Origin of the sequence: Aeromonas sp. R4-1 (assembly GCF_040908325.1) — a bacterium.
Classification (GTDB): domain Bacteria; phylum Pseudomonadota; class Gammaproteobacteria; order Enterobacterales; family Aeromonadaceae; genus Aeromonas; species Aeromonas veronii.
On the sequence record NZ_JBFODM010000003.1, the window covers coordinates 1 to 55,944 of the forward strand.

The 55,944-nt window shown below is 59.7% G+C and carries 51 protein-coding genes and 1 tRNA gene (1 of these 52 only partly in view); 21 read left to right on the forward strand and 31 right to left on the reverse strand.

Annotated features, from left to right (window positions below; genetic code table 11):
* Positions 1-19: 19 nt before the first annotated feature.
* A tRNA-Val gene (locus AB5Y90_RS00020) sits at positions 20-95 on the forward strand.
* A 275-nt stretch (positions 96-370) separates the two neighbouring features.
* Here AB5Y90_RS00020 and AB5Y90_RS00025 read toward each other — a convergent pair.
* Positions 371-1,684 (reverse strand): sodium-dependent transporter, encoded by a 1,314-nt coding sequence (locus tag AB5Y90_RS00025; protein ID WP_368166371.1) that lies wholly within the window; start codon positions 1,682-1,684, stop codon positions 371-373.
* A gap of 431 nt (positions 1,685-2,115) precedes the next feature.
* Between AB5Y90_RS00025 and AB5Y90_RS00030 the strand changes: the two genes are divergently transcribed.
* The gene (locus AB5Y90_RS00030; protein WP_368166372.1) at positions 2,116-2,835 is read left to right on the forward strand and encodes a substrate-binding periplasmic protein; all 720 of its coding nucleotides are present in this window, start codon (positions 2,116-2,118) and stop codon (positions 2,833-2,835) included.
* 3 nt (positions 2,836-2,838) lie between these two features.
* Here the strand turns inward: AB5Y90_RS00030 and AB5Y90_RS00035 are convergent, their stop codons facing one another.
* Both AB5Y90_RS00035 and AB5Y90_RS00040 read right to left on the reverse strand, forming a co-directional pair.
* A complete protein-coding gene (locus AB5Y90_RS00035; protein ID WP_368166373.1) occupies positions 2,839-4,152 on the reverse strand; it encodes a sodium-dependent transporter in 1,314 nt (437 codons plus the stop codon).
* A 211-nt stretch (positions 4,153-4,363) separates the two neighbouring features.
* Positions 4,364-5,203 (reverse strand): isopenicillin N synthase family oxygenase, encoded by an 840-nt coding sequence (locus AB5Y90_RS00040; RefSeq protein WP_076492465.1) that lies wholly within the window; start codon positions 5,201-5,203, stop codon positions 4,364-4,366.
* Between the two features lie 200 nt (positions 5,204-5,403).
* Between AB5Y90_RS00040 and AB5Y90_RS00045 the strand changes: the two genes are divergently transcribed.
* Positions 5,404-5,967, forward strand: coding sequence for a DUF2799 domain-containing protein (locus AB5Y90_RS00045; RefSeq protein ID WP_010672898.1), 564 nt, complete (start codon positions 5,404-5,406; stop codon positions 5,965-5,967).
* 54 nt (positions 5,968-6,021) lie between these two features.
* On the opposite strand, the gene AB5Y90_RS00050 is transcribed toward AB5Y90_RS00045, so the two are convergent.
* Positions 6,022-6,843 (reverse strand): Cof-type HAD-IIB family hydrolase, encoded by an 822-nt coding sequence (locus AB5Y90_RS00050; protein ID WP_368166374.1) that lies wholly within the window; start codon positions 6,841-6,843, stop codon positions 6,022-6,024.
* 110 nt (positions 6,844-6,953) lie between these two features.
* Positions 6,954-8,183 carry an MFS transporter gene (locus tag AB5Y90_RS00055; protein ID WP_368166375.1) on the reverse strand — a complete coding sequence of 410 codons (1,230 nt, stop codon included), beginning with the start codon at positions 8,181-8,183 and terminating at the stop codon, positions 6,954-6,956.
* A 106-nt stretch (positions 8,184-8,289) separates the two neighbouring features.
* Here AB5Y90_RS00055 and AB5Y90_RS00060 point away from each other — a divergent pair, with 106 nt between their 5' ends.
* Positions 8,290-8,913, forward strand: coding sequence for a metalloregulator ArsR/SmtB family transcription factor (locus tag AB5Y90_RS00060; protein ID WP_160882252.1), 624 nt, complete (start codon positions 8,290-8,292; stop codon positions 8,911-8,913).
* 311 nt (positions 8,914-9,224) lie between these two features.
* Positions 9,225-9,701, forward strand: a complete 477-nt coding sequence (locus AB5Y90_RS00065) for an Lrp/AsnC family transcriptional regulator (protein WP_005304871.1) — start codon at positions 9,225-9,227, stop codon at positions 9,699-9,701.
* A 131-nt stretch (positions 9,702-9,832) separates the two neighbouring features.
* Here the strand turns inward: AB5Y90_RS00065 and AB5Y90_RS00070 are convergent, their stop codons facing one another.
* Complete coding sequence (locus AB5Y90_RS00070; RefSeq protein WP_005343224.1) at positions 9,833-10,150, reverse strand: hypothetical protein; 318 nt, start codon at positions 10,148-10,150, stop codon at positions 9,833-9,835.
* A 145-nt stretch (positions 10,151-10,295) separates the two neighbouring features.
* Positions 10,296-10,523: a hypothetical protein gene (locus AB5Y90_RS00075; protein ID WP_005335715.1), complete on the reverse strand. Its 228-nt coding sequence runs from the start codon at positions 10,521-10,523 to the stop codon at positions 10,296-10,298.
* 195 nt (positions 10,524-10,718) lie between these two features.
* Here AB5Y90_RS00075 and AB5Y90_RS00080 point away from each other — a divergent pair, with 195 nt between their 5' ends.
* Together AB5Y90_RS00080 and chrA are read left to right on the forward strand one after the other, a co-directional pair.
* Positions 10,719-11,174: an NUDIX hydrolase gene (locus AB5Y90_RS00080; RefSeq protein WP_368166376.1), complete on the forward strand. Its 456-nt coding sequence runs from the start codon at positions 10,719-10,721 to the stop codon at positions 11,172-11,174.
* A 58-nt stretch (positions 11,175-11,232) separates the two neighbouring features.
* The gene (gene chrA, locus AB5Y90_RS00085) at positions 11,233-12,399 is read left to right on the forward strand and encodes a chromate efflux transporter (RefSeq protein WP_368166377.1); all 1,167 of its coding nucleotides are present in this window, start codon (positions 11,233-11,235) and stop codon (positions 12,397-12,399) included.
* 73 nt (positions 12,400-12,472) lie between these two features.
* Here the strand turns inward: chrA and msrB are convergent, their stop codons facing one another.
* The 4 genes from msrB to malQ form a co-directional block, all read right to left on the reverse strand.
* Positions 12,473-12,859: a peptide-methionine (R)-S-oxide reductase MsrB gene (msrB, locus tag AB5Y90_RS00090; protein WP_005354730.1), complete on the reverse strand. Its 387-nt coding sequence runs from the start codon at positions 12,857-12,859 to the stop codon at positions 12,473-12,475.
* Between the two features lie 68 nt (positions 12,860-12,927).
* On the reverse strand, positions 12,928-15,084 hold the full coding sequence (glgX, locus tag AB5Y90_RS00095; protein WP_201990076.1) for a glycogen debranching protein GlgX: 2,157 nt from the start codon (positions 15,082-15,084) through the stop codon (positions 12,928-12,930).
* Positions 15,084-17,261: a 1,4-alpha-glucan branching protein GlgB gene (glgB, locus tag AB5Y90_RS00100; RefSeq protein WP_368166378.1), complete on the reverse strand. Its 2,178-nt coding sequence runs from the start codon at positions 17,259-17,261 to the stop codon at positions 15,084-15,086. The genes glgX and glgB overlap by 1 nt, the downstream gene beginning before the upstream one ends.
* 82 nt (positions 17,262-17,343) lie before the next feature.
* Entirely contained in the window at positions 17,344-19,533 is a 2,190-nt protein-coding gene (gene malQ / locus AB5Y90_RS00105) for a 4-alpha-glucanotransferase (RefSeq protein ID WP_042079982.1), read from the reverse strand.
* Positions 19,534-19,880: 347 nt separating this feature from the next.
* Between malQ and gap the strand changes: the two genes are divergently transcribed.
* Together gap and AB5Y90_RS00115 are read left to right on the forward strand one after the other, a co-directional pair.
* A complete protein-coding gene (gene gap / locus AB5Y90_RS00110) occupies positions 19,881-20,876 on the forward strand; it encodes a type I glyceraldehyde-3-phosphate dehydrogenase (protein WP_005335708.1) in 996 nt (331 codons plus the stop codon).
* 86 nt (positions 20,877-20,962) lie between these two features.
* Positions 20,963-21,829 carry a D-hexose-6-phosphate mutarotase gene (locus AB5Y90_RS00115; protein ID WP_043821739.1) on the forward strand — a complete coding sequence of 289 codons (867 nt, stop codon included), beginning with the start codon at positions 20,963-20,965 and terminating at the stop codon, positions 21,827-21,829.
* Positions 21,830-21,899: 70 nt separating this feature from the next.
* Here the strand turns inward: AB5Y90_RS00115 and nadA are convergent, their stop codons facing one another.
* Complete coding sequence (gene nadA / locus AB5Y90_RS00120) at positions 21,900-22,973, reverse strand: quinolinate synthase NadA (RefSeq protein WP_368166379.1); 1,074 nt, start codon at positions 22,971-22,973, stop codon at positions 21,900-21,902.
* 140 nt (positions 22,974-23,113) lie between these two features.
* On the opposite strand from nadA, the gene AB5Y90_RS00125 reads away from it, so the two are divergent.
* Positions 23,114-25,219, forward strand: coding sequence for a methyl-accepting chemotaxis protein (locus tag AB5Y90_RS00125; protein ID WP_368166380.1), 2,106 nt, complete (start codon positions 23,114-23,116; stop codon positions 25,217-25,219).
* A gap of 69 nt (positions 25,220-25,288) precedes the next feature.
* On the opposite strand, the gene AB5Y90_RS00130 is transcribed toward AB5Y90_RS00125, so the two are convergent.
* Positions 25,289-25,744: an NfeD family protein gene (locus AB5Y90_RS00130; RefSeq protein ID WP_005354718.1), complete on the reverse strand. Its 456-nt coding sequence runs from the start codon at positions 25,742-25,744 to the stop codon at positions 25,289-25,291.
* A complete protein-coding gene (locus AB5Y90_RS00135; RefSeq protein ID WP_005335703.1) occupies positions 25,741-26,664 on the reverse strand; it encodes an SPFH domain-containing protein in 924 nt (307 codons plus the stop codon). Before AB5Y90_RS00135 ends, AB5Y90_RS00130 begins: the two co-directional genes overlap by 4 nt.
* 197 nt (positions 26,665-26,861) lie before the next feature.
* Between AB5Y90_RS00135 and cysG the strand changes: the two genes are divergently transcribed.
* The 5 genes from cysG to cysC all read left to right on the forward strand — a co-directional run bounded on the left by cysG (position 26,862) and on the right by cysC (position 33,216).
* Complete coding sequence (cysG, locus tag AB5Y90_RS00140; RefSeq protein ID WP_368166381.1) at positions 26,862-28,310, forward strand: siroheme synthase CysG; 1,449 nt, start codon at positions 26,862-26,864, stop codon at positions 28,308-28,310.
* 72 nt (positions 28,311-28,382) lie between these two features.
* On the forward strand, positions 28,383-29,315 hold the full coding sequence (cysD, locus tag AB5Y90_RS00145) for a sulfate adenylyltransferase subunit CysD (protein WP_368166411.1): 933 nt from the start codon (positions 28,383-28,385) through the stop codon (positions 29,313-29,315).
* Between the two features lie 12 nt (positions 29,316-29,327).
* Entirely contained in the window at positions 29,328-30,755 is a 1,428-nt protein-coding gene (gene cysN / locus AB5Y90_RS00150; RefSeq protein ID WP_368166382.1) for a sulfate adenylyltransferase subunit CysN, read from the forward strand.
* A gap of 4 nt (positions 30,756-30,759) precedes the next feature.
* Positions 30,760-32,484, forward strand: a complete 1,725-nt coding sequence (locus AB5Y90_RS00155; protein ID WP_040068267.1) for an SLC13 family permease — start codon at positions 30,760-30,762, stop codon at positions 32,482-32,484.
* Positions 32,485-32,622: 138 nt separating this feature from the next.
* Complete coding sequence (gene cysC / locus AB5Y90_RS00160) at positions 32,623-33,216, forward strand: adenylyl-sulfate kinase (RefSeq protein ID WP_368166383.1); 594 nt, start codon at positions 32,623-32,625, stop codon at positions 33,214-33,216.
* A gap of 130 nt (positions 33,217-33,346) precedes the next feature.
* Here the strand turns inward: cysC and AB5Y90_RS00165 are convergent, their stop codons facing one another.
* The 11 genes from AB5Y90_RS00165 to AB5Y90_RS00215 form a co-directional block, all read right to left on the reverse strand.
* Complete coding sequence (locus AB5Y90_RS00165) at positions 33,347-35,065, reverse strand: DUF262 domain-containing protein (protein WP_368166384.1); 1,719 nt, start codon at positions 35,063-35,065, stop codon at positions 33,347-33,349.
* Between the two features lie 59 nt (positions 35,066-35,124).
* Entirely contained in the window at positions 35,125-35,823 is a 699-nt protein-coding gene (locus AB5Y90_RS00170) for a hypothetical protein (RefSeq protein WP_368166385.1), read from the reverse strand.
* Positions 35,824-36,230: 407 nt separating this feature from the next.
* A complete protein-coding gene (locus AB5Y90_RS00175) occupies positions 36,231-37,733 on the reverse strand; it encodes a PAS domain-containing methyl-accepting chemotaxis protein (RefSeq protein ID WP_368166386.1) in 1,503 nt (500 codons plus the stop codon).
* Positions 37,734-38,009: 276 nt separating this feature from the next.
* Positions 38,010-38,870 carry a TIGR03899 family protein gene (locus AB5Y90_RS00180; RefSeq protein ID WP_042079971.1) on the reverse strand — a complete coding sequence of 287 codons (861 nt, stop codon included), beginning with the start codon at positions 38,868-38,870 and terminating at the stop codon, positions 38,010-38,012.
* Positions 38,871-38,974: 104 nt separating this feature from the next.
* Positions 38,975-39,448: a DUF3299 domain-containing protein gene (locus AB5Y90_RS00185; RefSeq protein WP_026034852.1), complete on the reverse strand. Its 474-nt coding sequence runs from the start codon at positions 39,446-39,448 to the stop codon at positions 38,975-38,977.
* 32 nt (positions 39,449-39,480) lie between these two features.
* Positions 39,481-40,728, reverse strand: coding sequence for an ABC transporter permease (locus tag AB5Y90_RS00190; protein WP_042052401.1), 1,248 nt, complete (start codon positions 40,726-40,728; stop codon positions 39,481-39,483).
* The gene (locus AB5Y90_RS00195) at positions 40,722-41,411 is read right to left on the reverse strand and encodes an ABC transporter ATP-binding protein (protein WP_005335686.1); all 690 of its coding nucleotides are present in this window, start codon (positions 41,409-41,411) and stop codon (positions 40,722-40,724) included. Before AB5Y90_RS00195 ends, AB5Y90_RS00190 begins: the two co-directional genes overlap by 7 nt.
* A gap of 4 nt (positions 41,412-41,415) precedes the next feature.
* Positions 41,416-42,012 (reverse strand): DUF2796 domain-containing protein, encoded by a 597-nt coding sequence (locus AB5Y90_RS00200; protein WP_005354691.1) that lies wholly within the window; start codon positions 42,010-42,012, stop codon positions 41,416-41,418.
* Positions 42,013-42,044: 32 nt separating this feature from the next.
* Complete coding sequence (locus tag AB5Y90_RS00205) at positions 42,045-42,344, reverse strand: DUF2607 family protein (protein ID WP_199427620.1); 300 nt, start codon at positions 42,342-42,344, stop codon at positions 42,045-42,047.
* Positions 42,345-42,388: 44 nt separating this feature from the next.
* Positions 42,389-42,931: a YtfJ family protein gene (locus AB5Y90_RS00210; protein WP_005343253.1), complete on the reverse strand. Its 543-nt coding sequence runs from the start codon at positions 42,929-42,931 to the stop codon at positions 42,389-42,391.
* 220 nt (positions 42,932-43,151) lie between these two features.
* Positions 43,152-44,042, reverse strand: coding sequence for a hypothetical protein (locus tag AB5Y90_RS00215; RefSeq protein ID WP_043821720.1), 891 nt, complete (start codon positions 44,040-44,042; stop codon positions 43,152-43,154).
* A 139-nt stretch (positions 44,043-44,181) separates the two neighbouring features.
* Between AB5Y90_RS00215 and AB5Y90_RS00220 the strand changes: the two genes are divergently transcribed.
* Positions 44,182-44,529 (forward strand): hypothetical protein, encoded by a 348-nt coding sequence (locus AB5Y90_RS00220; RefSeq protein ID WP_368166387.1) that lies wholly within the window; start codon positions 44,182-44,184, stop codon positions 44,527-44,529.
* A gap of 27 nt (positions 44,530-44,556) precedes the next feature.
* Here AB5Y90_RS00220 and ppa read toward each other — a convergent pair whose 3' ends face one another.
* The 3 genes from ppa to AB5Y90_RS00235 form a co-directional block, all read right to left on the reverse strand.
* Positions 44,557-45,087, reverse strand: a complete 531-nt coding sequence (ppa, locus tag AB5Y90_RS00225) for an inorganic diphosphatase (protein ID WP_157161974.1) — start codon at positions 45,085-45,087, stop codon at positions 44,557-44,559.
* Between the two features lie 216 nt (positions 45,088-45,303).
* The gene (locus tag AB5Y90_RS00230) at positions 45,304-46,884 is read right to left on the reverse strand and encodes a DUF3369 domain-containing protein (protein ID WP_368166388.1); all 1,581 of its coding nucleotides are present in this window, start codon (positions 46,882-46,884) and stop codon (positions 45,304-45,306) included.
* 109 nt (positions 46,885-46,993) lie between these two features.
* Positions 46,994-47,875: a LysR family transcriptional regulator gene (locus AB5Y90_RS00235; RefSeq protein ID WP_201990108.1), complete on the reverse strand. Its 882-nt coding sequence runs from the start codon at positions 47,873-47,875 to the stop codon at positions 46,994-46,996.
* Between the two features lie 158 nt (positions 47,876-48,033).
* Here AB5Y90_RS00235 and AB5Y90_RS00240 point away from each other — a divergent pair, with 158 nt between their 5' ends.
* Both AB5Y90_RS00240 and AB5Y90_RS00245 read left to right on the forward strand, forming a co-directional pair.
* Entirely contained in the window at positions 48,034-48,420 is a 387-nt protein-coding gene (locus AB5Y90_RS00240) for a multidrug efflux SMR transporter (RefSeq protein WP_005335660.1), read from the forward strand.
* Positions 48,417-48,737, forward strand: coding sequence for an SMR family transporter (locus AB5Y90_RS00245; RefSeq protein ID WP_005335659.1), 321 nt, complete (start codon positions 48,417-48,419; stop codon positions 48,735-48,737). Before AB5Y90_RS00240 ends, AB5Y90_RS00245 begins: the two co-directional genes overlap by 4 nt.
* Before the next feature lie 78 nt (positions 48,738-48,815).
* On the opposite strand, the gene AB5Y90_RS00250 is transcribed toward AB5Y90_RS00245, so the two are convergent.
* The 3 genes from AB5Y90_RS00250 to hrpB all read right to left on the reverse strand — a co-directional run bounded on the left by AB5Y90_RS00250 (position 48,816) and on the right by hrpB (position 54,115).
* Positions 48,816-49,217, reverse strand: coding sequence for a VOC family protein (locus AB5Y90_RS00250; protein WP_201990110.1), 402 nt, complete (start codon positions 49,215-49,217; stop codon positions 48,816-48,818).
* Between the two features lie 58 nt (positions 49,218-49,275).
* Entirely contained in the window at positions 49,276-51,594 is a 2,319-nt protein-coding gene (mrcB, locus tag AB5Y90_RS00255; protein ID WP_368166389.1) for a penicillin-binding protein 1B, read from the reverse strand.
* Between the two features lie 73 nt (positions 51,595-51,667).
* Entirely contained in the window at positions 51,668-54,115 is a 2,448-nt protein-coding gene (gene hrpB / locus AB5Y90_RS00260; protein WP_368166390.1) for an ATP-dependent helicase HrpB, read from the reverse strand.
* Between the two features lie 178 nt (positions 54,116-54,293).
* On the opposite strand from hrpB, the gene thpR reads away from it, so the two are divergent.
* From thpR to dksA, 3 genes are all read left to right on the forward strand, one after another.
* On the forward strand, positions 54,294-54,836 hold the full coding sequence (thpR, locus tag AB5Y90_RS00265; protein ID WP_204478172.1) for an RNA 2',3'-cyclic phosphodiesterase: 543 nt from the start codon (positions 54,294-54,296) through the stop codon (positions 54,834-54,836).
* Complete coding sequence (sfsA, locus tag AB5Y90_RS00270; RefSeq protein WP_368166391.1) at positions 54,833-55,576, forward strand: DNA/RNA nuclease SfsA; 744 nt, start codon at positions 54,833-54,835, stop codon at positions 55,574-55,576. Before thpR ends, sfsA begins: the two co-directional genes overlap by 4 nt.
* A 119-nt stretch (positions 55,577-55,695) precedes the next feature.
* Positions 55,696-55,944, forward strand: the 5' portion of a protein-coding gene (dksA, locus tag AB5Y90_RS00275) for an RNA polymerase-binding protein DksA (protein WP_005335644.1). The gene runs 201 nt beyond the window's last position; the window shows 249 of its 450 coding nt (coding positions 1-249); its start codon is at positions 55,696-55,698; the stop codon falls past the right edge of the window.

A 55,944-nucleotide genomic window follows, 5' to 3' on the forward strand; every position in this document is an offset into this window, starting at 1 on the left:
CCATCATTTCAGAATCCCAGGTCGTTTAGCTCAGCTGGGAGAGCACCTCCCTTACAAGGAGGGGGTCACTGGTTCGATCCCAGTAACGACCACCATATTCGCAATCAAGGCTGAGATATCAGCTGAGATTGCAGAGAAAGTCCCCACTCAGATGGGGATTTTTTTTGCCTGAAATTCAGTGAACAGCACTTTCTATTGTTCGATCTCTTAACCTGTCCCGTCAGCTCCCGCCTTATCCAAGCGCCCTTTTCCATTCCCGCTCTTGGTCTGCTGATGTCTGCTCATCTTATTGCAGCTCCTTGATCGTCGCCTCTGGCGAGCGGCAATAAAAAGGGCAGGCCAAGGCCTGCCCGCAAAGATGCGCAAGGTGCTACATGATCCCGCGGATCAGGATCCCGCTGATCAGCAGCGGCGCCACCACGCGCCAGCACCAGAGCAGCGCCAGACGCAGGGCGGGTGACAGGCCTACAGGGAGAATGGCATCACCCAGGCGCCAGCCCAGCAGCAGGGTCAGTACCAGACCAAACAGCGGCATCATCAGGTTGGAGGTCAGATAGTCGAGCAGCTCGAAGATGGTCTTGCCAAACAGGGTCAGATTGCTCCATGGGCCGAACGACAGGCTCACCGGAATGCCGGAGGCCATGATAAGCAGGGTCAGTACCCGGCAGGCGCCACGACGCGACCAACCCCACTCCTCGGTGGTGAAGCGCACCAGATGCTCCAGCATGGAGATGGAGGAGGAGAGAGCGGCGACCAGCAGCAACAGGAAGAAGACCACCCCCAGCCCCTGACCGAACGGCAGATGGCTGAAGACGGCAGGCATGGTCATAAAGGTGAGACCCGGCCCGGCAGTGGGATCGATGCCGGTGGAGGCCAGCGCCGGGAAGATCATCAAGCCCGCCAGCACCGAGATAAGGCTTGCCAGAGTGACCACCCAAACCCCGGAGCGCAGCACCCCTTCGCTATTGGGCAGGTAGGCGCCATAGGTAGTGTGTACCCCGAGCCCGATGGAGAGGGAGAAAAAGGCCAGCCCCAGCGCGTCCAGCACGCTCTGGCCGGTCAGCATGGAGAAGTCCGGCAGCAACAGCTGGCGCACACCCGCCATGGAGCCCGGCATGGAGAGACCGACCCCCACCAGCAGCAACATCATGATGAAGAGTGCGGGCATCATCCAGCGCAGTGCCCGCTCCACTCCTTTCTGAATACCTCCCTGCACGAACCACCAGGTTAGCCCGGCAAACACCAGATGGGTCAGCACCGGCCACCAGGGGTTGCTGACATAGCCGTTGAACAGGGTGGTAAGGGCGCTTCCTTCGTTCAGGTTGAGCTTGCCAGCCATCGCCAGCGCGGCGTAACCCACGGTCCAGCCACCGACCACGCTGTAGAAGCTGTAGATAAAGAAGCCGCAGGCGATCCCCATATACCCCATCCAGCGCCAGTTCGGCCCTACCAGTTTGCGAAAAGCGCCGAGCACCCCGCGCTGGCTATGGCTGCCGAGCAGGGTTTCGCCGACCTGTACCGCTACCCCCAGGGTGAAGCTGAACAGCAGAAACACCAGCAGAAAGGCGCCACCGCCATTTGTGGCGGTCACATAGGGAAACTTCCAGATGGCACCAAGGCCAATCGCTGTGCCTGCTGCGGCCAGCACATGACCGAGACGGGAAGACCACTGAACCTGGCTCATACAACCTCCGGGTAACACGACATCGAAGCAATACTCCTCTGTAGCAATAAACGACAGACCATAAAAAAGGCCGCCTGAGGCGACCTTTGCAATGAACATTCAGAAAAACTGTGCGTGCAAGGTCACCTCTCTTGCGAGCTAAAAAATCGACCAAACAGCACGAGGATGGCAGACATGAGGTGACAACCTGACTAATGAATGAGGAAACAGCCTAAACCATGGAAAGAATAATTGACACATAAAATAAAAAATTTTTTATGTGTGCCGCTGTCACCACTCTGACTGTATGTACAACTCAATCGGCGAGCGCGTTACTGGCCTTATCTTTTCTACCTTGTGGCTATTTACTGGGCGATAATCGACGTAGCTTCTTCTGGAACTAGTGACCGCTACATGGCGCTGACGGGAACAACGATGAGACAGGATGTCGTATGAGATGGATGGTGCTGCCCTGGTTACTGATCAGCCTGAGTGTGTCGGCGCAGCCCGGATTAACCCTGCTGAGTCACGACTTACCCCCCTTTACCGAATACCGCGACGGCAAGCTCGACGGATTTGCCATTCGCCTGATCGATGAGGTGCAGGAGGAGCTTGGCACCCGCTATCCGGTGCGGATTTACCCGCTCAAGCGGGCGCTGGCGCTGGCACGGGTCGAGCCCAGCTATGGACTGTTCGTGGTACAGCGGCTCCCGGAACGGGAGTCCCATTTCAAATGGGTTGGCCCGCTCTTTATCAATCGGGTCTTTATCTATCAGGCGCCGGATAGTCGCCACCCGCTGACCTCGCTGGCGCAGCTGCGGGAGCTGCCCAGAGTGGGGGTAGTGCTGGGTAACGCCGATGATGTGCGGCTGACCCATGAGGGCTACACCAATCTGGTGCGCTACAAGACGGTCGGGGAGGCGATAGAGCGGCTGATGCTGGGCAAGATCGATGCCTTGCCGATGGCGGAGCTGGTGATGGAGGCCACCCTCGACAAGATGGGGTTATCCCGGCGCAGCATCGTCAGCAGTGGCGTGCTGCTCCATCAGGCCGGTCTCTATATCGTCTTCTCCAAGGGAACGGAGGATGCCGAGATCACCCGCTGGCAGCATGCCCTGGATGCCGTCAGAGCCGCACAGGGGCGGGCCGATGAGCCCACCCGCGAAGAGTAACCGTCACACCAGACCGCGAATCAAGATCCCGCCGATCAGCAAGGGGGCAATCCAGCGCCAGCAGTTCATCAGCAGGTGATGCCAGTGGCTGGCAATCCCCTGCGGCAGCGCCTTGCGTCCCAGCTTCCAGCCCAGCAGCAGTGTCAGCATCAGGCCGAACAGCGGCATCATCAGGTTGGAGGTGACAAAGTCCAGCAACTCGAAAATGGTTTTGCCAAACAGGGTGGCGTGTTGCAGCGGGCCAAACGACAGGCTGACCGGAACACCGCTAAACATGACGAATCCAGTGATGGCGCTGCAGGCCGTGCGGCGTGACCAGCCCCAGGTCTCGCACAGAAAGCACTGCAAATGCTCCAGCAGGGAGATGGCCGAGGAGAGCGCCGCAAAGACCAGCAGGGCGAAGAAGATCACCTCAAGCACCTGACCGAAGGGCAGCAGCTGAAATACCGCCGGCATGGTCATAAAGGTGAGACCGGGGCCGGAGGCCGGGTCGATACCGGTCGAGGCCAGCACCGGGAAAATCATCAGCCCCGCCAGTACCGCTACCATGCTGGCCAGCAGCACCACCCAGAGGCTGGAGCGACCAACCCCTTCGCTGGTCGGCAGATAGGCGCCGTAGGTGGTGTGAATGCCCAGACCGATGGAGAGGGAGAAGAAGGCCAGCCCCATGGCATCGAGCACGCCGGATATCCCCAGCTTGCTGAAGTCGGGCATCAGGAAGTGACGTACTCCCGCCATCGCATTGGGCAGGGTGAGGCCAAAGGCGACCAGCATCAGGATCATCAGGAACAGGGCCGGCATCATCCAGCGCAAGGTGCGCTCCACCCCTTTCTGAATGCCTCCTTGCACCACCATCCAGGTGAGGGCGGCAAACAGCAGATGGGTGAGAATGGGCCAGACGTCGCCGCTGACATAGTCATTGAAGCGGGCGGTGAGGGCTGCTGCATCACCATGGTTGAGATCGCCGGAGATGGCCATGCCGGTATAACCCAGGGTCCAGCCGCCCACCACGCTGTAGAAGCAGTAGATGAGCAGAGTAGAGATCACCCCCATTACCCCAACCCAGCGCCACTGTTTGCCGAGCAGATCGGAGAAGGCACCGACTACCCCGCGGCGACTCATGCTGCCGAGCAGGGTCTCCCCCATCAGTACCGCAACCCCCAGGGTGAAGCTGAACAGCAGAAAGACCAGCAGGAAGGCGCCGCCGCCGTTGACGGCGGTGACATAGGGGAATTTCCAGATTGCGCCGATACCGACCGCGGAACCCGCTGCGGCGAGGATGTAGCCGAGCCGGGATGACCATTGGGACTGCTTCATAAGAACTCCAATCGAGCGCCCCTTGGCAGGGGCAGAATGGCGCTCATGTTACGGAGGTAACGGCGCAATCACTACGACGGTTATCAGGTATAAATGCGATTTATTGGCACGATTGGCTAATTTAATTCTGTTTTTTGCCCAATCCTTCCACCAAATAAAAACCGGAGCGAGATTGCTCCGGTTTGGTCTCTGACAACTGCTCGTCGGCGGACTAGATCACCCCCAGCTCCCGCAGCCGCTCCATCAGGTAGCTGTGGGCGGTATGACGCTCGGAGAGCACCACATCCGGGCGCGGGTGGAGGAACAGCGGCAGCGAGATGCGTGACTTGGCTGCGCTGCCACCGGTCGGGTTGATGACGCGGTGAGTGGTGGAAGGGTAGTAGCCGCGAGAGGCCTCCTGCAGCATGTCACCGATGTTGATGATGAGGGTGCCAAAGTCGCACGGCACGTCCATCCACTCGCCGTCGGAACCCTTCACCTGCAGCCCTGGCTCGTTGGCGGCGGGCAGAATGGTGAGCAGGTTGATATCCTCGTGGGCGGCTGCGCGGATGGCGCCCGGCTCCTCGGTACCATCGAACGGCGGATAGTGCAGCACCCGCAGCAGGGTCTTCTGGCTCTCTTCGATCATCGAGGAGAGGGGGCAGCTGTAGTGAGCGGCGATATCGGCCGGGGTGTACTGCTCGACCCAGCCCAGCAGCTCGGCGGCCAGACCGTTGGCCAGACGATAGTACTCCATCGCCTGCTCCTTCAGTTCTTCCGGCATCTGGCCCCAGGGGTAGATGTGGAAGTACTCCTTGATATCTTTCTGGCTATGGCCCTTGGCCACCTCGGAGACCGACGGCGGGAAGTAGCCATCCTGAGTCTCGCGGTTGAACAGGAAATCCTGCTTCTGCTCGCTCATGAAGAAGCGATACCAGTTGTCGTAGATGGACTGTACCAGCTCTTTCGGGATGGGGTGGTTGGTCAGCACGCCAAAGCCGGTGGTTCGCAGGGATTCGGTGAAGCGTTGGGCCGCATCGGGTGAGCGGTAATCGACGGTCAGGACTTTCATTGTTTTTATGTTACATGCCAGTTAAAAGTAGGCGCAGTTTACCCTGCCTTCCCCGGCAAGAAAAGGCTGCCAGAAGCCCGTCTACAACGGCTTGAAAATACTGATAAAAACATCATGATACGGCCCCCTCGCCCGGAGCTTGTCCCGGACGGGCCTCCTCTTCTAGAATGCCCCACCCCCTATGCTGTCGGAGCCCCCTCATGTCACCCAAGATCCTGTTGTTGACCCTTCCCTTCCTGCTCGCCGGGTGCAGTTCCCTCTCGGAGGAGGAGTGCCGTGCCATGAGCTGGTACAACCAGGGCTATCAGGACGGGGAGCAGGGCAAGACCCGAAGCGCCACCCGCGACTATCAGAAGACCTGCGGGGAGTACGGCCTCAAGGTGGATGAGGCGGAGTGGCAGCGCGGCTACGCCAAGGGACTGGAGCTCTATTGCATCCCCGAGCTTGCCTACAGCAAGGGACGGGAAGGGAGCGAATACCTGGGGGTCTGCCCCAACGACACCAGCTTCCTCACCCAGTTCGAGCGCGGCCGCAAGGAGTACCTGCTGGAGCAGCGCCTCGGCGAATTGCAGCAGGAGCTGGAACGCACCGAGCGGAGCATCCACCAGCTGGATCAGCAGATCCGGGGCGAGAGCGACAGCCGCCAGCGCGACTACTACCGTGCCCAGCGCGAGCGCGCCATCCGTCACTACGAAGGGGTGTACCGGGACTATAACCGGCTGCGCTTCCCGGATCGGGTGATCCAGTTCTCCTTCGGGAGCTGACAAAAAGGGGCCGACATGGCCCCTTTCTGTTTATGCCGCAGACTGTTTTTCCCCTCAGGCGGGCAGGACCCAGCGCTGCAACGCCAGGGCGATGCCATCCTCGTTGTGATCCGCGGTGACCCGGTCTGCATGGGCCTGGATCTGGGGCGCCGCATTGCCCATGGCCACCGCCAGCCCCACCTGCTCGAACATGCTGATGTCGTTGTTGTTGTCGCCAAAGGCCACCAGGTTCTCCATAGCGATCCCCTCGCTCGCCGCCCATTGGGCCAGCCGGTTGCCCTTGCTGCAACCTGGCTGCACCAGCTCCACCGCATAGGGGGCCGCCCAGTCACGGGTGAAGGGCAGTCTCTCCACCACCTCCCCGACGAAACGGTGCAACCGGCCGGGATCCTGGTTGAACAACTCCAGCTTCCAGATGGGGGACTGCAACCAAAGCTCGATATCCTCGGCGGGCAGCAGGGAGACCTTGAGGTGATCCGGCTGGGTTGCCGACCAGCGCCGCATCCGGCCCACGTGCTCCTCGCAGCCCAGGTAGCCGATGCCGTCCCCCAGGTGGAACAGCGCCCCCATCTGCTGGGCTTGCACCTCCTCCAGCAGGGCGGTGAGGGGCGCCACGGCCAGGGGATCCCCGGCGAGGATCCTCTCCTGCACCGGATCATAGAGGTAGGCGCCGTTGCTGCAGATGAGGGGGGTATCGAGGGCCAGTTCGTGGTGGAAGGGGCGCGCCGTCATGTAGTGGCGCCCCGTGACCAGCAGCACCTTGATGCCGTGGGCGCGGGCCTGCGCCAGGGCTGCCCGGGTGGCCGACGAGACCTTGTGATCCCGGGTCAGCAGGGTGCCATCCATATCGAGCGCGATGGCCTTGTACTCACTCATAGCTCCTCCAGCATCGAACAAATCCGCAAAGAGCCTTACCGTCCCAGACCCGGCGCCCCGATGCAAGTCTTGCCAGCGGCCGAAGCACCGAACTGTGATCCCTTCGTGGCTCAGGTGCAGTTGGCCAACTGTTGACGACGGTCGGCACGGCGGCGCAGCAGATAGAAACCGGCGGCACTGGCAAGGGAGCAGAGGGTGGCGAGATAGAAGGGCCACTCGGTACCGGCCAGCAGCACCAGACTGCCGAGCAGCACCGCCAGGATCTCGCTGCCCACGGCGAGGGCGCGGTAGAGCCCCATCGCCTGCCCCTGCTGCTCCGGGTGACTGCGGTTGGAGATCGCCACCGAGGTGGCCAGCTCCCCCAGACTCATGCCTATGCCAGCCGGAACGAAGGTGAGTGCCAGCCCCCACCAGTGCACGGGCAGGATAAAGAGCAGCATGCCGCTCGCCATCACCAGATGGCCGACGATGCCGAGAGAGCTGCCGCGCCAGTGGCGGGCGATGCGAGAGCCGAGCCAGGAGCCCGCCATCATGGGCAGGCTCACCAGCACCGCCGCCTGTGCCAGCTGGGCCGGATCCCAGGCCAGCCGCTCTACCAGCCAGATATTGAAGTAGGTGAAATAGAGCTGCACGGCGCCATAGCTGATCAGGGTGAGTACGAAATAGGGGAGCAGGGCCGGTTGCAGCAACAGCTGGCGGCTGGAGAAGGTCGCTGTCTGACGGGTGGCCGCCACCGGCGGACGATAGGGGATCAGCCAGTAGACCAGCAGCAGGTTGATCAGGGTCATTCCTACCGACAGCCAGGCGGCCAGACTGTAATCCCCCGAGATCACCGCGGCGTAGCCCCCGATCACCGGCCCCACTACCCAGCCCAGATTCATGCCGATATTGATCCAGGCGAAGCTGCGCGCCTTGTGCTCCTTGCCGGCGAGATCCGCCGCCATCGCCTGCACGATGGCGATGTTGCCGTTGCATAGCCCCTCCACAATCCGGCTGAGCAGCAACAGGGGGAGGGAGCGCCAGGCGATACCGAGTGCCATCAGGGCATAGCCTGCCAGTACCCCCGCCAGCGAGAGCAACAGCAGTGGCTTGCGGCCATAGCGGTCGGAGAGGCGCCCGAGCCAAGGGCTGCCCACCAGCTGGAACAGGGGGTAGAGCCCCATGATGACCCCCAGCCACACCTTGCGGCTCCAGTCAGAGGCATCCGGCGTCAGCATGCCGTGGGCCGGATCCAGCAGCAAAGGTGCCAACACCGGGGAGGGGAGACTGAAACCTGCAACTGCCAGCGTGACCGTCATGACCAGCACCCAGAGGGGATTTTTGTGCTCGTGTTTCTCCATGTTGCACCCATTAAATAAAGTTATTGGTTTATTTATGCTGATTCATAGACGGGATTAAGTAAAGTGAATTGTTGATTTAATAAAGGGGGTTCCCCATAATGGGGTCATGAACGCAAGTACCGACAAGATCCTGTTTCTGCTCAAGAGCCATGGCCCGCAGAGCGCCGCCGCGCTGGGGGAGCAGTTGCAGATGACCTCCATGGGCGCCCGCCAGCACCTGCTCACGCTCGAGCAGGAGGGGTGGGTCACATTCAGCGACGAGGCGCGCGGGCGCGGTCGTCCCGTGCGGCTGTGGCAGCTCACCGAGCAGGCCTGGCAGCGCTTCCCCGATAGCCATAGCGACCTGACCGTGCAGCTGATCGACAACGTGCGCGAGCTGTTTGGCGAGGAGGGGATGGAGCGGCTGATCTTGCAGCGAGAGCAGCAGATGCTTGCTCGCTATCAGGAGGCGCTGGGGTCCCATGGCCTCTCTGGCCGGCTGGCGGCGCTCAAGGAGCTGCGTACTCGCGAGGGCTACATGGCGGAGATCCGCCGCGAAGAGGATGGCTGCTGGCTGCTGTGGGAGAGCCACTGTCCCATCTGTGCGGCGGCGCGCACCTGCCGCGGTTTCTGTCGCAGCGAACTGGCGCTGTTTCGCCAGCTGCTGGCGCCGGCGACGGTGGAGCGGGAGCAATATCTGCTGGAGGGGGCGCATCGCTGCCTCTATCGCATCACGCCGCCCGCGCTCTGATTGCGTCAAACGCCCAAAAACAACAAAGCAGGCGCCGGGATGCCTGCTTTGTTGCCTTCGGGGAGGGGGTTCTCTCGTTCCAGCCCGTCGTTTCCCGATAAGGTAAGACGGCTGATGGGGCTCTTGACCCGATAAGGTCCTTCACCGCAGAGACCCGGTCAGGTATCTGCTTTGCCACCGGAAGATGTAACCATAGTATCCCTCCCGTGCCGGTGAGTGGTTGCAAAGTAACCACTTATTTCGGTTGTTTTTGCAATAGTTCACCCTTAATCTAGGAAAAGTGGATTAGTCATTGCAACGAGGAAGGGTAAATGCTGAAACTTGATCGCATAGACAGACATATTCTCGAGCTGATGCAGGAGAATGGCCGCATCAGCAATCTGGAACTGGCCGAGCTGGTCGGGCTCTCCCCGTCCCCCTGCTCCCGCCGGGTCAAGGCGCTGGAGGATGCCGGTCTCATCGACACCCACGTTACTCTGCTCAACGCCCGCCAGCTTGGCCTCACCCTCACCGCCTACATTCATATCTCCATGGACAGACACACGCCCGAGCGGTTCGAAAACTTCGATCGCGCCATCAGCGAACTGCCCGAAGTGCTGGAGTGTGATCTCATCACCGGTAACGATGCCGACTACCAGCTCAAGGTGGTGGTGCGCGACATGGAGCACTATCAGCACTTCCTGCTGGACAAGCTGACCCATATTCCGGGGGTGACCGGGGTGCGCTCCAGCTTCGTGCTGCGCCGCATCAAGCACAAGACGGCACTACCGCTCAACCATCTGGGGTGAGCCCGCGCAAGCCGCTTATATAAACAGAAAGAGGAGGCCAGTGGCCTCCTCTTTTGCTATTCGCTCTTGGTTATTCGGTAGTGGTTATCGGGTCTGGGTTAGCTGTCGCGGTGACGGGGCGACTGCTGTGGTCAGACGCTGACCTGGCTGATGTCTTCCACCTGCAGCAGCCAGCCGCTCTGCTCCTGCTGCGGTTCGCCGCTGACCCGCAGCCGCTCGCCGGTCGGCACCCACTGCCCCTCGGGCAGGGAGACCAGCAGGCTCTCGCTGCCGTTGTCGAACAGCCAGCGATCTTCGCCAAGCGATTCAATCAGATAACCTTCCATCTCCACTCTGGACTCGGCTTGCCAGGATGGCGCAACGGAATCACGGCTCTCGATGAAATCCCCCTGAACACCAAAACTGGCTAGCCCCCACAGAATGGAGAGCCCGACGATGGATGTTTGCATCTTGTCTCTCCTCTTTTGGAACTGTAGGGCCAGTATGGGAACAGAAAACTGAGCGCACCATGAACAAGGTGGCAAAGTGCTGGCGAGATCGCGAAAAAATCCGGCCAACTGGCCGGCAGTGTCATTTTATGGTGCCTGGATCACACTATTTGGCGGCTTCTTCTGCCATCCGTTCAGCTCTTGGCTTATTCGTCCACATGGCTACCCCGCGATGATCCCCACAGATCCCCTCTGCCACTACGGCGCGAACCCGGGTGCCATCTTTGCAAATGGCCTGCCAGGCGTCAGCATCATCGATGGCGAGCGAGTTGGGGGGCGGTGTGGTTTGGCAAGCCGTGAGCAGCAGAGCGCACAGGGGGAGCAATTTTTTCATGGCGGACTCCTTGGGGTAATGGGGGACTGAGAGGATGGGGATGACCTCTCTACTCCCCAGCATCAGTGATAACCGGTTAAGGGGCAAGGGGAGGCGCCACCGACAGGCGCAGGTGCCGTGCAGTCGGGGCTTGCCCTGTGCCCTCCTTGGGCCTAAGGTGGGGCCGTTTTACTGCCTGATTGAAGGAGCGTTTTCATGTCCACTCTCTATCCCCGCGTCGGGGTCGGCGTCATCCTGACCAACGCCCAAGGCCAGGTGCTGCTTGGTAAACGCAAAGGGAGCCATGCCCCCTACTGGTCGATCCCGGGTGGTCATCTGGAGTTGGGGGAGAGCTTCGAGTCGGCGGCGATCCGCGAGGTGGCCGAGGAGACGGGACTGGAGATCCAGGGGCCCGAGGTGGTGGCGGTGACCAACAATCTGGAGACATGGCGCGAGAGCGGGCTGCACTATATCTCGGTGACGCTGCACGCCCGGGCCGATGGTGAGCCGCAGCTGCTGGAGCCGGAGAAGTGCGAAGGCTGGGTCTGGTGCGATCCGCGCAAGTTGCCCGAGCCCCACTTCGATGCCAGCCGTCAGTCCATCGCCTGCTGGCTGGCGGGACGCTGCTACTTGCCGGGTGATGTGCCCATGGTGTCGGCCGAATCAGTCTGATTGTCATAAAACGATCATCGCGCTGTCATAATATCCCCTCTCCATCGGGAGAAGAGGGATGAGGGAGAAGAGCGTGGGGCAGGTATTTATTCAGTTTTTATGGCTGGGATGCATCAGCTTTGGTGGTCCGGCCGCTCATATCGGCTATTTCCAGCGCACCTTTGTACAGCGGCTCGGCTGGCTGACACAGGCCGAATTTGCCCGTTTGCTGGCGCTGTGCCAACTGCTGCCGGGGCCCGCCTCCAGTCAGCTTGGTTTCGCCATCGGTCGTCATCGCGCCGGTCTGGGCGGGGCGCTCTCTGCTTTTGTCGGCTTTACGCTGCCCTCATTTCTTCTGCTACTGGCGGCCGCGATCGGCATCGGCCAGCTGGGCAGCAATCTGTGGCTTGATGCGGCGCTGCACGGCCTCAAGCTGCTGGCGCTCATCGTGGTGGCCGATGCGGTGCTCACCATGAGTCGTCAGTTCTGTGCCACTGGAGTGACCCAAGGGATTATGGTGGCGACCGCTGCTGCACTCTGGTGGCAGCCCAGTCTGCTGACTCAACTGTTGATGCTGGCGGGAGCGGCGCTGATCTGCGCCCGCAGCCAGCGCGGGGCGGGCAGTGTGCCAGCCTCCGCCGAGCTGCCTTCTGCCGCCAGCAGTCAGCCTCATTGGCCGACCCTGCTGCTGTTTGGCATCCTTTTTATCGGCCTGCCGCTGCTCGATAGCCCGATTGGCCAGCTGGTTGCTGACTTCTATCGCGCCGGTAGTCTGGTGTTTGGCGGTGGCCATGTGGTGTTGCCGCTGCTGCAAGAGAGCGTGGGCCACACTCTCAACGAGCAGCAGTTTCTGACCGGTTACAGCCTGGCCCAGTTGGTGCCGGGTCCCATGTTTACCCTTGCCACCTATCTTGGCGCCCAGCTGCAGCCCGAGATGCCGATGATCGGGGGCCTGTTGGCGACCCTGGCGCTCTTTGTGCCCGGCTTTCTGCTGCTCTGGGCGGTGGGCCCCTGCTGGCAACAGTGGCTGGCCCGGCCCCGTCTGGCGGGGGCAGTCACCGGCATCAATGCTGCCGTGGTGGGCTTGTTGCTGGCGGCGCTCTATCAGCCGGTGTGGCAGAGTGCGGTGCTGGCGCCGACCGATCTGGCGCTGGCGGCCATCGGCTTTTATCTGCTGCGGGTGTTGAAGTTGCCGGTGCCGGCCATCGCGGCCCTGTTGGTGATGGCTGCTATCCTGCTGGCGTGAAGCCGGTGAAATCCCGATAAAAAACGGCGCCTCCATAACGGAGGCGCCGTTTTTATTGCAATGGGTCAGCCGCTTAAGCGTCGGGATCGAAATCCAGACTCAGGCTGTTGACGCAGTAGCGCTGGCCTGTCTCGGTCGGTCCGTCGGGGAAGACGTGACCGAGGTGAGAGCCGCACTGGCGGCAGGTGATCTCCACCCGCTTCATGCCGTGGCTGTTGTCTTCGGTGTACTCCACCGTCCCCTCGATGGCCTTGTCGAACGAGGGCCAGCCGCAGCCGGAATCAAACTTGGCTCCTGAGTGAAACAGCACGCTCTTGCAGCAGACACAGAGGTAGTCGCCGCTCTTGCGATTGTGGAGCAGGGCGCCGCTGTAGGGGCGCTCGGTGCCCTTCTCCCAGCAGACGTGAAACTGCTCGGGGGTCAGTTTGCTGCGCCACTGTTCCGGATTGTTACTGCTCATACCGACTCCTTGCCATCCATACCGGAGCCCAGCATAGCGGCTCCGTAAAGCTGACTCCAGCATGCCTCTTATGCTTTGCCTGTATCTGTGATCGAGGTGGCAACCATCTCCCCACCGGATGCAGGGAGAATTTCCTGCTGCGGTGGCTGGGCATCCTCCGCCGTGCTGGCCAGCGCCACCCGCTCCAGCAGTTTGAGGGAGTGGGTCCGGCCGACCGCCACCTGCCGTTTGATGTCATCGGGCAGGAAGGGCAGCCCATCGTTAGTGGCGGTGTCGATGGTCTGGATCCACTCCAGCCCTTCCCCCGGCGGGGGCAGGCGGAACTGGATATCGTAGTCGCTGGCGTTGAACAGCACGTACCAGCGCTCGCCGACACAGTTGATCATGCCGATATCCATGGCGAACGCCTGCCCCATGGGGGCGTGCCAATCCTGATCGGTGAGCTGGTGGCCGTCCGGGTGATACCAGTTGACCTGATGGCAGCTGGACGGGGTGCCATTCCAGCTGTCGTCGCTCAGTTGCAGGTTGGAGAAGACGCACGACTCCGCCCGCAGCGCCATCATCTGCTGGGTGAAGGCGAACAGCCGTTCATCCTCCGGTCGCCACTGCCAGTTGACCCAGCTGATCTGGTTGTCCTGACAGTAGGCGTTGTTGTTGCCAAGCTGGCTGCGGCCCATCTCGTCCCCGGCGAGGAAGTGCGGGGTCCCTTGCGACAGCAGCAGGGTGGCAATCAGATTGCGCTTCTGCTGCTGGCGCAGGCTGTTGACCCGCGGATCCAGGGTTGGCCCCTCAACCCCGTGGTTATAGGAGAGGTTGTTGCCGTGACCATCCCGATTGTCTTCACCGTTGGCCTGATTGTGGCGCTGGTTGTAGGAGACCAGATCCTCCAGGGTGAAACCGTCGTGATAGCAGAGGTAGTTGACGCTGGTGTGGGGGGAGCGCCAGTTCTTCGGGAAGATATCCCGCGAACCCACCAGACGGGTGGCGAAGTCCCCCATCTTGCCCGCATCACCGCGCCAGAAGGCGCGCACCGTGTCGCGGTAGCGGTCGTTGATCTCCTGCCACTGGCTCGGGAATTGACCCAGCCGGTAGCCGAAGGGGCCGATATCCCAGGGTTCGGCGATGAGCTTGACCTGTGACAGCACAGGGTCGGCCATCACGGCCTTGAAGAAGGCGCCCATGGGCTCGAACTCCCCCGCTTCCCGCGCCAGCGTCACCGCCAGATCGAAACGGAAGCCATCCACCTGCATCTCGGTGACCCAGTAGCGCAGGGCATCGAGCACCAGTCGCAGGGTGTTGGGGTGATCCAGATTGACGCTGTTGCCACAGCCGGTCACGTTGGCGTGACGGGTGTAGTCCGGGCCGTGGGGGCCCGCTTCGAAGGCGTAGTAACCGGCGTTGTCAAAGCCCTTGAACGAGAGGGTAGGGCCGTCGAAGCCCGAGGCGGCAGTGTGGTTGTAGACCACATCCAGAATCACCTCGAGCCCGGCCCGGTGCAGCTCGCGCACCATGGTCTTGAACTCGGTCACCGCCTCGTCGGCCCTGGTGCTGTAGCGCGGCTCCGGGGCGAAGAAGGCGATGGGGTTGTAGCCCCAGTAGTTGGTCAGTCCCAACTGCTCCAGTCGAGGTTCCGACATGAAGGCGGCCACCGGCATCAGCTGCACCGAGGTGATGCCGAGACTCTTCATATGCTCGATAACCAGCGGGTGACAGATGCCAAGGTAGGTGCCCTGCAGCGCTTTGGGGATCCCCGGATGCTGCTTGGTAAAGCCCTTGACGTGGGTCTCGTAGATAATGGTGCGGGCCGGGCTGATCCCGGGTTTGCCAACCCCTTGCCAGTCAAAGCTGTCATCCACTACCACCGACTTGGCAATCATACCGGCGCTGTCACCCTGATAGAGGGCTTCATCCCAGTAGGTGGGACGGCTGAGCGCCCTGGCGTAGGGGTCGATCAGCAGTTTTTGCGGATCGAACAGCATCCCCTCCTGCGGGGTACCATAGACCCGATAGCCGTAGCGCTGACCGGCCTTTACGCCGCGCACGTAGCCAAAGCGATACTGGCCACGGCGGCCGGGCAACTCCAGCCGCATCAGCTCCTGCTCCTGCTCGTCGTACAGGCAGATCTCCACCTTGTCCGACTGGGGGGCCCAGACGCAGAAGTGGCAACCGTTCTCGTCAAGGCGGGCCCCCAGCGGGTGGCCCACCCCTTTTTCCATTACAAGCATCAAGACTCCTGTTTGATAAACAAGGTCGCCAGCGGCGGCAGATCCAGCACTATGCTGTGCGCCATCCCCTGCCAGGGGGTCGGCTCGGCAGCGAACACCAGACCTACATCATAGTTACTGCCCCAGTAATACTCGCTGTCGGTGTTGAGCATCACCCGATAGTGGCCCTCAGCTGGGACGCCGATCCGATATTCGAGACGGGGCACCGGGGTGAAGTTGCAAGCCACCACAATAGCCTGCTTGCCCTCTTTGTCCGCCCGCAGCCAGGCAAAGATGCTGTTGTCGGCATCGTTGTGATCCAGCCAGCGGAAGCCGGTCTGCTCATAATCGGCCTGATACAAGGCAGGCTCATGACGGTAGAGGTGGTTGAGATCGTGGATCAGCCGCTGCTGACCGGCATGCTTGGGATATTGCAGCAGATGCCATGGCAGCTGGGCATCGTGGTTCCACTCGTTGCTCTGGGCGATTTCGGTGCCCATGAAGTTGAGCTTCTTGCCCGGGTGGGCGTACATGAAGCCCATGTAGGCCCGCAGGTTGGCGGCTTGCTGCCACTCGTCGCCCGGCATCTTGTAGAGCATGGAGTGCTTGCCGTGCACCACCTCGTCGTGGGAGAGCGACAGGATGAAGTTCTCGTCATAGTGGTAAACCATGGAGAAGGTCATGTCGTTGTGGTGGTAGCGACGGTGGATCGGCTCTTTCTGCATATAGGTGAGGGTGTCGTGCATCCAGCCCATGTTCCACTTGAAGCCAAAGCCGAGGCCGCCGAGGAAGGTGGGGCGGGAGACACCGGCAAAGGCGGTGGACTCTTCGGCTATGGTCATGGCGTGGGGATACTTGCCATAGACCTCCTCGTTGGTCCACTTGAGCAGGCTGATCGCCTCGTAGTTGTGGTTGCCGCCATCGACGTTCGGTACCCACTCACCGGCGTTGCGGGAGTAATCCAGATAGAGCATGGAGGCGACCGCATCCACCCGCAGGCCGTCGATGTGGAACTTGTCGAGCCAGAACAGGGCGCTCGCCACCAGGAACTGGCGCACTGTGTTGCGGCCAAAGTCGTAGATGTAGGAGTTCCAGTCCGGGTGCCAGCCACGGCGCGGATCCTCGTACTCGTAGAGCGGGGTGCCATCGAAGCGGGCCAGGCCGTGGGCATCGGACGGGAAGTGGGCGGGTACCCAGTCCAGAATGATGCCGATGCCGGCCTGGTGGCACTGGTCGACGAAGTATTTGAAATCATCTGCGGTGCCGTAGCGGCTGGTGGGGGAGAACATGCCCACCGGCTGGTAGCCCCAGGAGCCGCTGAAGGGGTGCTCGGAGACCGGCAGCAGCTCGATGTGGGTGTACTCCATCTCCTTGACGTAGGCGACCAGCTCCACTGCCAGCTCGCGCCAGCTCAGGCTGTCGCCGTTGGGGTGGCGCTTCCAGGAGCCGACGTGCAGCTCATAGATGGAGAGCGGCTGCTCGCGTTTGTCGTTGTGCTGGCTGGCAATCCACTCGGCATCCTGCCACTGGTACTGGGCGTGGTCATAGACCACGGAGGCGAACGACGGATACTGCTCGCAGTAGAAACCGACCGGATCGCTCTTGTGGGGCAGCCGGTTGCCCATGGGATCCTTGAGCTCGAACTTGTAGCGATCCCCCGCCTTGAGGCCCGGCACAAACAGCACCCAGTGACCGCAGAGGCTGCGCTGCATCGGGTGGCGGCGGCCATCCCAGAAGTTGAAATCGCCGATGAGGCTCACGGCGGTGGCGCTCGGTGCATAGACCGCAAAACGCACCCCTTCCACCTGCTGGCCAAGATGCTCCACGGTGCGCAGCTGGGCGCCAAGGGTGTGGTAGAGGTTTTCCGGCTGGGCGGTCAGTTCGGCCAGGCCTGCCCAGGCGGCATCCTGAAACTGATAGGGGTCGATGACCTCGGTGGTGGCATCTTGGTAGCTGGCGATCAGCTGATAGGGGAAGGAGTTTTTGCGGCGGGTGAAAACAGTTTCAAAAAGACCCGATTCATCGGTGGGCGCCAGGGTGGCAACGACTTTGCCCGACTTGAGATCCTTGACGCGGACTTCGAGGGCATCAGGCAACCAGGCGGTCAGTTTGAGGCCGGGCCCATCCGGATTGGCCTGCAGGCCTAAGTGAGAGAAGGGATCGGAACAGCGGGCAGCAACCAAACGTTCAACGAGCATCGAGATTTCCTTTCATGACAGAGCATCCACTCCGGCCGAAGCCGGAGTGGATTTAGGTGAGAACGCTGTGGGAGACAGCGTCTCAACGACTGGCCTCATCACGGGCTTGGCTCATCTTGCCAGCCAGTGCCTTGAGTGCCTCATTGGCAAAAATATCTTCCAGATCAGCGGAAAGCTTGCGGCGCCAGTTGGGGTATTCGTAACTGGTGCCCGGTACGTTGACCGGCTTGTCCATCTCCAGCCAGTCTTCCAGCTGGGTACTGAACAGGGCGCAGCTGCCGCGGGACATGTGGATCTGCAGACCGTGGTTGAGTTCGGTGTTCATGCCGACCCAGTTCACGTCATGACTGATGTTGTCAGAGATGACCTTGTGGGCATGCAAGCTGTCGAGGATCCGCTGTTTGGCCTGGTGACGATCAGCATACAGAGTCTTCAACACATCTTCATCCGGATACAGACCCAGTTGACGGCCGAGTGCCAGGTCATCGCAGTGCCAGAAGCCCTTGAGGGTCGGCATGTCGTGGGTGGTCAGGGCCGACATCGCCTGCTCGGTGTAGTGTGCCGGGGAGATAAAGCCGCCATCTTCCTTGGAGCGCTCGAAGAAGAACACCTTGTAGGAGTGAACGCCGTTCTCTTTCAGAGTCACGTCGATCCCCTCCGGCACGGTGCCCAGATCCTCGCCGATCAGCAGGCACTGATTGCGGTGGGATTCGAGGGCCAGAATGCCCAGCAGGTCGTTGACCGGATAGTAGATGTAGGCGCCCTTGGCTGCGGACGCTCCGGGCGGTACCCACCACAGGCGCAGCAAGGCCATCACGTGGTCGATGCGCAGTGCGCCGCAGGAGCGCATGTTGGCACGGAACAAGTCCACCATCGGCTGATAGGCCGCTTCGAACAGCTTGTTCGGGTTCATCGGGGGCAGGCCCCAGTTCTGACCGAGCGGGCCGAGAATATCGGGCGGCGCACCGACCGAGGCTTTCGGGCAGTAGAGATCCTGGTTGGCCCAGATCTCGGTGGAGCCTTCGGAGACGCCCACTGCCAGATCCCGGTAGATCCCCATCACCATGCCGGCAGCCTTGGCACGGGCATCGGCTTGCGCCAGCTGCTCGTCGGCCAGGAACTGCAGATAGAGGTAGAAGTTGACATCTTGCGGGTGCTCGGCCATCCAGGCGGCAACGGCAGGGTTGTGGTAATCGCGCAGCTCCTGCGGCCATACCGGCCAGCCCCAAGCATTTTCGCCTTTGGCATAGAAGTGGGCCTGCAGGGCATCAAATGCTGCCTGCTGTTGCAGGCTGTCGCCACCGGCGGCCACGAAGGCATCAAAGGCGGCCTGACGCTCGGCGCCAAGGCTGGCTTCGTCGAACACCTGACGCAGCATGCCGAGTTTGGTCTGGATCACGCCGGTGTAATCGACGTTCTCTTTGGCGCGCAGATCGGCCAGATGTTGCTGGAAGGCAGGACTTGCCACTTCCGCTTTCAGGCGAGCGCTTTGCTGGAATTCGGGCACCGCTTCCACATTGATATAGGCCACGTTGAGCCAGCGACGGGAAGAGGGGCTGTAGGGACTGGCGCTCTCCGGATTGGCCGGATAGAGGGCGTGGATAGGGTTGAGGCCGACGAAGTGGGCACCCCAGGCGGCGGCTTTCTCGACCAGCTGGCCCAGATCGCTGAAATCACCGATACCCCAGTTGTGGCGGCTGCGCAGGCAGTAGAGCTGCACGCTCGGACCCCATACCTTGCGGCCATCGGCAATTGGCGCCTGCTTGTAGCAGGCTTTGGGGGCAACGATGAGGCGCATGGTGGCCAGCGGCTCGTCATTGCCCTCTTCCAGCAGTACCAACTGGTGATAACCCAGCTCCGGGGCCATATCCAGCGTGACGCGATAGGCCTGGCACTCCATCTCTTCAAATTCGGCCACGCCGACCAGCTCACCCTCGATGGGGGTAAATTGACCGGACAGCACTGCACCCTGCTCCTGCTGGAGCTGCCAAGTGAGGGCGTCGTTGACGAATTCGATGGGGAGGCGAACCTCAAGGGTAACGGCGTCGCCGGTGCGAACCACCATCACAGGATCCAGCGCCCGCAGCCAGTGCTGGCGATGCTCCTCTTCCAGCTGCTGCACCAGTGCGGCCTCGTCATCGACGCGGTAGCCCATGGCGCCCAGCATGGCGGCCTTGCTCTCTTCTGATACCTGGGCCGGGTGGCCCCAGGCATCGACATACTCGCTGGCGATACCTTTTGCGGCAGCCAGCTGTTCAATCAGGGTGGTCATAGTTTGAGAATTCCCGCTGTGGATTCTATCTATACTATTTTGTTTGATTTTTATGGGGTGGTACTTGAACAGTGGCTCTTTGGCCATGCTAAACCGCGCACATTTTTACATATCTCTGTGAATGGTTGTGTGACCGAGTAGGCACTATTGTGGATATCTGCGCGATGCCACGATCTGGCACTTTTTTCGTCAAAACGTGGTAATCAGTTACATAAACAGAAAATTAATTTCACAGTTTTTCATGATATAGCGCAATTTCAGACAGAATGTTGGTTGACTCACCGGAGAGTTCTAGTAAATTTACAAGCGGAATTTTCTTTGACTACTGAACAGTTAGGTAACTAAATATGACTATCAAAGTAGGTATTAACGGTTTTGGCCGTATCGGTCGTTTCGTATTCCGTCTGGCTTGCGAGCGTGCAGACATCGAAGTTGTTGGTATCAACGACCTGATCGATGTTGACTACATGGCTTACATGCTGAAGTACGATTCAACTCACGGTCGTTTCAACGGTACCGTTGAAGTTAAAGACGGCAACCTGGTTGTAAACGGCAAAACCGTACGTGTTACCGCTGAGCGTGACCCGGCCAACCTGAAGTGGGGCGAAATCGGTGTTGACGTTGTTGCTGAAGCTACCGGTCTGTTCCTGACCGACGAGACTGCTCGTAAGCACATCGCTGCTGGTGCCAAGAAAGTTGTTCTGACTGGCCCGTCCAAAGACGCCACCCCGATGTTCGTAATGGGTGTTAACGACTCTACCTACGCTGGCCAGGACATCGTTTCCAACGCTTCCTGCACCACCAACTGCCTGGCCCCGATCGCCAAGGTTCTGAACGATACCTTCGGTATCGAGTCTGGCCTGATGACCACCGTTCACGCTACCACTGCTACCCAGAAGACCGTTGATGGTCCGTCTGCCAAAGACTGGCGCGGTGGCCGCGGTGCTGCTCAGAACATCATCCCGTCCTCTACCGGTGCAGCCAAAGCTGTTGGCGTAGTTATCCCGGAACTGAAAGGCCTGCTGACCGGTATGGCTTTCCGTGTTCCGACTCCGGACGTGTCTGTTGTTGACCTGACCGTTAACCTGAAAAAAGCTGCCACCTACGCAGAAATCTGCGAAGCGATGAAAGCTGCTTCCGAAGGCGCTATGAAAGGCGTTCTGGGCTACACCGAAGACGAAGTTGTATCTACCGACTTCCTGGGTGAGCGTCAGACCTCCGTATTCGACGCCAAGGCTGGTATCCAGCTGAACGACAAATTCGTTAAAGTTGTATCCTGGTACGACAACGAAATGGGCTACTCCAGCAAAGTTCTGGACCTGATCGCTCACATCTCCAAGTAATTTGGGATGCGCAATCGCGTAGCTTGAAAAAGGCGGCCATTGGCCGCCTTTTTGTTTTTCGGTTTCCCCTGATGACAGGAGTCCACATGCAATCCATTCGTCCCCTGACAGCCAATTGCAAGCTTGCCAACAATGCGGCCGGTCTGCCGGTTCTCACCATTAATAACGACTATGCCAAGGCCGAGATCAGCCTGTTTGGCGCCCATGTGCTGAGCTATCAGCGTCATGGCGAGCCGGCCTCCATCTGGCTGAGTGACAAGGCGGTGCTGGATGGCAGCAAGCCTGTTCGCGGTGGTATCCCGATCTGCTGGCCCTGGTTTGGCCCGGCCCCAGCCCGTGTCGGTAGCGGCAAGCCCTCCCACGGTTTTGCCCGTACCACCCTCTGGATGCTGGACGGGGTCTCCGATCACGCTGATGGCACGCTGGTGCATCTCTCCCTGCGCGACAGCGACGCAACCCGCGCCCTGTGGGATCACTCCTTCGAGTTGGAACTGGACGTGCTGGTGGGCAAAGAGCTCTCGCTGGTGCTGACCACCCGCAACACCGGTAGCCAGCCGTTGGTCTATAGCGGTGCGCTGCATACCTATCTGACCATCAGTGCGCCGGAGGCGGTGAGCGTGACCGGTCTGGGCGAGCCCTATGCCGACAAGCTGACCGGACAGGATGCCAAGCAGCAGGGTGCATTGACCTTGAGCGGGCCGCTGGATCGGGTCTACTGGCAGCCAGAGGCGCTGGTGAGCGTGCAGGATGGTGAGCGCGAGACCCGGGTTGTCAGTGGCAACCACGACAGCGTGGTGGTCTGGACCCCCTGGCTGGAAGGGGCTACCGCCATGGCCGACATGAGCGACGATGGCTATCGCACCATGCTCTGCGTTGAAGCGGCCATCGCCGGTGATACGGGAGTGACCGTTGCGCCGGATGAAGAGCACAGTCTCTCCACCGTGATCATCTGAGCAGGATGAGGTTCAGATAAATAAAGAGGGCTCCCGCGGGAGCCCTCTTTGCATCTCATGACGGCGGCAATCAGGCGTTGCCCTGGGTCTTGAGCTTGAGTTCGGCGGCGAAATTGAGCATGCGATCGAGGGGGATCAAGGCTTTGACCCGCAGATCTTCATCGACATGGATCTCGTGGCGCTCGGCACCGTCGGTGAGGGCCTCCTTGATCGCCACCAGACCGTTCATCGCCATCCAGGGGCAGTGGGCGCAGCTGCGGCAGGTAGCGCCATCGCCACCGGTCGGTGCTTCCACCATCTCTTTCTCCGGACAGGCCTGCTGCATCTTGTAGAAGATGCCCCGATCGGTCGCCACGATCAGCTTCTGCTGGGGCAGCTCCTTGGCCGCCTTGATCAGCTGGCTGGTGGAGCCCACCGCATCGGCCAGCTCGATCACCGAGGCGGGGGATTCCGGATGAACCAGCACGGCGGCGTCCGGATTCTGCTCTTTCAGCTCGCGCAGGGCACGGGCCTTGAACTCGTCATGGACGATGCAGTGGCCCTGCCAGCGCAGCATCTGGGCGCCGGTCTTCTTCTCGATATAGGCACCCAGATGACGATCCGGGCCCCAGATGATCTTGTGACCCAGACTGTCGAGGTGTTCGACGATCTCCAGCGCGATGCTGGAGGTAACGACCCAGTCAGCCCGTGCTTTGACCGCCGCCGAGGTATTGGCGTAGACCACCACGGTATGATCCGGGTTGGCATCGCAAAACGCTGAGAACTGCTCGATGGGACAGCCCAGATCGAGGGAGCATTCGGCCTCCAGGGTCGGCATCAGCACCCGCTTGTGGGGGCTCAGGATCTTGGAGGTCTCGCCCATGAAACGTACCCCGGCGACGATCAGGGTTTGTGCCTCATGATCGCGGCCAAAGCGGGCCATCTCCAGTGAGTCTCCGACGAAACCGCCGGTGGCTTCGGCCAGCGCCTGGATCTCGGGATCCGTGTAGTAGTGGGCAACCAGTACCGCCTTGCGCTCCTTGAGCAGCGTCTTGATTTCTGTGGTCAAGGTCGTTCTCTGCTCGGCACTCAGGGGAAGAGGTTTGGCCGGAAAGGGGTAGTCCATCGCGACTACCGGCGGGACACTGCTCAGTGCATTGCTCATTGCGACTGTTCCATCAACGCTCGGGAAGGCAAAAATTATAACCAGAAGCCTGCCACAAACCCATCAACAAATCGGGTGAAGCGCAAGTGGGCGAATATACTCAAGTAATTCGTTGTTATTCTGCCATAAGGAGTTGTCGCATGAAGCAACGTTCCCTCAAGTTCAAGTTGTTGTGCCTTACCATGGGGCTATTTCTGCTGACCGGGCTGGCCATGACCCTGTTGCAATCGGCCTCTTTCGGCTCCCTTCGCAACATGGTGATGACCCAGACCAGCGATGCACTGGAAGAGGAGGTCTCCCGCAGCCTGCAGTATCAGGCAGAACGCTATGCCATTCAGATTGCCTCGCTGATGCAGAACTCCTATCAGATCCCCCTGACCGTGACCGCCCAGATTGAAGCCGGGATGGCCAAACCGGAACTGCGGTTGTCGCGCCCCCAAGTGGAATCTCTGCTCGGCAGCAGCCTGCAGCAAGCGAGTGGGATCAGCTCCATTTATGCCCAGTTTGAACCGGATGGCTATGATGGCGAGGATGGCAACTGGCTGGGCGGGGCCAGCCACTCGGTGGCAGGAAAGGGGAGTCTGGAGGTCTATTTCACCAAGGATCAGGGAGGCTCCGTCGCCCAGCAAGCGGTGGACGCCGCTGCCAGCGAGGCCAAGTTTGATACCTCCCTCAACGAGTTTGGCATTCGCAACAGCGAGTGGTATCTCTGTGGTCGCGATACCCGCCAGCCCTGCCTGATGGAGCCCTACCTCTACGAAATCAGCCCGGGCAACAAGATGCTGATGACCAGTCTGACGGTGCCCGTGCTGCGTGACGGCAAGTTTGTCGGGCTGGCCGGGGTGGATATGAACCTGCCCATCTTCCAGCAACTGGCTGAAAACCTTGGCAAGAGCCTCTATGACAACAAGGCGGATGTGACTCTGGTCAGCAAGATGGGGCTGATTGTGGGCAGCAACCGCTATGCCGACAAGCTGGGCCGTCCGCTCAAGGAGGTGGGCCTGACCCTGCCTGACGGTCGGCCGGTCAGCAGCGATAGTGACTTTATTCTTCATCAGCCCATCCGGGTTGAGGCAGCCAATACCCAGTGGTGGTTGATGATCAAGGTGCCCAAGGCGCTGGCGCTCGGCAAGGCGCACGCCATCAGCAATGAACTGGGCGCCCTGCTGGTGGATGCCCAGCGGCAGCAGATCATCGCCATGGGCGGGATTACCCTGTTGGTGCTGGGGCTGCTGGTCTGGTTTATCCAGACCATCACTGCGCCGCTTTCCCTTATCAGCCGCCATGTGGGCCACCTCTCCAGCAATGAGGGGGACCTGACCCAGCAGATGGAGATCGACACCCATCAGGAGCTGATCGATCTGGGTTCCCAGCTCAATGCCTTCCTCGGCAAGCTGCGGGGCATGGTGCAAATGAGCAAGGGGATTGGTCAGCAGGTCTACCAGCAGGCGCGGGAGATGAAACATACCGCCGACACCATGCGCAACAGTCTGGATGAGCAGAATCTGGAGCTGGAGAGCGTGGTGAGCGCCATGCATCAGATGAGCACCACGGCAGTCAGCGTGGCAGGTTATGCCGAGCAGGCGGCGCAGGAGTCGGAAGCGGCGACCCACCACATCAATACCGCCCAGCAGACCCTCAGCAATGCCCGCAACGAGATCCATACTCTGGTCGGCGATATGCATGAGGCGGACAAGGCGGTAGCGCTGGTGGCCCAGCGCAGCACCAATATCAGCCGGATCCTCGATGTGATCCGCGCCATTGCCGAGCAGACCAACTTGCTGGCCCTCAACGCTGCCATCGAAGCGGCGCGGGCGGGTGACATGGGCCGCGGCTTTGCGGTGGTGGCGGACGAGGTGCGGGCGCTGGCGACCAAGACCCGTGAATCGACCGACGAGATTGGCCAGCTGATTGGCAGCCTGCAGACCGAGGTGAGCAGCAGCCAGCGTCTTATGAATACCGGCATCGAGCGCTCCACCACCACGGTGCAGGGTACCGAGCAGGCGTTCGAGGCGCTCAATCGGGTGGTGGCCCAGATCCAGCAGATCCACGACCACATCAGTCAGGTAGCAACCGCCGCCGAGCAGCAGAGTGCGGTGAGCGATACCATCAACCAGAACCTGATGCGGATTGGCGATACCGCCAACGTGATCGGGCAGGAGGCTAGCTCCAGCCATCAACTGAGCGAAGCGCTGGAGCAAGCGGCCACGGCGCTGGCCAGTCAGCTCGATCGGCTGCGTACCTGAGTGGCAGCCAGAGAGACAAAAGCCCGCGAGCGATCGCGGGCTTTTTTATGGCTCGATGGCAGAGTTGCGTCAGTTGCGGGGTTCAACCAGCAGGATGTGTGAGTCAGCCCCCACCACCCTGACCTTGCTGCCCGCAGGCAGCGACTCGTCGCAACGGACTGTCCAGACCGTGTCGTCCAGATGTACCCGGCTGGTGCCTTGGGCGACATCATCCAGCAGGGTCAGCTCGCGGCCCATATAGCTCTGCATCCGCTCGTTGATGGTGCTGGCTGCATCCTGACCCGAGTTGTCACGCTGGTGCTGCCAGCGCCACCAGGCCCAGGTGGTGAGCAGGGATTGCACCGCAAACAGCAGCAACTGCGCCTGCCAGCCAAAGGGCCAGATCAGCAGCAGTAGCCCCACTTCCAGCGCGGCGATGCCGGTCCAGAGCAAAAAGCCCACCGAGCCGAGCACCTCGATGGCCAGCAGAATAAAGCCGAGCCCCAGCCAGTGCCAGTGGGTCAGCCCCTCTAACAGGGCTGTCATGACTTGCTGCCCTTGCCATCTTTGTTGAACAGCTCGGCCATGCCAGCCACCGAGCCAATCAGGCTGCCCGCTTCCAGCGGCATCATGATGATCTTGCTGTTGGGGCCTTCACCGATGCGGGCCAGTGCCTCGGTATATTTCTGAGCCACGAAGTAGTTGATGGCCTGCAGGTCTCCTTCAGCAATCGCCTGGGAAACCATATGGGTCGCCTTGGCTTCCGCCTCGGCTGCCCGCTCCCGCGCTTCGGCGGCGAGGAAGGCGGCCTGACGCTCACCTTCGGCTTTGAGGATCTGGGACTGCTTCTCGCCTTCCGCTTTCAGGATCTTGGACTGGCGCACCCCTTCGGCCTCCAGTACCTCGGCCCGCTTCTGGCGCTCGGCCTTCATCTGAGCGTTCATCGCCTCGACCAGGGCCAGCGGCGGGCGCACATCTTTAATCTCGATGCGGGTCACCTTGATGCCCCAGGGGGCGGTGGCGGCATCCATGGTGCGCAGCAGCTTCTCGTTGATGGTGTCGCGCTGGGAGAGCATCTCGTCCAGTTCCATGGCGCCGAGCACGGTCCGCATATTGGTCATGGTGAGATTGCGGATGGCGCTGGTGAGATCGTTGACCTCGTAACCCGCTTTGCGGGCATCCACCACCTGCACAAAGCTGATGGCGTCGATGGTGACGTTGGCGTTGTCGCGGGAGATCACCTCTTGTGCCGGGATGTCCAGCACCTGCTCCATCATGATGATCTTGTGGCCGACCCGATCCACGTAGGGGATCAGCAGGTTGAGACCCGGGGTCAGGGTGCGGGTGTAGCGGCCGAAGCGCTCCACCGTCCAGTTGTAGCCCTGCGGCACTATCTTGATGCCCGCGCTCAGGGTGGCGAGCACCAGGAACACAAAAATCCCTAGCACAATCAATGATTCGTTCATCATTTAGCTCCTTATGAAACACAGTCCCTAGCCTATGGTCTGGCGTCAGGTACCACAAGTGACTTTGTACGCCTTTGTCATGAATCGGCTTTGCTAATTACCAAAACGCATTAAAAAGCATTTTTTATTATTTTGAGGGATAAGCTGCCCTGCCTATAGTCGCCCCATATTAGTCGTGTTCCGAGGGATGGGCCGAAATGGATTATTTACCTATGTTTGCCAAGTTGGAAGGCCGCCCGGTACTGCTGGTGGGGGGGGGCGAGGTTGCCCTGCGCAAGGCGCGCCTGCTGCTGGCAGCCGGTGCCCGGCTGACCCTGGTCTCCCCGGAGCTTGAACCGGAATTTGCGGAATTTGCCGGTCGTTTCACCCATCTGGCGGAGCGTTTCAGCCCGGCCCATCTGGCAGGCCAGATCCTGGTGGTGGCGGCGACCGACAACCTCGAAGTCAACGCTCTGGTTTATCAAAGAGCCAATCAGCTGGGTCTTTTCGTCAATGTGGTGGATGACCCCAAACGCTCCAGCTTTATCTTCCCCTCGATCATCGATCGCTCGCCGCTGATGGTGGCGGTCTCCAGCGGTGGCAAGGCGCCGGTGCTGGTGCGCCTGCTGCGCGAACGGCTGGAGAGCCTGCTGCCGCGCCATCTTGGCGGGCTGACCGAGCTCTCCGGCCGGGTTCGTGACAAGGCCAAGCGGGTGCTCTCCTCGATTTCCGACCGTCGCCGCTTCTGGGAGCGCGCCTTTGCCTCCAACACCCTCGCCAGCCTGATTGAAAAAGAGGATTGGCAAGGGGCCCAGCAGTGGCTGAGCGATGGCCTCGACCAGGCGAAAAGCGAAGTAGGAGAAGTGGTGCTGGTCGGCGCGGGCCCCGGTGATCCTGGTCTGTTAACCCTCAAGGCGCTGCAACAGATTCAACAGGCTGAAGTGGTGCTCTACGACCAGCTTGTCTCCGCCGAGATCCTCGATCTGGTGCGCCGCGACGCCACTCTGGTGTCGGTCGGCAAGAAGGCGGGCGCCCACAGCGTGCCGCAGGAGGAGACCAATCGCCTGCTGGTGGACTACGCCAAGGCGGGCAACCGGGTGGTGCGGCTGAAAGGGGGCGATCCCTTTATGTTTGGCCGGGGTGGCGAGGAGCTGGAAGTGCTGGCCGACGAAGGTATCCCCTTCTCGGTAGTGCCCGGCATCACGGCTGCTGCCGGTGCCACCGCCTATGCCGGTATTCCACTCACCCACCGTGATTACGCCCAGAGCGCCGTCTTTATCACTGGCCACTGCCAGAAAGAGGGCAAGGAGCCCGACTGGCAGCAGCTCGCCGCCACCAGTCAGACCCTGGTCATCTACATGGGGCTGATGCGCTCCGAGCATATTCAGCAGCAGCTGGTGGATCACGGCAGAAGCCAAGCCACCCCCATCGTCATCATCGAGCGCGGCACCACATCCCGCCAGCGGGTGCTGACCGGCACGCTGGCGGATCTGGCGGAGCTGGCCAAACAGGCGGTGAGCCCGTCGCTTATCGTCATCGGCGAAGTGGTTGCCCTGCGCGATCGGCTCGCCTGGTTTGGAGAAAAAAGCGGGGAAAAGAGCGGCCAGCAGCTGCGCGCTAACCCGGATCTCGATGGCTGCGACCTCAAGCTGGTGCAGCTGGCCTGACCCGGAAAGAGATATTTGATGCGGTTGCCGGTGCGGCCGCGCACTGAACCACCCAGCGCCCCGAGCAGGCGCATAAGCAATGACCCGAGGACCAACATGGACCGTGAAAGATTGACCCACTTGCAGCAGCTGGAAGCCGAGAGCATCCATATCATCCGCGAGGTGGCTGCCGAATTTGAAAACCCGGTGATGATGTACTCCATCGGCAAGGACTCCTCCGTCATGCTGCATCTGGCCCGCAAGGCCTTCTATCCGGGCAAGATCCCGTTCCCCTTGCTTCACGTCGATACCGACTGGAAGTTCAAGGAGATGATCAAGTTCCGCGACGAGACCGCCAAAAAGTACGGGCTGGATCTCATCGTCCACAAGAACCCGGACGGCCTCGCCATGGGCATCAACCCCTTCGTCCACGGTAGCGGCAAGCACACCGACATCATGAAGACCGAGGCGCTCAAGCAGGCGCTCAACAAATATGGTTTCGATGCCGCCTTCGGTGGCGCGCGCCGCGACGAGGAGAAGTCCCGCGCCAAGGAGCGGGTCTACTCCTTCCGTGACAAGTCCCACCGCTGGGATCCGAAGAACCAGCGCCCGGAGCTGTGGCGCGTTTACAACAGCCAGGTCAACAAGGGGGAGAGCATCCGGGTGTTCCCGCTCTCCAACTGGACCGAGCTGGATATCTGGCAATACATCTATCTCGAGAACATCGACATAGTGCCGCTCTACTTCGCCGCTTACCGTCCGGTGGTGGAGCGCAACGGTATCAAGATCATGGTGGATGACGAGCGCATGCCGCTGACCGCCGAGGATGAGGTGAAGCAGGAGCTGGTGCGCTTCCGCACCCTCGGTTGCTACCCGCTGACCGGGGCCATCGAATCCGATGCCACCACCTTGCCGGAAATTATTGAAGAGATGCTGCTCACCACTTCGAGCGAGCGGCAAGGGCGGCTGATTGACCACGATCAGGCCGGCTCCATGGAGCAGAAGAAGCGTCAGGGATATTTCTAAGGAGTCGTCAGCATGAACAGCCATATTCAGACCGCCATCACCGAACAGGGCATCGAAGCCTATCTGCACGCCCAGCAGCACAAGAGTCTGCTGCGTTTTCTCACCTGCGGCAGCGTGGATGACGGCAAGAGCACCCTTATCGGTCGCCTGCTGCACGACTCCCAGCAGATTTATGAAGATCAGCTCAAAGCGCTGGAGTCCGACAGCCAGAAGCTCGGCACCACCGGCGAGAAGCTGGATCTGGCGCTGCTGGTGGATGGCCTGCAAGCGGAGCGTGAGCAGGGCATCACCATCGATGTGGCCTACCGCTACTTCTCCACCGCCAAGCGCAAATTTATCATCTCGGATACCCCTGGCCACGAGCAGTACACCCGCAACATGGCGACCGGCGCCTCCACCTGCGATCTGGCCATCATATTGATCGACGCCCGCAAAGGGGTGCTGGATCAGACCCGCCGCCACAGCTTTATTGCGAGCCTGCTCGGCATCAAGCAGTTCGTGGTAGCGGTCAACAAGATGGATCTGGTGGAGTTCAGTCAGGAAGTATTCGAGCGCATCAGCGCCGATTACCGCGAGTTCGCCAAGAAGCTCAGCGTCGATACCATCCATATCGTGCCGGTCTCGGCGCTGGACGGTGACAACGTGGTCAACCAGAGCGACAAGCTGGCCTGGTATCAGGGCGAAACCCTGCTCTCCCTGCTTGAAACAGCTGAAGTGGAGCGCGAGCTGGAGCGCCACCCGGTGCGCCTGCCGGTGCAGTATGTGAACCGCCCCAACCTCGATTTTCGCGGCTTCGCGGGCACGCTCGCCTCCGGCATCCTGCGGGTGGGCGACAAGCTGGCGGTGCTGCCGTCGGGCAAGGAGAGCACAGTGACCCGCATCGTCACTTTCGACGGGGATCTGGAGTACGCCCTGCCGGATCAGGCCATCACGGTCACCTTCGCCGACGAGATCGACATCAGCCGCGGCGACCTGCTGGTGGATGCCACCAAGCAGCCGCAAGTGACCCAGAACCTGCTGGCCCATATCGTCTGGATGGGGGAGGAGTCCCTGCAACCGGGTCGGGTCTACGACGTCAAGCTGGCCACCAAGAAGAGTCGCGGTCAGGTGGAGGCCATTCGCCACCGTATCGAGATCAACAAGCTGGACGAGCTGCCCGCCTCCGAGCTCAAGCTCAACGAGATCGGCCTGTGCGAACTGAGCCTCACCGACCCGGTGGCGTTTGACCCGTATCAGGAGATCCGCGATACCGGCAGCTTTATCCTGATCGACCGGCTGACCAACGTCACCGTCGGCGCCGGCATGATAGTGGAAGGCTTGGCCGCCAAAGCGGTAAAAGGGCACTACAGCGAGTTTGAGATCGAGCTCAACGCCCTGGTGCGCAAGCACTTCCCGCACTGGCAAGCCCTTGCCATCGGTAACGACACAAGCAAGGAGTAAGCCCATGACCTGGCAACAATTCCTGGTGCTGGGTCTGCTGGCTGCTCTCGTGGCCCTGCTGATCCAGGGCAAACTCCGCCCGGCGCTGCTCTTCTCGGGCGCCGTGCTCATCACCTACCTGAGCGGACTGGCGGATATCAATGCCGTGGTGGCGGGCTACACCAACAGTGCCCTGCTGACGCTGGTGCTGTTGCTGCTGGTGTCGCTGGCGGTGGAGAAGACCCGCATCATGAGCTGGTTCGCCAATCTGGTGGGCACGGGGTCATTCAACAAGGTGCTGGTGAAGGTGTGGTTCTCCACCGCCTTCCTGTCTGCTTTCGTCAACAACACCGCCGTGGTGGCCTCCATGCTGGGAGCGGTCAAACGCAACCCCAACCATGCGCCATCGCGGCTGCTGCTGCCCATGTGCTTCGCGGCCACCTTTGGCGGGGTGCTGACTCTGATCGGCACCTCCACCAACCTTATCGTCAACAGCTTCCTCATCAAGATGGGGGCGCCACCGCTCGGCATGTTCGACTTCTTTATGGTGGGAGCGGGCACCCTGCTGACCGGTCTGGTGGCCGTGCTGCTGTTTGCCCGTCACCTGCCGGAGCAGGATACCGAGATGAGCCGCGAATCCGGCTATTTTCTCGAAGCCAAGGTGGGCGCCGGTTCGCCGCTGGCGGGGCGCAGCGTCAAGGAGAACGGCCTGCGCAGCCTGAAAAGCCTCTATCTGGCGGAAATCATTCGCGGCGATCAGGTGATCTGCCCGGTGCAGCCGGAACATGAACTGCACGAAGGGGACGTGCTGCTGTTTTGCGGCGATGTGGAGAGCGTCGGCGTATTGCAGGAGATGAAGGGGCTGGATCTCTATGGCCAGCACCGCCTCAACGGCCAGCATCTGGTGGAGGTGATCGTCAGCCACAGCTCGCGGCTGGTGGGTCAGACCATCAAGGATGCCGAATTTCGCACCCACTTCGATGCGGTGGTGCTGGCGGTGCGCCGCGGCGAAACCCAGCTTACCGGTGGCCTCGGCCAGATTGAACTGCACGCCGGTGATACCCTGCTGCTGGCCCCCGGCCCCCAGTTTGCCCGCAACAAGTCGCTGGGGCGGGAGTTTGTGGTGGTGAGCGGGCTGGAAGCCTCCACCCGTCTCGATGGCAAGCGCAGCGCCGCCGTGGTGCTGGGCTTTCTCGGGGTGCTGGCGCTCTCGGTGTTCGATCTGGTGCCGCTGTTCAAGGGGTTGCTGCTGATGCTGGTGGCGCTGCTGCTCACCCGCATTCTGACCCTGGACGAGATCCGCCGCCGCTTCCCGCTCGATATCTGGCTGGTGGTGGGCGGGGCGCTCGCCATCGCCGATCAGCTGGAAAAGAGCGGACTGGCCAAGCTTATCGCCGACTGGCTGATGGGGGAGTTCAACGGTGCCAGCCCCATCATCGCCTTTATCGGTATCTATCTGTTTACCCTGGTGTTGACCGAGTTGATGAGCAACAACGCCGCCGCCGCGCTGGCCTTCCCCATGGGTTACCAGCTGGCGCTCAGCATGGATGTCTCGACCATGCCGTTTATTCTGGCGGTGCTGTTCGGGGCGAGCTCCAGCTTTATCCTGCCCTACGGCTACCAGACCAACCTGATGGTCTATGCCGCGGGCAACTACAAGATGCCGGACTACCTCAAGCTGGCCCTGCCGGTCTCGCTGGCCTATAGCCTCGGGGTGATTGTGATGGTGCCCCTGTTGTTTCCGTTTTAAGGCGTAAATGCCAATCAAGGGGTGTTGGATGAGCAATACCATGGCACCAGCACGTTGTCTGCGGATAGTCCGAGGCGGCTCCCCGTGGTGCCGGACAGTTTAAGTTTTGAGGCGTGAGCGCCAATCAAGGAGTGTGGGATGAGCAATATCGTGTGGCACAAGCATGCCGTCGACAAACAGAGCCGGGCCGAATTGAAAGGGCAAAAGTCGCTGCTGATCTGGTTTACCGGGCTCTCTGGGGCGGGCAAATCGACCCTGGCGGGGGCGCTGGAGCAGGCGCTGGCGGCACAAGGCAAACACACCTATCTGCTCGATGGCGACAATGTGCGCCACGGTCTCTGTGGCGATCTCGGTTTCGATGATGCTGCGCGGCAGGAGAATATCCGCCGGGTTGGCGAAGTGGCAAAACTGATGGTGGATGCGGGACTTATCGTGCTCACCGCCTTTATCTCGCCGTTCCGTGCCGAGCGGGCGCTGGTGCGCAGCTTCTTGGGCGAAGGGGAGTTTGTCGAAGTCTTTGTCGATGCGCCGCTCGCCATCTGTGAAGAGCGCGACCCCAAGGGGCTCTACAAAAAAGCGCGAGCGGGGGAAATTCGCCATTTCACCGGTATCGACTCCGCCTACGAGGCGCCCGAGCAGCCGGAAATTCATCTGCTTAATGCCGGTAAACCGGTGGAAGTGCTGGTGGAGGAGTTGCTGACTGCGCTAAGGCAGCGGGGGTTAATCGGCTGATATCGATGTGCGTCGCCGAGCATTTATAGCAGGGGGGGCGTTTGCCCCCTCCTATTATTTTTCCAACTATTTATTTTCGTCTACGGGCCTCTGTTTTCAAGGGAGTTACCTAGAGTTAAAAATGTACTTGCTATGCCAATATATCCTTGAGTTTTTCTGTAAGAATCTCTGAACGCTTTGTTATAAACTCATTGAAGTTTGATAATTTTAAACTGACATCAGGGATATGGTGGTTTTCTAAGAACTCTTTTTTAGGTTTTGATTCTAACTCTTTAGTGATCCATGATTCTAAGTCATCATTGTTCTTTGACATATTTTCATTGGCATCCAGCATTTGCAGGTTCTTTATAGAATTGTAAGTTTGCCAGCCGAATTTGTGTTTATCATCTTCATTTAACTCATCATACTTTGATGCGGGATGTAAGTGATCTTTATGAAAATCGTTGTTTTTATAATCCAGTTGTGGAAAGAGAAGTGCTAATAAAGAGAATGCATATCGATCATCTTTTTGAGTCAATAATAACTCTTCAATAAATTCAATGCTGATGCCTGTATCCTTACGGATTTCTTTATTTATTTCTTTTGCAGGGAATTCAACGATGGATTCTGACATTGGTGCAGTGACGACATTATCCGTGAAAGCCCTACGAATTTGATTTAAAACACTATCTGAAGTGCCACCGAATAGTTTTTTAACAAGCGAGACATGAAGCCATTTTTTAATAATTATTCTGTCGTTAGAATATTCGCTTTTCGTATGAAAACCTTTATATATCTTGCGGTGGTATATGTAGTATATTATTGGGATTAGTGCATTTTTTGACGTTAGTGTGGAATCCGTAAAGCCAAGTGATTTCGTAAAGTCGAAAGAAGATAAAATTGCATCGCGAATATTATCCCATTCCTTCTCAAAATCTTCTGCATTTGACTTTGAAAAGTTTGTTACTTTAAATTTTATATCTTTGCTATGAAGGTAAAGAAATACTTTAAGAATAAAGTCTTTTGATATTGAAAATCCTTTATCACGAACAGTATCAACCAACCCGTGTATTTCTTTTCGTGCATCCTTTCTCAACCAGTGTGCAACGGCAATAGACATTATTAAATCAGAGAAATTTAAAGGTTCTCCACCACTATTTATTCTTATGAAAATATTTAGGGCCTTATCTATCTCCTGTTCTGTTTCTAGAAAAAAGTTAACAATTTGTTTAGAGTGAATCACATTTTTAAGGGTAGAGAGACTTCTATATGAAAACTCATTTTTTTTAAGCCCATACCTATCTAGGTATTGATTGAACTCAAAGTCATCAGAGAGGCCGTAAATCTCTGATACACGAAACCACTTACTCTCATTAGCTGAATATTCTGAATCAGTAAGGAACTTAAATTCATATATCCTACCATCCTCTTCATTTTCAAGAGGTGTTGTTACGTTTAAATATAATCTTCTAGTTGGATATACTCTTTCTGAATTCTCCTCTTTTAATCTTGGTATTCGATAAGCATAGCTACCTCTCAACCCTATATAGAGAGAGGTCAAGCGTTGCTGACCATCCAATACGGCAGTGAAGTCATTATGACCAACAGTGTTGAATTCTTCATTATGAGTTTTATAGCGTTGCTTATATTCCTTTAAGAATTGATAAAATTTGAAATCTTGCTTGGTCTTACCCTCCACTCGCCAAAATAAAAAAGAGCTGATAGGGTAATTTCTCATTATAGAGTCAAACAACCACTCTATCTTTTCATGATTCCATTCAAACTCCCGTTGAATAGACGGCAATAAGTAGCGATTTTGTTCAATATTATTAATGGCTTCTGCAATAGTGATTGGTGTTTGGAAGGACATATTCACTCCATGTAAAGGTTTCAATATATAATGCAGTGCTACAGTAGCGCAATGACTAATTACGTCTGTTGCACGCATGCTCGTAAAGCATCTGCAATATCCCTCCTATTCATCGTTATATAGTAACCATCTCGGTCAATCAATTCGTAATCCATGGAGCCACACCAACGATTAATTCTCCCATAGCCTGGAGCTCGTGGCATTATTCCATCTTTGCCAGGAGCACAGTGTTTGGCTAGATTCATGCGGAAAATCTCTATCATTCGATAAATGGGCTCAATATTTCCCCACGTTTCTTCTATTTTATTTCTGTAAGTCGAGTCGTCTTTAAATCTTAACAATTGCTTCTTTCTAGTTTCTATAGTTAAATTAATAGGGTCATCATAAGAGAATCCACTAATTTTTGGTTCAATTCCACCATTGTCGAATAGCTTGCGAAATTGAAACCGATGGTCTCTCCACATTCTCAGAACTTCATATAAACCATAAATCCACATTTGAGACATTGCCGATACGGCCATAGCCGATTCAGTTGGTGTTTTTTCGAGATTAAACCATTCTCGTAAGAGCGCGTATTCATATTCAGTTATAACTGAGTCGACTACCCCGATATTTATCGCCTGCATTCCAAGATAGAGGTCATCTTCAAAAAATGGGAGCCACTTAATACCCGTTGTAATAATGTTGAAATCTAATTGGTTCCATCCAATATAGGGAATGTTGTCATGAACTTCGTAATCGTGATGATCGTCCATCATCTCTCCTTGTGGCCTAATGATGGTTATCTCGTCTGTTGGGCTTGGCCACGTTCTGCACCAAACTGAAAAACCACGCTACCGCCCCTGAATTCCAGCCTCCAGTTTGCTGCTTTTGACCTGTGATTTGGCACTGGCTTGGCTCATGGCTGACTCCTGCGAGAGGTTGCCAAGCGGCTATGTTACCGAACGGGGCTGGGGTGAAAAGCGCAAGCGGGCGGTTTTCTGAGCAAGATCAATAAATTAGTCAGTAATGGGTTTGAATGTGGTCGTTCAACCGTTTGGGCCCATCAGCGCAGGGGAAAATCGGACAGTGAAACGGCAGTGTCGCCTTTTGCTGGCGGGCATTAAAAAAACCTATGGGCCTGCGGGCCCATAGGGTTTTTTTGGGGTGATTGTTTGGGTAGTGGTTATCTGGCTTGGCGAACCGGCACGGCGCGGGTGGTGGCCACTTCGTAGCGGCTTTGGGTGGCCGGAGCCCCTTTCTGGAACTGGCGCACCAGCCGGTCGAGATCGCTCAACTGGTTGACCAGCTGGGTGATGCCGTGCACGGCGTGCTGGCTGCCGACACTGGAGTCATCGGCCAGGGTCTTGATGCTGAGCACGTTGCGGTTGATCTCGGCGGTGACGTGGAACTGCTCCTGCACCGCCTGGGCAATCTGGCCGCTGCCGGAGGCCACCTGCTGCAGCATATCGTTGATCTGCTGCAGGATGGTGCCGGTTGCCGAGGCTTTTTGCTGGCAGCTCTCGGAGAGTTGGCAGCCCTTCTCCATCGCCTGCTCTGCATCCCCGGCGCTGGTTTGCAGTTCGGTGATCATCTTCTGGATCTCGCTGGTCGAGGATTGGGTCTTGATGGCGAGCGTGCGGATCTCGTCAGCCACCACCGAGAAGCCGCGACCCGCTTCGCCAGCCCGGGCCGCTTCGATGGCGGCGTTGAGGGCCAGCAGGTTGGTCTGGTTGGCGATGTTGTTGATTACATCGAGGATGCCGTCGATATCGCGGCAGTGGCCGACCAGCGCACTGATCACGCTCTTGGAGGTGGTCAGCTCGCTGTTCATGCCTGCCACCGCGGCCACGGTTTCGGCCTGCTGCTGTTGCAGGTTGTCGGTGATGGATTCGGCGTTGCGCAGATCCCCTTCGGCGGCCTGCAGGATCTTGCTGCAAGTCTGCTGGGTGCGGGCCAGCACGGCGTTGAACTCGGCCTGATTCATCACCATCGAGAGTTCGATGGCGGCTATGTTGTCCACCTTGTTGGTGTAGAGCAGCTGCATCAGCGGGTTGTCAAAGCGGCTGCGGGCCATCTTGTTGAGCTTGCCGAGGCGGCGGGAGAGGGCATTCAGGGTGATGGCCGCTATCGCCAGCGGCAGGGCGACCAGCGTCAGTTGCCAGTTCATGTCGTGGTTGTAGCCCAGCGCAAACATGGCGAGCAGGCTCAGCAGCAGGCAGAGGTTGATGGTCAGGGTATGGGAGAAGGTGGGCAGCTTGAGCGCCAGCGGCAGCTTGTTGTTGCGAAGGTCGGCATAGACCTTCTCGGCCCGCTGTTTGATCTCCTCGCTCGGGGCGGTGCGTACCGACTGATACTCCACCACCCGGCCGCTGGCATCCTTGATGGGGGTGACAAAGGCGCTGACCCAGTAGTGATCGCCACTCTTGCAGCGGTTTTTCACCGGCCCCATCCAGCTCTTGCCTTCGCGAATATGGTTCCACAGATCGGCAAAGGCCTGTTTCGGCATGTCAGGATGACGCACCAGATTGTGATGTTCCCCCACCAGCTCGTCGAGCTGGAAGCCTGCAATCTCGCAGAACTCCTCGTTGGCGTAGGTGATGCGGCTCTCCAGATCCGTGGTGGAGATGAGGCTCTGGTGGTCTGGATAGAGACGTTCTCTTTGGGTAACCGGTTGATTGATTCTCATGGCCTTGCTCCCGAGCTGTGATGGTTAAATTTTGATCTGAATCAAGAGGTGTGCAAAGGGCGGGCCAGCTGGCAAAAGCTAATGATTGATGTGTTATTAGTGCCGTTTTGGCAGGAAAAGATCGTTGTTGTTTGCAATATGCAACGGATCTGACGGGGTGGGCCTCTGCGGCATCTGCAATTTGCAACCTATTCTGGACAAGCCCATAAGCTTGGAGCCAGCAGCTTGATGCGAAGGAACCACGAACCGACGGGGCATCAGCTGCCCCGCCAGAGCTCAGGGGAGAGGGTCGGGAGCGGGTGAGGAGGGGGTGCTGACGAGCTGCATCACTTCAATCTGGATACCCTGCACCAGCACGGTTTTCAGATCCTGCAGGTACTCCTCCAGCGGCGACTCTTGCAGCAGCTGGGCGAGCTCGTTGCCCACCGGGGTGAGGCGGTAGTAGAGCAGGGTGATGTTGTTCTGCTTGCACTGCAGCCGCCAGCGCTGGTTGCCAAACTCCAGCTCGACCCCATCGGCGGGCAGCGGGCCGGACTCCAGCTCCGCGCGATGCAGCAGCCCGAGCTCAAACAGTTGCAGCAGGGCGTTGTAGGGCAGTCGGTATTTGCCAAGGCCGAGGCGCGTCGCCTTGGCGCGGCTCAGCAGGGTGGCCCCCTTGTGCAGCCCCAGCAGCAACCGCTGCTCGTCGCTGCCGGTGTAGTGGCAAGTCAGTGAACAGATGCGCTGGAACAGCTGGGCCTCGCGCTGGGTCATCTCTTTGAGGGTGGCGAGCGCCCGAATGGAGAAGCGGCCCGGCGTGGCGACTTCCAGCGCGAAGATCCGCCCCCACAGCTGCTGCATCGGCACCATGCTGATATCTTCCGCCAGTTGCAGGAAGCGGGTCAGCCAGTCGCTGTCCATCTCGCCGCCAGCCGCGGTCTCTTCGCAGTGGCGGGAGGCCATCACCATGATGGCTTCCAGATTGCGCTGGCGGGCGGCCTGATCCGCCAGATGGCGAAAGGTGGCGCGCTGCTCGAAGGTGCTGTCGGTATTGCGGGTGAGCATGCCGTCGATGCCGCGACTGCGGGCCAGACGCAGGGTCTGCTCCTGGCTGCTCAGGATCGAACTCTCTTTTTTCGGGGGGGGGAGGTCTGCCATGCTGACTCCATTCGCACAGGTTCTGGAGCTGAATGTTACTCCAACCGGGATGCCAAGATAACAAAGCGGCCTCCGTGGAGGCCGCTTTTTTTGCAACGGGAGGATTACTCCTCGTAGACGCTCACCTCGACCGCTTCCATCGAATAGGAGGCGGTGGCCATCTCGTGGCTGGAGCTGACAGTGCGCATCTTGCCCTTCACCCAGATTGCATCCCACAGATCATCCACCGGCGCACCCTTGGGGTAGCTCACATAGATCACCTGATTGGTGGGGGGCGGCGGCACATGGATGCAGGCGCCGAAGTAGGGCACCAGCAGGAAGGCGGTGATCTTCTTGGCATCCCCCTCCAGTGGCACCACGAAGCCCGGAATGCGCACATCCTGGTTGTCCAGCTTCTTGTTTACCCCACCCACCGGTTGCGGCACCGACATGGGATCTTCGTGATTGACCTGGGGCGGTGGCAGCAGTTTTTCCCCTTCCGGGATCAGCACATCCCAGTCGATGGTCTTGTAATCGGCGGCCAGGGCGGGCAGCACCAGCAGACTGGCGAGCAGCGCCACAATTTTCCACTTCATCATCTGTCCTTCTGTTTCTATTTTTGGGCGTCTCGCTAGACGCGAATGCTCATGCCATCGCTCAGGCTGTAGCGGTAAGCGCGGGCAGCAGGGAGCAGGCCAATCACCATGCCTGCCAGCCATACTACCCCCAGCAACTGCCACTCATAGGCGCTCGGCAGCCCCAGACTCAGTTGCAGGCCATAGTGGCTGAGCAGCCAGGGCGAGGCAAGCCCCTGCCCCAGATAGAGCACGGCGACCCCGAGAGCGATGCCGACCGTGGTCAGCGCCATCGCCTCCAGCGCCAGCAGCAGGAACAAGTGGGCAGGGCCCGCACCGAGGGATCGCAAAATAGCGAGCTCCCGGCGCCGCTCGTTAAGCCCCGCCAGCAATGTGGTCAGCATGCCGATCAGGCCCGCCACCACCACGAAACCGGCGATCACCGACAGCGCCGTTTCCGCCACGCTCATCAGGCTCCACAGCTCCTGCAGGGCGGCCCCCGGCAGGATCGCCATCAGCGGCTCTTTGGGATAGGTGTTGACGCTGCGTTGCAGCTGGAACGCCAGGATCCGGTTGCTCAGCCCCACCATAAAGGCGGTGATGGTTTTCGGGGTGAGATCCTGCGCCAGCGCCTGCTCCGGCGTCACGTTCTTGCTGTGGCGGCCGGTATCCCAACCGAGATGGATCGCCTCTATCCCCGCCAGCGGCACATGGATGGTGCGATCGATGGGCGTGCCGGTCGGCGCCAGAATGCCCACCACCTTGAACGGCAGGTTGTCGTGCTGGCTGAACGAGGTGTTGCCAGCGCCGTGGGCGATGACGATGGATTGGTCAAGGTGATAGCCGAGCTTCTCGGCCACCTGAGCGCCGAGTACAGCTTCAAACGGCGTGTCGAATGGCCGCCCTTCCCGCAATTGCAGCGACTGTTGCTGACCGTACTTCAGGTGAGTGAAGTAGTCGCCATTGGTGCCGAGCACCCGAAATCCCTTGTGGGAGTCACCAAGGGAAAGCGGGATGGTCCAGGCGACGCCCGGTTTCTGCTTGATAGCCTGATAGGAGTCCCACCCCACGTTGTTGGTGGGGTTGCCGATGCGAAACACAGAGTAGAGCAGCAGATTCACCTGACCGGAGCGGGCACCAACGATGAGATCGGTCCCCGAGACGGTGTTGGAGAAACTTTCGCGGGCCTGGGTGCGCACCCGCTCCACCCCGAGCAGCAGGGTGACGCTGATGGCGACGGCCAGCAGGGTGAGCCCGGCGGTGAGGCGGCGGGCCCAGAGACTTTGCAGGGCTAGCTTTAGCATGATGCCCTCCGGTTGAGCTGTTGCAGGTTTTCTACCCGCGGGAACAGGGGTTCGAGATAAGGGTCGTGACTGACGAAGATCAGGGTCGAGCCCTGCTTGTCGCACTCCTCGAACAACAGCTTGATAAAGGCGGCCCGGTTGTCGGTGTCGAGTGCCGAGGTGGGCTCGTCGGCGATCACCAGTGGCGGCGAGCCGATCAGCGCCCGTGCGGCAGCCACCCGTTGCTGCTGGCCGATGCTGAGGGCATGGACGGGGCGATGCAGTGCGTCATCCGGCAGTTGCAGCTCCGCCAGCAGACGGCGCGCCTCCTGCTCCGGACTCCCTTGCAGGCGGGCCCGTTTGGCGGGCGAAAAGGTGAGGGCAGCGGTCACGTTGTCCTGCACCGAGAGAAAGGGCAGCAGATTGAACTGCTGGAAGATATAACCCAGATTGGCCGCCCGGAAGTGGTCACGGGCACGGCCAGAGAGCCGGGCCAATGGTTGGCCCAGCACCTCCAGGGTGCCGTGGTTGGCGGTCTGGATCCCGGCCAGCAACCCGAGCAGGGTCGACTTGCCAGAGCCCGACGGGCCCTTGATAAAGACCCGCTCACCCTCGCGGATGGTGAGGGCGGGCAGATCGAGTACAGCGTCGCCACCTGGCCAGGCAAAGGCCAGATCGCGGATCTCAACCACGGCTTTTTTCATGGCGTTACCAGCTCAGCTTGTTGGCGGACGGGGTCAGCTCGCCAGCGGTCTGGCCAGTGGGCAGGATCCCCTGCACGCTCAGCTTCTCAAGGCTCGGATAGACGCTAAAAAGGGTTGCCTCAAGGCCGGTCAGTTTGGCCGGGGTGGCGCAGGTGTAGGTGTACATGGCGCCCATATCGGCGTGACCCGCTTCGTCATGATCATGGTGGTCTTCATGTTTGTCGCTGGCAGCCTTGTCATGGTCATGGTCATGGTCATGGTCATGATCGTGATCATGCTCTTCTTTAGCTGCTTGCAGCTCCTGCTGGGTCAGTTTGCAGCCAGCTGCCGGGTCGAAGCGAAACAGGGCGTCAGGTTGCTGGAGGCGGGCGACCGCTTTGGCGTATTGCGCCTTCTCTTCATCGCTCTTGGCGGCGTGCTCGAAGCCCACCAGATCGGCTGCGGGGGCCTGCAGCTCGATCATCAGCTGGTCGCCATCGACCACCAGATTGAGGTGGCCGTGGCCATGCTCGTGGGCGCCGTGGCTGTGGCTCTCGTGTTCGTCGTGATTGGCGTGAGCGCCAAAGGCCGCAGCGGCCAGCAACAGAGTAACTGCTTTCATCTTTAATCCTTTTTTCAAAACAAATGGCGAAATTAAACAAAGGGATAGATAAAAACAGAGGCGGGCGGCGCGCGGATGGCATAGCTGTGAAGCGTGGCGGTATCCGCCGAGCGTTGCATGGTTGCAACAGCGGGCAAAACAGAGGTCGAACCGGGGAAACAATAGGGGGTAGCGGTGATGACCTGTTTGCCATCCAGATGGAGGGCGCAGACCAGACAGTGATGGTCGTCGTGGCCGGGCAGGGCGGATTCAAACTGGTGCCGGGCAAGGGCAGGCTGCAGCCATAACCAGCCCAGCAGCAAGATCCAGATTTTCAGCTTGATACGACCCATAGACCCTTATGGAAAGGGCGCCATCAGCGCCCTTTCTCTCTGACTTAGAGATGGGACTTGATGAGCCCCATCACGGTAGCAATGTTGTTGGCATCGAGCTGGCCATCTTTGGCAAACAGCACCTTGCCCTCTTTATCCAGCAGAATGATCGCCGAGCTTTCCGGCGTCAGATCCCAGGCGTTGCGCGCCATGCCCTTGGCATCCAGCACCATGGCGGACCAGGGGAACTCTTTCTTGCTGTCCTCGGCACTGCTCTTCACGAAGCCGGAGGTGCCCCAGATGGCGTCATTGCTGTTGATGACGGTAACGGTCTGGTACTTGTCTTGCGGCAGTTTGGCGGCCTTGATCGCCTCGATCATCGGGGCGTTCAGCTCCTTGGCACTGGAGCGACCGGCAATATGCTGGATCAGGAACACCTTGCCGGTGAGCGAGGTGCTCTGCCACGGCTGGTAACCGATATCCTTGCCGTTCAGTACCAGCTCACCCTTGTCGCTGACATTGACCAGCGGCACCGGGTTGCCATCCTTGAAGTTGTGAGCAAAGACCAGAGATGGCAGCAGCGCCAAAGTAAGTACGAGATGTTTCATCCTGATGACACTCCATTTGTTATGTTATAACGAGTTTCGGATTGAGGGAATGGGCGAGCTTCATCCTAAACTGATCGGATCTGTTTAAAAAGTGTTAAATAAGATCGCAATTCAGAAGCGTCGGCGCCCCGCCAGTCAGGTGGTTGGCTGGCAAGGGCGGCTAGAATGTCATGACATCGATAAAAATCAATGAATTGGCTGCTGGTCTGAGCTGTCTGCGTCAGTAGAGCGACTCGCTGATGAGGGGGATCTTGGCCATGGTCATCTGCTGGGCCAGCAGGGACGAGCCGGTCAGCAGCACATGGCGCTGATTGTTGATCACCACCACATCACCGGGTACGCCACTGTCTGCCGTAATGGCCAGCCAGGCAGGGGAGACGCTGCCGATGCTGATATCCGGATAGATGATGCTGAGCACATATTGCGGGGCCAGCTCCGCCAGCAGGCTGGCCATCAGCAGAGCCTTCTCGTCGCTATCGGCCTTGTTATCCTGCAGTGCCTGCAGCGGCGGCGCGAAGTGATCCAGCTGCTCCGGTTGGGTGGGGATGGCGTTCAGCCACTCCTGCAGCAGGCTGACGCTGGTGGCGAGATCCTTGGCCGCAAATTGCTGCGCCAGTGGCTTGAGGTGCCCTTTGAAGTGGTAGAAGAGCTGGGAGTAATCGGGTCGTACGCAAGGCAGTTTGCGATTGGCCGGATGGACGCAGGGGATCACCCTCATCTGGTAGAAGGCATCCTCCTGATACTGCTGGTAGGCTTGCCAAAACAGCATCGACTCCATGCTGTCGTCCCGCAGGGTGAAGGCCTGCTCCAGATTGCGAAATTTGGTAGCGGTCTCGGGGCTGCTCTGATTGATCAGGTTGATGCTGTTGTAGAGCCGCGGGCTGATATAGGCGTAAAGGGTCTCCAGCGGATTGGTGAGAGAGGCCTTCAGCAGGCTCATCTCGTGGCGACTGGCGGCCATCACCTGATCGTCGGTGGTCAGCTGGAAGTGCTTGCGCTGGCCATCGGTGGATTGCCACTGCCAGCTCATGTTGATTTCGCTGGCGTTGCTTGTAGCACCAAGAGTGGTGCAGAGAGTGAGGCTGAGCAACAGCGCGGGGGTCAGCTTCATGGTGGTGCTTCCTGCCGTGGACGATAATTAACAACTAGGTGAGCTGGCACCACTTTGGTGATGTTTCGTTTTGTGATCTGGATAACAGATTGATGTGACTTTTAATTTAATTGTGAAATTAAGTCACTCTGGAGGGGTTATGAAGCCTTGGATCATAGTGCTGTCAGGGCTGCTCAGCCTGCCAGCCATGGCGGGTCAGGTGATCGTCAACAAGGGGATGTCCGTTGCTGATACCTTTGCTCTGCGTGACCAGCTGGCGCGCGAACACGAATGGCAGGAGTGGCTGCGCTACCAGCAGTCTATCAAGTGGCTGGAGGTGTTGCCGGTCAACTGCGAGCTGATGAGCCAGCCGGGCGGTGGCTATCGCTGTGGCGGTGATTACTATCGTCCCTACCAGAAAGATGGTCGTGAAATATACATTCAGGGCAATCCTGCCGGAGATGCGGCCGGTCAGCTGCCGCAAATACCGACAAAAAAGGCGCCATAAGGCGCCTTTTTTCATACCGAGTGACGCTTACTTGGCAGCGTAACGCTCGGCAGAAGTCTTGATCTCGGCTTCGGCAGCAGCCTTGTCGCCCCAGCCTTCCACCTTGACCCATTTGCCCGCTTCCAGCTCTTTGTAGCGCTCGAAGAAGTGCTGGATCTGGGCTTTCAGCAGTTCCGGCAGATCGTTCACATCCTGGATGTGGTCGTACTGCTTGGTCAGCTTGGAGTGCGGTACAGCAACGATCTTGGCATCTTCGCCAGATTCGTCGGTCATCTTCAGCACGCCAACCGGGCGGCAGCGAATGACGGAACCGGCCAGCAGCGGGTAGGGGGTCGGAACCAGTACGTCGACGGGGTCACCATCCAGAGAGAGGGTCGCGTTCACGTAGCCGTAGTTGCACGGATAGAACATCGGGGTAGACATGAAGCGATCGACGAAAATAGCACCGCTGTCCTTGTCGACTTCGTATTTGATCGGGTCGGCATTCTGCGGGATTTCGATGATGACATAGATATCGTCGGGCAGGCTATTGCCGGCCGGTACCAGGTTCAGGCTCATGATAATTCCTTCGTTGTTAGTATCAGGTTTGCAGGCCGATATTATAGCGATGTGATGTTAAATGACCATATTTCAGCGGCTATCGCTAACAAAGAAGGGGGATGTTTCCGGTTTGCGGCGCTTTGATGTGTGCGGGATGCAACAAAACGGCTGTTTTGATGCCCTGCCGGTGAGCAAGGTCACCGGCAGGGCATGTGGAGTTGCGAGCAAAGAGGGTCAGAGCGAGTAGGGGAGTCTCGATTCGTTGACCAGTCGCGACAGGGCTGTTACGACATGAGGGTCAAACTGGGTACCGGATCGGGACTGGATATACTCCATGGTCTGCGTCAGCGTCCAGGGCTCCTTGTAGGGGCGCTTGCTGAGCAGGGCATCGAATACATCGACTACCGCCACAATCCGCGCCGACAGGGGGATCTGCTGGCCAGCCAGCTGCTGCGGGTAGCCCTTGCCATCGAAGTGCTCGTGGTGGCCCCGGGCGATCTCTGCCCCCAGCGAGAGGTAGCTGGTTCCCTCCACCATTTCGCCCGCCTTGTGCAGGATATTGGCGCCGATACCGGCGTGCTGCTCCATGATGGCCCGCTCTTCCGGGTCGAAACGTCCGGGCTTGTGCAGGATATGGTCCGGGGTACCCACCTTGCCCACATCGTGCAGGATGGAGGCCATGCCGATCATCTCGATAAACTCCGGGGTCAGCTGCTCGGGATAGGCTGTCATCTGCTTCAATTCGGCCACGATGGCATCCGAGAGCTTCTGCACCCGCAAGACATGTTCGCCGGTATCGGAGTCGCGAAACTCCGCCAGCGCCGCCAGTGCCACCACGGTGGCCTCCTGGGCGCGCAGCAACTGGTTGTAGAGATAGAGGTTGTCGTAGGCTGCCGAGATGCGCTGGCAGAAGACATCCAGCAGATCGCACTCGAGGGGATCGAGAGGCTGGGTCGGGGTAAAACTCAGCACGAATTCGCGACCATTCTGGGCGGCGATATAGAGGGAGTCCTGCGGGTGTTCAAAGCGGTTGCAGCGCGCCGCCAGTGCCTTCATGACCGAGTCATTGAGGGTGGGGAAGTCGGTGATCTTGCCATCATCCAGCAGAGTCTCGTAGTCGCCGGTGGCGGCGAGGATCTCCAGCCCCTGTTCGCCGGGACGGCGCTCGGCGCAGATAGCCCCTTCGGTGCCCACATCGAGAATGGCGCTGATCTGTTTCAGCACGCCGGAGGCAAACTCCTTGAGTGAATGAAGATGGTAGAGATCGCCCGCCCCTTCCAGAATTTTGCCGAGCCCCTGCCGGCTCTTGTCGATGGCACTGAGGGTTTCGTATGAACGCAGGGATGCGATGACAGTGGTGTAGAGCTTTTGTACCGTCAGCTCGGTCTTGGTTTTGTAGTCGTTGATGTCGTAATCGAGGATCACCCGCTGCTCGGGGGCTTGGCCGGGTTGGCCGGTACGCAGCACGATCCGCACCAGCGAGTTGTGCATTTCGTTGCGGATCCGGTGCACCAGCCGCAGACCTGCATCTTCGGTCTCCATCACCACATCGAGCAGGATCAGTGCAATCCTGGGATTGGCCTCCAGCATGCGGCCAGCTTCGGCGCCGCTGTAGGCATTGAGCAGCTCCAGCGGACGGGATTTGTAGTGAATGTTGGAGAGGGCCAGGCGGGTGGCATGATGGATATCCGGCTCATCATCCACGATCAGCACTTGCCATGGGTTGAGTGCCTTGGGGACCACGACCTCCTCATCATCGAGTTCGATGATGTCGTCGTCCAGCAAGATATCGTCCTTGTCTTGGGCACTGCTCATATCGGTTACGCCTCCGGCGCTCAATGAGTATGTGAAGAGTATGCACGGTCACATCCGCTCGGATCATCAGGATAAGTAGATATCGTGAGCTGGCTCCGCCTCTTTATCGCTACTCGAAAGGTTCCAGATACCCCTGGATCGACTTCTTCAACCAGGCCAACACCTTGCCGTGATAGGCGTTTTCCGCCAGATAGACCCCGTAATCTCGCCACTGCAGGCTGAACTTGTGTTTCAGGGTCAGCAGGGAGCCTTGTCGCAGCTGGCTCTGGATCAGTGGCGAGGGGAGCACCGCCCAGCCCAGTCCGTCCAGCACCGCATTGCGCATCAACTCGAAGCTGGAGAGACCGATATGCTGGCCTCCCACAGGTAGCAGGCTTTTTACCGAAAATTCATCTACATACGAGAGGGTGACCTGAGTGTGATCGGTCAGATCCTGCTGTTTGACCCGCTTCAGTCCGGCCAGCGGATGGCTGGGTGCCACCACCATCAGGGTGCGGATCGGGTTGAGCATGTCGATATTGAGGCCGCTGCGCTCCTGATCTTCGGTAATAAGGCCAAAAGCGGCATCGACGAATCCCTCTTCCACCAGCGCCGGCAGTTCGGGTGGGGAGGCGAGCACCAGCGAGATACTGGTGCCGGGAAACTGGCTGTGCAAGGCGGTCAGCATCTCGCGCCACACCGGTTCGGGAATCGCGTCATCGCGGGCGACCCGTAGCGCTACTTCGGCCCCCGAGGCGTAATGTTTGCACTTCTGCTGCAGGCTGTTGGCTGCCTGCAGCAGGCGAGTGCAATCATCAAGCACCAGCTCGCCGATCTCGGTCAGCCGACTCTGATTGGCACCTCGTTCAAAAAGTTCGACGCCAAGCTCAACTTCCAGCGCCGCGATGGCGGTGCTGACGGCGCTGCGGCTTTTGCCGAGGCGACGGGCGGTGTTGGCAATAGAGCCGCTATTGGCTGACTCTACAAAGAGTTCTATCTGATATAGCTTCATGTTTTACAGGCTGTGGCGGAGTTTTTCACCATCACCTTAGCGTGCCAAACCAAGGCAAGGCAAACCTGTAGCGTCGGAATAATCGACGCTGAGCGATTGTCGCGAGTTGCTTCTCCCCGTTTACCATCTCTCCCGTCGAAGCAACAAAGGCATCTTATATGTTATTAAGTCGTATGTTTCTGGCCCGGCTGTTTTTGACCGGTGCCATCGTGACCGAGGTCGCCGGTACCTCCAGCATGGCCATGATCCCCGAGCAGGGAGCTGGCTGGATGAATTACATCCCGATGTGGCTGTTGATCGGTTTCTCGTACTGGTTGCTGGCGAAAGCCGCCAAAACAATCTCCATTGGTATTGCGTTTGCGCTCTGGGAGGGGCTCGGGATCACCCTGATCACCATAGTGTCGGTCATGTTCCTTGGTTACGATGTGACCGTTCAGGAGCTGATTGGCCTGGCTCTCGCGATAGTGGGGATTGTTATGGTGACCATGGGGGAGACCCATGATGAGCCCGCAGACAAGTCAGTAGAAGCGGAGGCCACAGCATGAGTCCGTTTGTGATTGTATTGGGTGCCGCACTGATCGATATCGGCGCCAACATGGCCATCAACCGCTCCAAGGGTTTTCGTTACAAGGGGTGGGGATTCCTGGGGATCATGCTGGTACTCGGCGCCTTTACCCTGCTCTCGGAAGCGGTAAGTGGCGGCCAGATTGACCTGGCTGTTGCCTACGCCACCTGGGGGGCTATCGGCATCGTCGGTACGGCGCTGGGCGGTTTGCTCTTCTTCGGTGAGCGGCTCAAGCCCATCGGCTGGGCTGGCATGATGGTGATGGCGCTGGCTGTCGTTATGCTGACTACCGCTTGATGACCTGAAGCAATAAGAAAAGCCGCCCGGTAGCAACCGGGCGGCTTTTGTTTGGCTGATTGCTTGGTCGATGCAGGCTCAGCGCGGCGCTTCGTAGAGCTCCAGCGGCAGGCCGTCGGGGTCGGCGAAGAAGGTAAAGCGCTTGCCGGTCAGCTCATCCACCCGTACCGGCTCTACCTCGACCCGATGGGCCAGCAGGTGGGCGACGACCCGGTCAAGATCGCTGACCCGAAAGGCGAGATGGCGCAGGCCGCACGCCTCGGGGCGGGAGGGGCGCTCGGGAGGCGAGGGGAAGCTGAACAGCTCCAGCTGGCTGCCGTCCGGCAGGGCCAGATCCAGTTTCCACGACTGGCGCGCCTCGCGCAGGGTCTCGGCGATAATGGGTAGCCCCAGCACCTCGTGGTAGAAGTGGCGCGAGCGTGGGTAATCGCTGGCGATGATGGCCACATGGTGGATGGAGTCAAACAGCGGAAAGGTCATGGTGTTTCCTTGTCAGCAGCATAGTGAACGGGCAGCCTGCGCTGCCCGTGTCGTTGATCTAGTTGAAGAAACCGCCGAACCAGTCATCCAGCGCACTGCGCGGCGTCGCGCTGCTGGCGCAGCCGGCCGGGGAGCCCATGGTGGAGGCTTTGGCCGGCACCTGCAGGCTGCCCGGGCAGTCGCTGGTGACGCGGGTGCCGCTGGCGCGGGAGAAGTTGGCCCAGGTGACCCCTTCCGGCATCTTCAATCCCAGACTGTTGACGCCGCGCTGGCTCATGTAGCCGCTAAAGAGCTGCAGTGCCCCGCTGGCACCGGTCAAGCCTGCCGGGGTGTTGTCGTCGCGACCGACCCAGATACTGACCAGCTCGTTGTTGTCCATCCCGGCAAACCAGGAGTCGCGCAGCTCGTTGGTGGTGCCTGTCTTGGCCGCCATGGTGGCGCCCGGGAACTTGGCACTGAGGGCGCGGGCTGTGCCCTGACTCACCGTCTTGGTCATGGCGAACAGGGTCAGCCAGCTTGCTTGCTGGTCGGTGACCCGCTTGGCGGTCTGATCATGCTGATAGAGCAGGCTGCCATCCCCGTTGACTACGGCGCGAATGGCCGACAGCGGCTGGGTCAGCCCCTGATTGGCGATGGGCAGATACATCTGGTTCACCTCCAGCGGGGAGAGGGCCACCGCCCCCAGCACCAGCGACGGATAGGGCTGGATCTCCTGCTGGACTCCCAGCTTGTGCAGGGTATCGACCACTTTTTCCAGCCCCACCTGCAGACCCAGATTGACGGTCGGTACGTTGAGGGAGCTGGCCAGCGCATCCATCAGCGGTACGCTCTGGCGGAACTTGCGATCGTAGTTTTGCGGTGTCCAGACCTGACCATCCTGACCGCGAATGCGGATCGGCTGATCTTTGAGCGGGGTCGCCAGGGTCAGGCCGTTGGAGAGACCGGTGAGGTAGACCGCCGGTTTCACCAGCGAGCCGATCTGGCGGCGGGCATCCAGCGCCCGGTTGAACCCGGCGTAGCGGGGATCGCGGCCACCCACCAGCGCGACGACTTCGCCCTTGTGCCAGTCGGAGACCACCATGGCCGCTTCCAGCTTCTTCTTGCCGCGCAGCTTTTCGATATCTGCGAGGCCCGATTCGACCGCTCGCTCGGCCGCATGCTGGGCGATGGGGTCGAGGCTGGTGAAGATCTTGAGGCCGGACTGCTTGAGCAGATCGGCGCCGAAGCGGCTCTGGATCTCCCGCTTGAGCAGTCCCATAAAGGCCGGGGTGCGGCCATAGCTCATCTGGCCACGGGCGATGATGCCGAGGGGTTGGCGGCTGGCCAGTTCATACTCGGCCTGGGTCAGGCTGCCGTGATCCATCAGCAGCTTCAGCACCAGATCACGGCGGGTCTTGGCCCGCTCCGGGAAGCGCCATGGGTCGTAATAGGAGGGGCCTTTCACCAGACCGACCAGCAGGGCGACCTGATCGATATCCAGCTCGTTGACCGGAATGCCGAAGTAAAAGTAGGAGGCGAGGCCAAAACCGTAGACCCCTTGCGAGAAGTTTTGTCCCAGATAGACCTCGTTGAGGTAGGACTCGAGGATCTCGTCCTTGCTGTAGCGATAGTCGATCAGCACAGCCATGTAGGCTTCCTGCAGCTTTCGCCACAGGCTGCGCTCACGGGTCAGGAAGAAGTTTTTGGCCAGCTGCTGGGTCAGAGTACTGCCCCCCTGCACGGTACGACCCGCGATCAGGTTGGCGAACATGGCGCGCATGATGGCCACCGGCGAGACGCCGCCATGCTGGTAGAAGTCGCGATCTTCGGTGGTGAGCAGGGTCACCAGCAGGCTGTCGGGCACCTCGGCGATGCGTACCAGCAGGCGATCTTCCCGATCCTCGGTATTGAGGCGATCGAGCAGCACCGGGTCCATTTGGGCGTAACCGAGCTGGCGCTGGTTCTCCAGCGACTGGATCCCCTCAAGGCGCGGGCCGTTGAAGGTGAGGCGCAGGCCACGGGCACCGTCGGCGCCATCATAGAACTCGAACGGACGGCGAATCAGCTCGATGCGGTTGCCGTTGATGGTGTATTCACCCGGCGTGTGAGGCTGGCGCACCTGCTTGTAGCTCAGCATATTGAGCTCGCGCAGCATCTGGTCCCGCGACAGGCGCTGGCTGGGATAGAGCTCCAGCGGGCGGCTGTAGACCATCACCGGCAGCTGCCACTTCTCGCCATCGAAGCGCTCGCGCACCTTGGTATCGAGGTAGATGCCAAACACCACCATAAAGGCCACCACCACCAGGGAGAGCTTGAAGCCAAGCCAGAACAGCTTGCGCCAGATGGTGCGTTTGGGCGCTGCCTTCTTGGGGGCACGCTTGCGTCGTTGGGTTGCCATAAATCCTCTTTGCTTTCCTTTCTACTTGTTATGTCGCATTCGCGAACGTTCGAGCGGGATTAACCCGCCGAACCTAGATGCCCATCTTCTTCTTGGTGACTTTGGTCGGCATCGCTTCCAGCGGATTATCCGGCCAGTAGTGGCGGGGATAGCGCCCCTTCATCTCTTTCTTCACCTGTTCGTAGGATCCTGCCCAGAAAGCGGCCAGATCGGCAGTGATCTGCAGCGGTCGCTGGGCGGGGGATAGCAGCTCCACCACCAGCGGTACCCGGCCATCGGCCACGCAGGGGGTCGAACCTTGCCCGAACATCTCCTGAATGCGCACCGGGATCACCGGTGCTTGCCCTGGCTGATAGCGGATCCGCACCCGGCTGCCAGTGGGCGCCGCAAAGTGGCTGGGCAGCGCCTCGTCCAGCCGTTTGGGCAACGGCCAGGGCAGGGATTGGCGCAGGATGTCGCCGAGGTTGAGCTTTTTCAACTGCTCCAGCCGGGTCATGCCGCTCACCGCTGGCAGCAGCCACTGTTCTAGGTCGGCCAGCAGGCTCTCGTCATCCATCGCGGGCCACCCCTCATCGGGCAGCCAGTCGCGGGCGCAGCGCATGCGGGCCAGCAGCCCTTCGCTGCTCTCGTCCCACGGCAACACATGCAGCCCCTTGCGGCGAATGCCTTGCAGCAGGCAGCGCCCTTTCTGCTCGTCAGAAAGTTCGGTCAGCGGTCGTTGGCCCAGCACCAGCTCGCCGATCACCTGCTGGCGTTCGGCGCGCACCCGCTCTTCCCGCTCATCCCAGTCGAACCACTGCCGTTCGCTCACCAGCTCCGGCAGCAGGCGAACCAGCTCGTCCAGATCGACAGGTTCGGCGATAAAGATGCGGCTGCCGCGATCGTTCTGCCCCATCTCGATGGCGATAAGGGCGGCTTGTCCCTGACAGGGATGACCTTCTACCAGATCGCAGCTCACCCCACCACTGAGTTGATAGCGACTGCCGCTACGCAGTTTGCCGATGCGATCCGGCCAGGCGAGAGCGCAGAGCAGCCCCAGCCACTGACCCTGCGCACAGGCAGGGCGGGCGCCAAGCCGTTCAAACCAGCGGGCCGCGCTCTGGCGCAGGGCACTTTGACGGCGGTGGAACAGTACAGAGAGGCGCTCCGATCCTCGCAGATCTTCTTCCTGCAACGCCACCAGATAAGCGGCATCGGCGACAATCCCTGTCAGACCTTCAGCTTCCAGCTCGCGGGCGCGCAGCAGCATGCGGGCGAGACGAGGGTGAGTACCGAAGGCGGCCATGGCGCGGCCAGCGGGAGTGAGTTGTTGCTCACCCTCCGGCTTCATGGCGCCAAGGGCCACCAGCAGCCGCTGGGCGCTGGCCACCGCGGCGGCGGGGGGCATGTCCAGCAGCGGCAGCTCTTCCACCCTGGCACCCCACTGGGCGGCGTCCAGCAGCAGGCCGGTCAGCTCCTGAGTGAGAATGTCTGGCGGACTCTGCTCGGCGAGCCGCTCCTGCACCTCGCTGCTCCAGAGCCGGTAGCAGACACCGGGGCCGAGACGACCGGCACGGCCCGCCCGCTGGGTGGCGGAAGATTTGGCTATCTGGCGCGTCTCCAGTCGGGTGACGCCGCTTTTCAGATCAAACGAGGCCCGCCGCTCCAGCCCGCTGTCGATCACCACCGAAATCCCCTCGATGGTGAGGGAGGTCTCCGCCACATTGGTGGTGAGCACCAGCTTACGGCGGCCCTCAGGTGCCGGCTCGATGGCCGCCTGCTGTGCTGCCATGTCGAGGCGACCGTAGAGGGGGGCGAGGGTCACATCATCCGGCAGCCGCCCTTCCAGCCACTGTGCCAGCCGCTCGATCTCCCCCTGTCCCGGCAGAAAGACCAGCAGGCTGCCGCGGTGGGCGGCCAGCGCCTCCAATACTACGGCGCCGACCTGCGGCTCCAGCCACTGCTGGCGATTGGCGGGGCGGTAGTGGTAGTCGATGGGAAAACCGCGCCCTTCGGAGCGAACTACCGGGGCATCCGGCAACAGGCGCTCGAGCGCCATGCCATCCAGGGTGGCGGACATCACCAGGAGCTTTAGGTCATCGCGCAGCCCTTGCTGGCTCTCGATGGCGAAGGCCAGCGCGGTATCGGCGTGCAGGCTGCGTTCGTGGAACTCGTCGAAGATCACCAGCGAGACGCCGCCGAGCTCGGGATCCTGCTGCAACATCCGGGTCAGCACCCCTTCGGTGACGATCTCGAGCCGGGTCGCTGAGCTGGTGCGGCTCTCGCCTCGCACCCGCAGGCCAATGCGCTCGCCCACCTTCTCCCCCAGCTGACGGGCCAGAAAGCTGGCGATATTGCGCGCCGCCAGCCGCCTTGGCTCCAGCATGATGATACGGCCGGACAGCCGGTTCTGGCGCACCAGCTCCAGCGGCAGCAGGGTCGATTTGCCCGCGCCGGGTGGCGCCTGCAGGATCACGCTGGTGTGGCTGTCGAGGGCGGCAAAGAGTTCGGGTAATACCGAAACGATGGGGAGCAGGGACAAAGCGATGAGCACCTTCTGTGGCAACCGGTAAAACGGCGCCTATTCTGCCACAGCCACCCGCGCCACCGTGAGTGGATGTGCGGATATGGCCACTCGGGCGGGAGGCTGGCGAGACATGGCCGGATGGCTGCCATAGAATGGGCTCATCCAATGAGCGTGAAAAAGGCATTATCACCACATGGCCAAACTCTTCTTTGCCCTGCCCGTCAAGGAGCTCGCCCCCGAGCTCATCGCCTGGCGCGATCAGCTGCCCTGGCCCGGTCAGCCGGTGCCGCAAGCCAACCTCCACCTGACCCTCGCCTTTCTGGGGGAGGCTGACGAGTTGACCACCCGCCGCCTGATCGCCGCCGTGGAGCGTCAGCACTGTCCGCCGCTCTCCATCAGGCTGGATGAGACCGGCTGGTTCAGCCGGGCCAAGGCAGCCTGGATTGGCCCGAAAGAGTGGCCCAACGAGCTGACCGTGCTGGCGAAGGCGCTGCGCCGCCACGGCGAGAAGTTGCGTCTTGGTAATGGCGAGCAGGGTTATCGCCCCCATGTCACCCTGTCGCGCAAGGCGGTCGAGGCCCCTGCCATCCTGCCAGCCCCAAATTTTCTGCTGCAGGCCGATGAGTTCTGCCTCTATCAATCCATCTCGACTTCGGACGGGGTGCGCTATGAGCCGCTTGCCTGCTGGCCGCTGCGTGCCCGGATAAAAGAAGATGCGCGGAGGGCTAACCCGTGATTTTTGATCCCCCCCTGCAATCGGGCCAGCTGGTGGCCCGCTACAAGCGCTTTCTGACCGATGTGCAACTCGATAACGGCGAGGTCATTACCATCCACTGCGCTAATACCGGTGCCATGACCGGTTGTGCCGATCCGGGCACCCGGGTCTGGTACTCCACCTCCGATAACCCCAAGCGCAAGCTGCCCAACAGCTGGGAGATCGCCGAGAGCCCGGCGGGCCACTTTATCTGCGTCAACACGGCGCGCGCCAACCAGATCGCCCGCGAGCTGATCGAGCAGGAGGCTATCGCTCCGCTGGCGGGTTACAGCCGGTTGCGCACCGAGGTGAAGTATGGCGAAGAGAACAGTCGCATCGATCTGTTGCTGGAAGATGACGAGAAGGGCAATTGTTACATCGAGGTAAAATCGGTCACCCTGCTCGACGGGCGGGAGGAGGCTGGTATGGGCTACTTCCCCGATGCGGTCACCGCCCGTGGTGCCAAGCACTTGCGCGAGTTGATGGCGATGAAAGCGGCGGGCCACAGGGCCGTGCTGCTCTTTATGGTGTTGCACTCCGGAATAAGCCGGATGCGCCCTGCAGCACACATAGATCCGCACTATAGTCTGCTAATTGAGCAGGCAATCGCGGCGGGGGTTGAAATTTTATGCTATCGGCCCCATGTTGGGGTGCAAGGCATGGTGGCTCAAGGGTTTATCCCGTTTGAATCTGGTCACCTGTTACCCGAGGGGAGTGCATAAATATTGGAGTGGGTAACATTATTGGTACGGCTCGTTTGCTTACCCGTTACCCTTCTGCTATAGATGTCGCCCTCAATTTATGGATGGCACGGGTAGCGTGCTGAATTAGGAGACAGGGCATGCCAACAGGCGAAAACAGGAAATCTCTGGGCCCCCTGGCCATTGCGGGTGTCGCGCCTTACCAGGAAAAGCCGGGTGAGGAGTACATGAATGACCAACAAAAGGCGCATTTTCGCAAGATCCTGGGTGCCTGGCGCAACCAACTGATGCAGGAAGTTGATCGTACCGTCGACCATATGAAAGACGAGGCTGCCAACTTCCCGGATCCCGTGGATCGTGCCGCGCAAGAAGAAGAGTTCGCTCTTGAA

What these genes read in the sequence shown, in the direction of transcription:
- AB5Y90_RS00025 (WP_368166371.1), bottom strand. Translation starts at nt 1,684, where the DNA reads ATGAGCCAGGTTCAGTGGTCTTCCCGTCTCGGTCATGTGCTGGCCGCA.
- AB5Y90_RS00030 (WP_368166372.1), top strand. Translation starts at nt 2,116, where the DNA reads ATGAGATGGATGGTGCTGCCCTGGTTACTGATCAGCCTGAGTGTGTCG.
- AB5Y90_RS00035 (WP_368166373.1), bottom strand. Translation starts at nt 4,152, where the DNA reads ATGAAGCAGTCCCAATGGTCATCCCGGCTCGGCTACATCCTCGCCGCA.
- AB5Y90_RS00040 (WP_076492465.1), bottom strand. Translation starts at nt 5,203, where the DNA reads ATGAAAGTCCTGACCGTCGATTACCGCTCACCCGATGCGGCCCAACGC.
- AB5Y90_RS00045 (WP_010672898.1), top strand. Translation starts at nt 5,404, where the DNA reads ATGTCACCCAAGATCCTGTTGTTGACCCTTCCCTTCCTGCTCGCCGGG.
- AB5Y90_RS00050 (WP_368166374.1), bottom strand. Translation starts at nt 6,843, where the DNA reads ATGAGTGAGTACAAGGCCATCGCGCTCGATATGGATGGCACCCTGCTG.
- AB5Y90_RS00055 (WP_368166375.1), bottom strand. Translation starts at nt 8,183, where the DNA reads ATGGAGAAACACGAGCACAAAAATCCCCTCTGGGTGCTGGTCATGACG.
- AB5Y90_RS00060 (WP_160882252.1), top strand. Translation starts at nt 8,290, where the DNA reads ATGAACGCAAGTACCGACAAGATCCTGTTTCTGCTCAAGAGCCATGGC.
- AB5Y90_RS00065 (WP_005304871.1), top strand. Translation starts at nt 9,225, where the DNA reads ATGCTGAAACTTGATCGCATAGACAGACATATTCTCGAGCTGATGCAG.
- AB5Y90_RS00070 (WP_005343224.1), bottom strand. Translation starts at nt 10,150, where the DNA reads ATGCAAACATCCATCGTCGGGCTCTCCATTCTGTGGGGGCTAGCCAGT.
- AB5Y90_RS00075 (WP_005335715.1), bottom strand. Translation starts at nt 10,523, where the DNA reads ATGAAAAAATTGCTCCCCCTGTGCGCTCTGCTGCTCACGGCTTGCCAA.
- AB5Y90_RS00080 (WP_368166376.1), top strand. Translation starts at nt 10,719, where the DNA reads ATGTCCACTCTCTATCCCCGCGTCGGGGTCGGCGTCATCCTGACCAAC.
- chrA (WP_368166377.1), top strand. Translation starts at nt 11,233, where the DNA reads ATGAGGGAGAAGAGCGTGGGGCAGGTATTTATTCAGTTTTTATGGCTG.
- msrB (WP_005354730.1), bottom strand. Translation starts at nt 12,859, where the DNA reads ATGAGCAGTAACAATCCGGAACAGTGGCGCAGCAAACTGACCCCCGAG.
- glgX (WP_201990076.1), bottom strand. Translation starts at nt 15,084, where the DNA reads ATGCTTGTAATGGAAAAAGGGGTGGGCCACCCGCTGGGGGCCCGCCTT.
- glgB (WP_368166378.1), bottom strand. Translation starts at nt 17,261, where the DNA reads ATGCTCGTTGAACGTTTGGTTGCTGCCCGCTGTTCCGATCCCTTCTCT.
- malQ (WP_042079982.1), bottom strand. Translation starts at nt 19,533, where the DNA reads ATGACCACCCTGATTGAACAGCTGGCTGCCGCAAAAGGTATCGCCAGC.
- gap (WP_005335708.1), top strand. Translation starts at nt 19,881, where the DNA reads ATGACTATCAAAGTAGGTATTAACGGTTTTGGCCGTATCGGTCGTTTC.
- AB5Y90_RS00115 (WP_043821739.1), top strand. Translation starts at nt 20,963, where the DNA reads ATGCAATCCATTCGTCCCCTGACAGCCAATTGCAAGCTTGCCAACAAT.
- nadA (WP_368166379.1), bottom strand. Translation starts at nt 22,973, where the DNA reads ATGAGCAATGCACTGAGCAGTGTCCCGCCGGTAGTCGCGATGGACTAC.
- AB5Y90_RS00125 (WP_368166380.1), top strand. Translation starts at nt 23,114, where the DNA reads ATGAAGCAACGTTCCCTCAAGTTCAAGTTGTTGTGCCTTACCATGGGG.
- AB5Y90_RS00130 (WP_005354718.1), bottom strand. Translation starts at nt 25,744, where the DNA reads ATGACAGCCCTGTTAGAGGGGCTGACCCACTGGCACTGGCTGGGGCTC.
- AB5Y90_RS00135 (WP_005335703.1), bottom strand. Translation starts at nt 26,664, where the DNA reads ATGAACGAATCATTGATTGTGCTAGGGATTTTTGTGTTCCTGGTGCTC.
- cysG (WP_368166381.1), top strand. Translation starts at nt 26,862, where the DNA reads ATGGATTATTTACCTATGTTTGCCAAGTTGGAAGGCCGCCCGGTACTG.
- cysN (WP_368166382.1), top strand. Translation starts at nt 29,328, where the DNA reads ATGAACAGCCATATTCAGACCGCCATCACCGAACAGGGCATCGAAGCC.
- AB5Y90_RS00155 (WP_040068267.1), top strand. Translation starts at nt 30,760, where the DNA reads ATGACCTGGCAACAATTCCTGGTGCTGGGTCTGCTGGCTGCTCTCGTG.
- cysC (WP_368166383.1), top strand. Translation starts at nt 32,623, where the DNA reads ATGAGCAATATCGTGTGGCACAAGCATGCCGTCGACAAACAGAGCCGG.
- AB5Y90_RS00165 (WP_368166384.1), bottom strand. Translation starts at nt 35,065, where the DNA reads ATGTCCTTCCAAACACCAATCACTATTGCAGAAGCCATTAATAATATT.
- AB5Y90_RS00170 (WP_368166385.1), bottom strand. Translation starts at nt 35,823, where the DNA reads ATGATGGACGATCATCACGATTACGAAGTTCATGACAACATTCCCTAT.
- AB5Y90_RS00175 (WP_368166386.1), bottom strand. Translation starts at nt 37,733, where the DNA reads ATGAGAATCAATCAACCGGTTACCCAAAGAGAACGTCTCTATCCAGAC.
- AB5Y90_RS00180 (WP_042079971.1), bottom strand. Translation starts at nt 38,870, where the DNA reads ATGGCAGACCTCCCCCCCCCGAAAAAAGAGAGTTCGATCCTGAGCAGC.
- AB5Y90_RS00185 (WP_026034852.1), bottom strand. Translation starts at nt 39,448, where the DNA reads ATGATGAAGTGGAAAATTGTGGCGCTGCTCGCCAGTCTGCTGGTGCTG.
- AB5Y90_RS00190 (WP_042052401.1), bottom strand. Translation starts at nt 40,728, where the DNA reads ATGCTAAAGCTAGCCCTGCAAAGTCTCTGGGCCCGCCGCCTCACCGCC.
- AB5Y90_RS00195 (WP_005335686.1), bottom strand. Translation starts at nt 41,411, where the DNA reads ATGAAAAAAGCCGTGGTTGAGATCCGCGATCTGGCCTTTGCCTGGCCA.
- AB5Y90_RS00200 (WP_005354691.1), bottom strand. Translation starts at nt 42,012, where the DNA reads ATGAAAGCAGTTACTCTGTTGCTGGCCGCTGCGGCCTTTGGCGCTCAC.
- AB5Y90_RS00205 (WP_199427620.1), bottom strand. Translation starts at nt 42,344, where the DNA reads ATGGGTCGTATCAAGCTGAAAATCTGGATCTTGCTGCTGGGCTGGTTA.
- AB5Y90_RS00210 (WP_005343253.1), bottom strand. Translation starts at nt 42,931, where the DNA reads ATGAAACATCTCGTACTTACTTTGGCGCTGCTGCCATCTCTGGTCTTT.
- AB5Y90_RS00215 (WP_043821720.1), bottom strand. Translation starts at nt 44,042, where the DNA reads ATGAAGCTGACCCCCGCGCTGTTGCTCAGCCTCACTCTCTGCACCACT.
- AB5Y90_RS00220 (WP_368166387.1), top strand. Translation starts at nt 44,182, where the DNA reads ATGAAGCCTTGGATCATAGTGCTGTCAGGGCTGCTCAGCCTGCCAGCC.
- ppa (WP_157161974.1), bottom strand. Translation starts at nt 45,087, where the DNA reads ATGAGCCTGAACCTGGTACCGGCCGGCAATAGCCTGCCCGACGATATC.
- AB5Y90_RS00230 (WP_368166388.1), bottom strand. Translation starts at nt 46,884, where the DNA reads ATGAGCAGTGCCCAAGACAAGGACGATATCTTGCTGGACGACGACATC.
- AB5Y90_RS00235 (WP_201990108.1), bottom strand. Translation starts at nt 47,875, where the DNA reads ATGAAGCTATATCAGATAGAACTCTTTGTAGAGTCAGCCAATAGCGGC.
- AB5Y90_RS00240 (WP_005335660.1), top strand. Translation starts at nt 48,034, where the DNA reads ATGTTATTAAGTCGTATGTTTCTGGCCCGGCTGTTTTTGACCGGTGCC.
- AB5Y90_RS00245 (WP_005335659.1), top strand. Translation starts at nt 48,417, where the DNA reads ATGAGTCCGTTTGTGATTGTATTGGGTGCCGCACTGATCGATATCGGC.
- AB5Y90_RS00250 (WP_201990110.1), bottom strand. Translation starts at nt 49,217, where the DNA reads ATGACCTTTCCGCTGTTTGACTCCATCCACCATGTGGCCATCATCGCC.
- mrcB (WP_368166389.1), bottom strand. Translation starts at nt 51,594, where the DNA reads ATGGCAACCCAACGACGCAAGCGTGCCCCCAAGAAGGCAGCGCCCAAA.
- thpR (WP_204478172.1), top strand. Translation starts at nt 54,294, where the DNA reads ATGGCCAAACTCTTCTTTGCCCTGCCCGTCAAGGAGCTCGCCCCCGAG.